Raw genomic sequence first — 57,671 nt, 5'->3', positions numbered from 1 at the left:
GCCCGACGTGCGCCGGATCAACAGCGAGCTGACCCGGGGACTGCCCAACATCCCCAGCCTGGCGCTGTACGTGTGGTGGCTGCTGTCCTTCCCCGTCACCCGGGCCCCGGCGTTCTGCGTCGACCAGCGCTACAGCCGCTACCTGGTCAACGTGCTGGGCATCGACACCCAGCTGTTCGCCCCACAGGGGACGGGACCGAAGGCCGCCCACCTGTCGGGACCCGCCGACCTACCGCAGCCGATCGGCCGCGAGGAGTTCGCCGCGGCCGTGACCGAGTACTACGGCCCGGGCCGCGCCCTGCGGATCTGGCGCGACAGCCTGGACAACCCCGTCCCCGCGAGCCGGATCGTCGGCGCCGACCTGAGCGACTGGCGCTACCGGCCCCAGCCGGGCCAGGTGGTCGTGGACCCGGTGCTGGGCAGGATCGCCTTCCCGCCGGACGAGGCGCCGGAGGAGGGGGTGTGGGTGAGCTGGTGCTACGGCTTCAGCGAGCGCATGGGCGGCGGCGCCTACGCCAGGGCGACCGCTCCCGTCGGCGAGCGCCGCCGGTACGTCGTCGGCGGTGACGGGTTCGGCTCGATCACCGCCGCGCTCCGGCAGTGGCAGGAGGACAAGGAGGCCGACCCGTCGCTGCACGACGCGCTCGTGGAGATCGTCGACTCGGCCGACTACACCGAGGCGCTCTGCGTCGAGCTGGGCCTGGACGACCGGCTGGAGCTGCGGGCGGCGTCATACCAGCGGCCGGTCATCAGGCTGCTCAACCAGCGGGCCAACAGGTTCGACGCGCTCTTGGTGCGCGCCCGCTCCAAGACCCCGCCGCCGGGCGGCGCCGCCGACTGCCCGCCGCCCTCCGCGCGCCGCCCCCGCCTGCTCCTCGACGGGCTCGTGATCTCGGGCCGCAGCGTCGACATCACGGGACAGGTGGGCGAGGTGACGATCAGGCACTGCACCCTCGTGCCCGGCTGGGAGCTGGACGACCGGTGCGAGCCCCGCCACGGCGAGGAGCCGTCGATCGAGCTGCGCCGCACCACCGCCCGCCTGCGCGTCGAACGGTCGATCGTCGGCACGATCCTCGTCGACCAGGACGAGACCGCGGGCGAGCCGCTCATCGTCGAGGCGTACGACTCGATCATCGACGCGACCGGCCGCGAGCCGGCCGCGGTGACGGGCGTGGACGCCAGGAACGCCTACGCCGACCTGACCCTGCGCCGCTGCACCGTGCTCGGCCAGGTGCGCGTCTACCTGCTCAGGCTCGCCGAGGACAGCATCGTGACCGGCTGCGTGCACGTGGCCAGGCGCGACGCCGGCTGCGCGCGCTACTCCTACGTCTCCTACGCCTGCCACGGCGGCCCGCCCCGCTACCGGTGCCCGCCCGATTCGGACAACCGGCTGCGGCCCAGGTTCACCAGCGTCAGGTACGGCACGCCCGGCTACTGCAGGCTGCACGAGACCTGTGCCGACGCCATCCGCACAGGAGCGGAGGACGGCGCCGAGATGGGCGCCTTCCACGACCTGTTCGAGGCGCGCAGACTCGCCAACCTCGTCGACCACCTGGACGGGTTCGTCCCCCTCGGTGTCGATGCAGCCGTCATCAACGCCACCTAGGGAGACCGCTGTGCACGGAGACTTCTCCAACATCACCTTCTCGCCGGAGCGCGGCTACTCCGCGGTCTTCGACCTGCAGGGCAGGGTCGGCCTGGACGCCAACCGCAACGAGCAGACCGCGCTCCTGCTGCACCAGCTGCGCGGCGCGCTGGCCGACCTGATGGGCCCCCACGCCGGGCCGGCGGGCCCCGGACTGGGCTTCGCCGTCGGCGACCCGGCCGTGGCGGACTTCACCATCGGGGCGGGCCGCTATTACGTGAACGGCATCGGCGTCGAGAACCCGGCCGAGACCACCTACGCCAAGCAGCCGCACGCCGTGCTGGACGTCGCGGGCGCCGACCGCCTGCCCAAGGGCAGGTACCTGGTCTACCTGAAGGTCTGGGAGCGGCACGTCACCGAGGTGGAGGACCCCACGCTGCACGAGCCCGCGCTCGGCCCGCACCACCCCGACACCGGCAGCCGCGCGCAGGTGGTCTGGCAGGTGCGCGCCGTGCCCGTGCCGACCGGTGACATGTCGGTGGAGACCTGGGTCGCCGACTGGATCGCCGCCGCCGAGTCGGCGGAGCACCGGGGAGTGCTCCAGGTACGGGCCACGCGCCCGCACGAGGCCGACGACGACCCGTGCACCGCGCCGTCCGACGCGGGGTACACCGGGGAGAACCAGCTCTACCGGGTGGAGATCCGCAGCGGCGGCACCGCCCGGGAAGGGGCGAGCTTCGCCTGGTCGCGGGACAACGGCTCGGTGATCTATCCGATCCTGGCGAGCGACGGGCCCGTGGTCCAGGTGAGCAGCCTGGGCCGCGACCGGCACACCGCGCTGGAGGTCGGCCAGTGGGTGGAGGCCGTGGACGACGCCGTCTCGCTGCGCCGCGAGCTGGGCTGGCCGCGTCCGGCCGCGCCGCTGCGGCAGGTGGTCGACGTGGACGTGGACCTGTCGACCGTGACCTTGGACGCTCCGCCGCCCGCGATCGACCGGCGCCGCCACCCGTACCTGCGGCGCTGGGACCACACGCCGCCCGGCAAGTCCCCCGACGGGGCCGTCCCGGTGACCGAGGCGCAGGCGGCCAGGAAGGACGCGGGGTGGATCCCGCTGGAGCGGGGCGTCGAGGTGCGTTTCCTCACCGGCGAGCGCGGCAACCCGCACCGCTACCGTACGGGCGACTACTGGGTCTTCCCCGCGCGCCGCACGCTGGGCGACGTCATCTGGCACCATCCCCAGGGCCGCGGCCCGCACGGCGTGGCCTACCACTACGCGCCGCTGGCCGTCGTCGAGGGCGACGGGGTCACCGGTTGGCGGACGTCGTTCGCGCTGCCGCTCACGCACGGACTGTGACCATGGCGGCCGGCGACCGACGTGCCGAACCCGCGCGGGCCTCGGCGCCCGTCCCCGCCGCGGCCCGCAGGGAGCTGGCGCGCAGGGGCGAGCCGCTGGACCGGGTGACGCGGACGGCCATGGAGCAGCGGTTCGGGCAGGACCTCAGCCAGGTCAGGGTGCACTCCGACGGCTCGGCCGGGAGATCGGCGCGCGAGCTGGGCGCCCGCGCGTACACGGTCGGCGAGCGGATCGTCTTCGGCCCCGGCAGGTTCGCGCCGCACACCCCCGACGGCAGGCACCTGCTCGCCCACGAGCTGGCCCACGTCATCCAGCAGCGCGGCGGCGCGGGCCCGCGGCCGACCCGCCACGCCGGGCTCGAGGCCGCGGCCCACGCGGCGGCCGACGCGGTGGCGCACGAGAGCGGGCCAGAGAGCGGCCCAGAGAGCGGCCCAGAGAGCGGCTACGTGGCCGTCGGCGGCAGCGCGTCGATCGGGCTGGCCATGGCTGAGGAGACGGGCGGCCCCGCGAGCCCGGAGGACGTCGCGGCGTTCGCCCGGCTGCGGGAGTACCAGGACGCCGCCGACCTGCGGGCGACCGAGCTGATGGAGGGGGTCGTCCGGAAGAGCCTCGTCCGGTGGGAGGCGGGCCAGGAGGCGAAGGCCGCCAAGGCGGAGAAGGAGGGCAAGCCGCTGCCGGTGGACCAGCGCACCCCTGAGGAGCGTCGCGAGGCGGCCGAGGGCTCCATCCGGGGGGACGTCACCGTCACCGTCGGCTACGCCGTGGACGAGGAAGGCAACCTGCACGAGCTCGTCACCACCACCAAAGGCAGCCGCCGCAAGCTCGTCGACCTGGGGCCGGGGGAGACGTGGGTCAAGGCCGTCCGCCTGAAGAAACAGCAGCCGGAGGCTCCCGATCTCAAGGTCGTACCGGCCGAACCCGCCGAAACGGCCCCGGCCGCCAAGCTCGCCCCTTCGCCTGCCCCCGCCCCTTCACCGGCTCCCGCTCCCGTGCCGGTGCCCGCGCCGGGGTCGGCGCTCGCGCACGCCCACGAGCCCGAGTCCGAACCGGTGCCGCAGTCGGGAGTGGTGCCGAAGTCCGAGCCGGTTCCTCTGTCGGGGGTGGTGCCGAAGACCGCTCCGGTGTCCCAGCCGGGGCCGCATCTCGTCGACCAGCATGAGGGCGGGACCGCCGAAGGGGAGGCGTCGGAGCCGGACGAGCCGAAGCGCAAGCGCACGGCGGAGCAGGCGCGCAAGGACGCGGAGGCGAGGCTGGTCGCCCACGCGGCCAAGCACAAGCTCAAGCTGATAGCGGTCGGCGCCAGCTCCCTGATCTGCCCGCACTGCGCGGCCAAGCTCGGGCTGGCCGGCGCCACCGTCGGCACCGGCCGGGCCAAGGACCCGCTCCGCGAGCACGTCCCCGCGAACCTCTCCCCGGCGCTGGAGGCCATCAAGAAGCTCCCGCCCAAGCCGTCGAGGCCCGAACCGGTCGTCGAGCAGCGTCGCCCGGCGCACCCACAGCCGGCCCCGGCCCCGCCCCCGGCGCCGCCGCGGCGCAGGATCGTGACCCTCCCGATCCCGGCCGATGCGGACGACGGGATCCTCCAGCAGGCCCAGGCCCAGCCGAAGGCGCCCAAGGCCAAGCCGAAACCGGAAGCTCCTCAGCAGGCCCCCGCTCCCAAACCGGCCAAAACCCCGGCACCCACCACGGCACCGAAAGCTCCTACTACCCCCGCGCCGACCCCGCCCCCTGGTACGGCGCCGAAAGCGTCCGCGGCCCCCGCGCCCGGGGTCCGGGCTCCCTCCAAGGGGGCCCCTGAGGCCACGTCCAAGAGCACGACAGGAACGACGGTGGCACGGAACGAGGGCAGCCTGACCCTCACCCGGAGCAAGGACACCAGCACGGGGACGTTCGACGAGGAGGGCAGGCTCCAGCAGGGGACCCGGACCGGCCGCCAGGCGAGCGCCGGGGTCGTCGCCGGTCCCGAGGGGTTCGGCGGGCAGGGGGCCGCGAGCGCCCAGCGGACCACCGCGTACGGCAACGGCTTCACCACCACCAGGTCCGTCGCCGGCAACGCCCGCGTGGTGGTGAAGGCCACGCGGGTGGAGGCGACGGAGCCGCCGGCGTACCAGCTCATGGTGACCGTCACGATCGGCGCGACCGGCACGGTGGGCGGCGGGGCGGGCGGCGGAGCGGGACGGAAGGGCACGGCGAGCGCGTCGCTGTCGGTCGCGGGGTCGGTGACCGGGACGTTCGTCCACCGGTTCAGCCAGGAGGAGACCAAGCGCTACCTCGGGGACCTGGCCCGCGACGGGTCGGGCGGCGCGGAGCAGGAGCTGCGGGTCGTCAATCTCGTCGCGCGCGGCAGCGTCGACGACGCGCGGCAGCTGCTCACCACCCTGGCGGCCCCGCTGTCGGCCGCCGAGGCGGCCAAGCTCGGCGAGGGCGACCAGGCGAGCCTGGAGGCCAAGAAGGGCGTCGGCGGCTCGCTCGGCGTGACCGGCGCGGGCAGATCGCCGGTCGGCGCCGAGGTCTCCTACAGCAGGAGCAGGTCGCTCAAGCGCACGGTGGCGCGCAGGGGCGGGGGGGTGCTCGTCACGGTCGAGGTGGTGTCGGAGACCGCGAAGTCCATCGGCGCGTCCGGCTCGTCGGGAGCCGTGAGCGCCGGCCTCAGCTACGGCAGGACGACGTCGGAGGCCAGGGCGGTCACCTTCCGCCTGAACCCCGGCGACCCGGACTACCAGACCAGGTTCGACCGGATCCTCGCGGTCGACGGCGCGGCCGAACTGACCGCCCTGGCCGCCGCTGACCCCACCCGGGTGGCCGGTACGGAGTCCGGCACCGGCTGGTCGAGCACGCTGACCCCCAAGGGGGGCGTCGCGGGGCTGGAGGCGTCGATCTCGACCACCCATTCCTTCGCGGAGAAGACGGTCGTCGACGAGACGGGCACACACAAGCTGTTCGCGGGGGCGACGGGCGGCGCGCTCACGGCCGGAGCGGCCTCGGGCCCGCAGCTCGAGTACCGGACCGAGCAGGCCGTCACCGCCGCCGTCGGTCCCGGCAACAAGGCCACGGGTGACGTCAGCACCACGACCTCGGAGACCGACCTGGGGGCCTCGGCCCGCGCGCTGGCCTCCGCCGCCGACCAGTCGCCCGTCGCCGGCTCGCTCAAACTGGCCACCGGCGGCAGCAAGCTGCTGCAGTCCCGCACCGAGGTGATCGGGATGAAGCTGTCGGACGACGACTTCGCGACCATCGCGTCCACCTCCCGGGAACCCGGCAGGTGGAACCACGCCTTCCGCGGCCGGATCGCGAGCTTCCAGGACTGGCAGCGCCTCGGCCGCAGGATCGCCGCCGGCGGCGGGGACAGGGAGGAGATGAGCCGCGCGCTCGCCGAGTACGCGAGCGGCAACGACGGCGCGTCCGACGCCGTGCAGGCGGTGGTCCGGCCGCAGGGCCAGGCCGAGGGCGGCGTGCGCTACGACTGGCCGGCCGAGCTGGCCAAGGAGCGTGAGGCGTTCGAGACGATCGTGGTGGGCGACCGGGTCGCCCAGCTCAAGGCCCGCGCCGCGGCCGGGGCCTTCGAGGAGGCCCAGGCGGGCCTGAAGGCCGACAACCTCAGGCTCGACAAGGCCGCCAGAGCCATCACGGCCGCCTCCGAGCAGTTCACCGACGTGGCGGCGGTGGCCGAGATGCTGCGCAGGATCGGCGACAGGCAGACGGAGATCCGCGGCGAGCTGCGCAAGCTCAAAGCGGCACGGGCGCCCGCGTCCGCGCCCGCGCAGAAGGAGACGGTGGGACCTCCGCCCGCGCCCGCTCCTGACGCCGAAGCGGTGGAGGAGCGCAACGCCAAGCTCCGGAGTCTGATCCCCGCCATGCTGACGCTGCGCGACCAGGAGAGGGCGGTCTTCGCCGAGGTGCGCAAGGAGCTCGAGCATCCGCCGTGGTACCGGGGCCCGGACGTCATCTCCGTCATCCAGGCGCTCAACAAGCTCAAGCCGGTCTACACGCAGTGGGACCCGCTGGTCGACAGGCTTCGCGAGGTCTTCCGCGAACGCGGCGAGGACGGGTCGCGCGCCGACGCGTACGCCCCCGACCGCAAGACCTACGAGACGCTGCGCCGCCACCCGGAACTGACCAAATACGGCTGAGCCACGTGCTTTTCGATATCGCTTGGAATAAACGGCTAATGGGATTTTCGACAGTTTCAACGTGATTTTATCGGCCGCCTGAATGTAGCTCAAAAGCCCAGCTCATGACCATCGGGCTCACGAAAAGTTACGCCCTATTGACAGATCATCTGCGGACGACATAAAACCCAGAGGGATCTGTTCGTGCAGAGGAGGGGCGCCCGATGGACAGCACTTCTGCTGTCGCGGCGTACGATGCACGGCCGGAGGGGTCGGTGAGCCTGCGTCTGCTGGGCACCTTCGAGGTGTCGGCATGCGCTGAAACGGGCGGTGCACGGTGGGGCGAGCTCCCGCACAGCGCTCGGCGGCTGGTCGCCTTTCTCGGCCTGCACGGCACCGCGACCCGTGACTTCGCCGCAGGCAGCCTGTGGCCCGACTCCAGCGAGGCCCGCGCGCAGGCCGACCTCCGCACCACCCTCTGGCGGGCCGGCCGGGCCTGCCCGGGGCTGATCGTCACGGGCGGCCCGGCCATGCGGCTGGACCCGCGGGTCTCGGTCGACGTCGACGAGTTGCAGGCGCTGAGCCGGCGGCTGCACGTGCGGCGACCGGCGCAGGCCGAGGACGACGGCTCGTGGGTGCCGCCGCGCGGCGTGCTGCTGCCCGGCTGGTACGACGAGTGGGTCGTCGCCGTCCGCGAGCGCGTCCGTCAGCTCCAGTTGCACACCCTGGAGGCCATGGCCGAACGGCAGCTCGCCCAGGGCGCCTACGGTCGCGCACTGGACCTCGCGCTGGCTGCCGTCGAGTACGAGCCGCTGCGCGAGAGCTCCCAGCGCCTGGTCGTCCGCATCCACCTCGCCGAGGGCAACCTGGTGGAGGCGGTGCGCGCCGTGCACGCGTTCACGGAGCTGCTGTGGCGGGAGATCAAGGTCCGGCCCAGCCCCGAGTTCACGGGCCTGGTCGAGCTTCGGGCGCCGAGCTGACCGCGCTCAGGCGGCCGGCTCTCCCCCGGCACACGCCGTACCGGGGGAGAGGAGGGGTCACGCGACGAGCTGTCTGTCGGCCTCCCGCTGGATCAGGTCCTTGTCGGAGATGGCCACCGCGTCGGGGGTCGCGTCGGGCAGCTCGTCCTCCAGGAAGCGGACCGGCCGGTAGCGGAAGGCCGCCAGCCCGATCAGGACGGTCACCGCGCCCGCCACGATGGTGAGCAGGGCGATCCCCCGGCCGTGCGCGGAGCCGGCGATGGGGTTGAAGACCTGCTCCACCAGCGGTCCGGCCAGGAGGAACCCGACCGGGACCAGCGCCCAGCTGAGCATCAGGTTGGTGGCGATGACCCGGCCCTGCAGGTCGAGCCCGACCTTCTGCTGCACGATGGAGAACCAGTGCGCGTTCAGGAACGCGGTGAGCAGCCCGATGAGGAAGAGCCCGATCGCGGGCAGCGCCGGGTGGGGCGCGATCCCGATGACGGCGAAGGCGACGCCCAGCGCCATGAAGGAGCCGAGGATGCCGTTGGTGCGCCGCGCCAGGCCGCCGGTCACCGTCATGATCAGGCTGCCCAGCAGGAGCCCGATGCCGGTCATCGAGAGCGCCACGCCCAGGCCGCGGGTGTCGGTGAGGCTGAGCAGCAGCGGCGTGGACAGGACCTCGACCATCGCGAACGGGAAGTTCAGGAACGCCGTGAACAGGATGATCGCCAGCAGCCCGTGCCTGCGGCTGATGTAGCGCCAGCCGCCGGTCACCTCCTGCCAGAACGGCTCCTCCCGCTTCTTGAACAGCGTGTCCGGGAACCGGACCGCCAAGGTCACGACGACCGCGAAGGCGAAGGTGGACAGGTCGATCAGGATGATGCCGCTCAGCCCGACGGCGGCCACGAGCGCGCCGCCGAGCAGCGGCGCCAGTACGGTTCCCGCCGCCTGCCCCAGCTGGGTCAGGCCGTTGGCCCTGCCGTAATAGCGTTTGGGCACCAACTGGGCCACGGCCGCCATGTAGGCGGGCTGGTGGAAGGCCGTCGACACCGCGCCGACGGCGACGATGAGGTAGACGTGCCAGAGTTGGAGCCCGCCGGTCCAGAGCAGGGCGGCCAGCGAGACGGAGGCGCACCCCGCCGCCGAGTCGGCGGTGATCATGACGAGTCTGCGGTTGAAGCGGTCCGCCACCGCGCCGGCGATCGGCGCCAGCACGACGGCGGGCAGCAGGGCCATGACCGAGACGAGGGCGAACATCGAGACCGACCGGGTCTGCTGGTAGGCCCACAGGCCCAGGCCGAACGTGGTCAGCCCGGTGCCGATCAGCGACACCAGCTGGCCGAAGGCCACCAGGGAGAACGTCTTCAGGCTGGCCTGCTGGTAGCGGGGCGGCAGCGGAGCCGCTGTCCGGTCGTCGCCGCCGAGGATCCCGGCCAGCTCGGTCGCCTGGTGCTTCTGGAAGTAGTGCCCGGCCTTGGGGATGACCTCCAGCGACACCGAGTCGGAGAAGGCATCCCACTCGCGGAAACGCTCCTCGTGCAGCTCGGTGGCGCGGTCGTTCTCGCCGACCACGCACACCAGCGGCGCCGACAGCTTCTTGATGGGCGCCTGGTAGAGCTCGGTGTAGTAGTCCTCACCCTCCTGGGTGTCGTGGAGGAAGACGCCCATGATGAAGTCGCGCTCCTGAGGATCCAGCGCCTCGGTGAAGAAGCCCATGGCCCGCAGGAACTCCAGCGCCTGCCGCTTGGAGGTCCACCGCTCCATCGGGAAGGTCCTGCGGAACCAGGCGAAGGCCTTGCCCGGCAGGCGGGGCGCCGGGAAGTGCCCGCCGATCACCACCTTCTCCGGCTCGACGCCCTCCTCCTCCAGCCTGCGGGCCAGCTCGACGGTCAGCGCGCCGCCCATGCAGTGGCCGTAGAGCGCGAGTGGCCCGTCGACCTTCTCCTTGATCTCCTTGACGCAGCCCTCGACGAGCTCGTGGAAGGGCAGCATGGGTTCGCCGGGATTGCCGGTGTCGTGGCCGGGCGGCTCCAGCGCGAGCATGGTGATGTGCTCGGGCAGGGCCGCGGCCAGCGGCTGGTACGTGATCGCGCCGGCGCCCGCGAACGGCACGCAGACCAGGGTCAGCGAGGCCGCTGGGCGCGGAGGGGTCAGTTCATGCAGGAGGCCGATATCGTGCGATGAGCCGTCGAGCGTGGCGAACGCTCGGATCGTGGGGTTCTTGAAGAGGTCCAGCACGGTCGCCTGGATCCCCGAGTCCCGTACGGCGCGCACGGCCTTGAAGGAGTCGCCGCCCAGCGCGAAGAAGTCGTCGTCGATCCCGATCCCCTTCACGCCCAGGATCTGCGACCAGAGCTCGACCAGCTTGACCTCGGCCGGAGTCCGCGCCGCCGCGCCCTCCGCGCGTGCCTGGCCCACCGGCTCGGGCAACGCCTTGCGGTCCACCTTGCCGTTGGGGGTGAGCGGCAGCGCCTCCAGCGGCACGAACGCCGAAGGGATCATGTAGTCGGGCAGCTTGCGCCGCAGGTATTCGCGCCAGTCATGTTCGGAATCGGCGGCCAGGTAGGCGGCGATGCTCTTGTCCTCGTCCGAGCCGCGCACCACCACGGCCGCCTCACGGACCCCCGGATGTGCCAGCAGGAGCGACTCGATCTCGCCCAGCTCGATCCGGTAGCCGCGGACCTTCACCTGCCCGTCCGCCCGGCCGAGGAACTCGATCGAGCCGTCGGCCCGCCGGCGGGCCAGGTCACCGGTCCGGTACAGCCGGCTGCCGTCCTGCCAGGTGACGAAGCGTTCGGCCGTCAGCTCGGGTTGGTGGAGGTAGTCGCGGGCCAGGCCCGCCCCGCCGATGTAGAGCTCGCCGACCACGCCGGTGGGAACCAACTGCATCGCGGTGTCGAGCAGGTGGATCCGGGTGTTGGCGATCGGGTGGCCGATCGTGATCGGCCCGTCGGTGACGCGGGTGAGGGTGGACCAGATCGTGGTCTCCGTCGGCCCGTACATGTTCCACAGCTCGGCCACGCGCCCGCGCAGGCCGGTGGCCAGATCGGCGGGCAGCGCCTCGCCACCGCACAGCGCCTTCAGCCCCGGCTTGCCCTCCCAACCCGCCGACAGCAACAGCCGCCAGGTGGCCGGGGTGGCCTGCATGACCGTCGCGTCCTCCAGCAGGGCGGCCAGGCTCACCGGGTCGTAGGCCGCCTCGCGGCTCGCGATCAGCACCCGGGCGCCGACCGTGAGCGGCAGGAACAGCTCCAGCACCGAGATGTCGAACGCGGACGTCGTGACGGCCAGGAGCGTGTCCTGGCCGGTCAGGCCGGGCTCGCGGCTCATCGAGCTGAGGAAGTTGACGACCGAGGAGTGCTGGACGCGCACGCCCTTGGGCCGCCCGGTGGAACCCGAGGTGTACAGGACGTAGCAGGGGTTCTGCCGGGTGGCCTGCGCGGGCAGCCGTTCCGGGCTCTCTTCCGGGAACCCCTCGTCGGTGAGGATCAGCTCGCCCTTGTAGCTGGTGTAGCGGCCGGCCAGCTCGCGCTCGGTGACCAGGACGCCGATGCCGGAGTGGTCCAGGATGTAGTCCTGGCGCTCCTGCGGGTACATCGGGTCGAGCGGCACGTACGCGCCACCCGCCTTCAGCACGCCGAGCAGGCTGACCAGCATCGTGGCCGACCGCTCCAGCGCGACGCCCACCAGCGTCTCGGGTCCCGTCCCCGCCGCCCGCAGGCGCCGGGCGACCCGGTTGGCCCGCTCGTCCAGCTCCCGGTACGTCAGCGAGACGCCCTCGAAGGTGACGGCCACGGCGTCGGGCGTCCGGTCGGCCTGGGCCTCCACCAGCTCGTGGATGCACAGGTCGGGCACCTCGACGTCCTGGCAGGCCAGCTGCTCCTCCAGCTCCTCGCCGGTGAGGAGGTCCAGGCCGGACAGCGCGGTCCCGGGCGCCGCGGCGATCGCGGAGAGCAGGGTCTCGTAGTGCCGCAGCAGCCGCCCGGCGGTGCCGGCGTCGTAGAGCGCGGTGTTGTACTCCAGCCGGCACAGCAGCTCGTCGCCCTGCTCGTAGACGTAGAGCACCAGGTCCACCTGGGCGGTGCCGGTCTCCACGGCCAGCTCCCGCACGGCCGGCCCGTTCATGTCCAGGTCGCTCTGGGGCAGGTTGAGCAGGTTGAACAGCACCTGGAAGAGCGGGTTGCGCGACAGGTCCCTGGGCGGGTTGAGCTCCTCCACCAGCTGCTCGAACGGCACGTCCTGATGGGCGTACGCGCCCAGGGCGTACTCGCGCACCTGCGCCAGGAGCTGCGTGTACGGCATCGAGCCGTCCATCGCGGCCCGCATGACGAGGGTGTTGATGAAGCAGCCCGCGATGCCCTCGAACTCGGGGCGGGTGCGCCCGGCCACCGGCGAGCCGACGCAGATGTCCTCCTGGCCGCTGTAGCGGTACAGCAGCGTGTGGAGCGCGGCCAGCAGCGTCATGTAGAGCGTGGCGCCGCGCTCCTGGCTCAGCTTCCGCAGCCCCCCGGCCAGCTCCGCGGGGAGCACGTGGGAGGCGACCGCCCCCTCGAAGGTCTGCATCGGCGGGCGCGGCCGGTCCGTGGGCAGGTCCAGGCTGTGCGGGATGCCGCGCAGCCGCTCCTTCCAGAAGCCGAGATCGGCGACCTGCTCCCGCTGCCAGCGCGCGTAGTCGCGGTACCTGACCGGCTGCTCGGGGAGCGTCTCGCCGTTGTACAGCGCGACCAGCTCGGTCCGCAGCAGGGTGATCGACCAGCCGTCCACGACGATGTGGTGGAAGCCGAGCGACAGGACGTGGTGATCCGGGGCGAGCCGCAGCAGCCGGGCCCGGAACAGCGGGCCGTGCGCCAGGTCGAACGGCTCGGCCGCGGCCTCGCTCAGCGCCCGTTCGGCGTCGTCGCAGTCCTCGACCGGCAGCGGCACCTCCCCTGCGGGCAGCACCACCTGCACCGGTTCGCCGTCCGGGGCGCGGAAGACGGTCCGCAGCGACTCGTGCCGCCGAACCAGCTCGCGCAGGGCGCCGTGCAGCCGCTCCACGTCCAGCTCGCCCCGCAGGTCCAGCGCCGTGGCCACGGCGTACGCGGCCGAGCCGTGCACCTGGTCGATGAACCACATGCGCCGCTGGATGAACGAGACGGGCGCGGGACCGGGATCCTCGACGACGGGGATCACCTCGCGGGCTCCCACCGAGGCGACGGCCGGGACCAGCGCGGGGGCGGGCGCCGCGGCGACGAGCGCCCGCTGGCCGGCCAGCGTCGGATGCTCGAAGATCGCCTCGATCGGCAGGCCGAGGCGGGAGGCGAGCTGGGTGGCCACGAGGGAGTCGCCGCCCAGGCCGAAGAAGTCGTCCTGCGGGCCGGCGGGCACGATGCCGAGCACGTCCTGCCAGGCGGCGGCGACCGCGTCGAGCTCCTGGACCGCCCGAGCCTGCGCCACCGGCTCCGCTGCCGTCAGCGGTGCCGAAGCCGCCCCCGCGATCTCGAAGCGCCGGGCGCGCGGCCCGATCCAGTAGCGCCGCCGCTCGAACGGGTAGGTGGGCAGCGGCACCCGCCTGCCCGGCGGGCCGAACGCCGTCCAGTCGATGCCGGCACCGCTCACCCACAGCCGTCCGATGCCTTCCAGCAGGGCGGACTGCCCGCTGTCCGGCTCGGTGAACGGGGCGACCGCCGCCTGGCCTCCCTGGCGGCGGACCAGGGTGGTCAGCGTACGGCCCGGCCCCGCCTCGATCACCGCGGCGTCGGCGGCCACCAGGGCGCCGGCGCAGTCGGCGAACCGCACGGTCTCCCGCAGGTGGCGCACCCAGTAGGCGGGGTCCTTGGTCTCGGCGCCGGACGCCCAGCCGCCCGTGACGTTGGACAGGTACGGCAGGTCCGGCGCCCCCAGCTGCACCGAGGCGACCTCGGCGGCGAAGGCGTCGAGCACCGGATCCAGCATGGCGGAGTGGAAGGCGTGGGAGGTGCGCAGCGCGCGGCAGGCGACGCCCTGCCCCGCCAGCCGCCGCTCCAGTTCGGCGACGGCCTGCTCGGGGCCGGCCAGGACGCACAGCTCGGGGGCGTTGACCGCGGCCAGCGAAATGTCCTCGCCGAGCAGGTGGCCGACCTCGGACTCGGGCAGCGGCACGGCCAGCATCGAGCCGGGGGGCAGGCTCTGCACCAGGCGGCCGCGGGCGGCGACCAGGCGCAGCGCGTCCTCCAGGGTGAAGACCCCGGCCAGGCAGGCGGCGACGTACTCGCCGATGCTGTGCCCGGCCATCATCGCCGGGCGGACCCCGCGCTCGATCAGTGCGCGGGCGAGCGCGTACTCGGTGACGAAGAGCGCGGGCTGGGTGAGCCAGGTCTGGTCGAGATCGCCGGCCTCGCCGTACAGGACCTCGCGCAGGTCGAGGCCGAGGTGCGGCTCGAGGAGGCCGGAGCAGGCGTCGACGGTGGCGCGGAAGACGCTCTCCGATCGATACAGGCCCGCGCCCATCCCGCGGCGTTGCGCGCCCTGGCCGGGGAAGAGGAAGGCGATCTCGCGCGGGCGCGACTCGCCCGCGACGAGCTCGGCGTCCTGCGCCGACCGGTGGTCCTCGGCGACCAGGATGCCGCGGTGCCGCAGCTGGCGGCGGCCGTGCCGGAGGGTGGCGGCGACCTCGCCCAGGTCCGCGTCCGGATGCGCGGCCAGGTGGGCGCGCAGCCGCGTGGCCGTCTCCGCCAGCGCCGAGTCGCCGGCGGCCGACATGACGAGCAGGTGCGGGCCGGTCGCCGGCGGGGCGTCGGGCTGTTCGGGCGCCTCCTCCAGCACCACGTGGGCGTTGGTGCCGCCCATTCCGAACGCGCTGACGCCCGCCCTGCGCGGTCCCTGGCCCTGCGGCCATTCCGCGCCGGTGGTGGGCACGTAGAACGGGCTGAAGTCGATGCGCGGGTTGGGCGTCGCGAAGTTGACCGTGGGCGGCAGCGTACGGTGCTTGAGCGCCAGCACGGTCTTGATCAGCCCGGCCATCCCGGCGGCGGCGTCGGCGTGGCCGATGTTGGACTTGACCGAGCCCAGCGCGATCGGCCGATCCCCGGTGAATACCTGGGAGAGCGCGGCGACCTCGATGGGATCGCCGAGCGCGGTGCCCGTGCCGTGCGCCTCGACGTAGCCGATCGTGCCGGGGTCGACGCCGGCCGAGGCCAGCGCCGCGGTGATGACCTCGGCCTGCCCGTCCACGGCCGGCGCGGTGTAGCCGATCTTCCTGGTGCCGTCGTTGTTGACCGCGGAGCCGCGTACGACGGCGTGGATGGGATCGCCCGCGGCGAGGGCGTCCTCCAGCCGCTTCAGCACGACGATGCCCACGCCGCTGGCGCCGATCGTGCCCTGGGCCTCGGCGTCGAAGGGCCGGCAGTGGCCGTCCGGCGAGCCGATGCCGCCGCTCTGGTAGAGGTAGCCGCGGCGGCTCCAGGCGTTGACCCGCACCGCCCCGGCCAGCGCGAGGTCGCAGTCGCCCGCGATCAGGCTCTGCCTGGCCAGGTGGAGCGCGACCAGCGAGGTGGAGCAGGCGCTGTTGACGCTGACGCTCGGCCCGCGCAGGTCGAGCTTGTACGAGGTCCTGGTCGGCAGGGAGTCCTTGTCGTTGCCGAGCATGACCTGGTACTCGCCCACGGCCCTGAGCACGTCGGGCGCGGCCAGCAGGTTCTCGATGTAGTAGCTGCTCATCGCCGAACCGGCGAAGACGCCGATGCGCCCCGGGTGGCGGGCGGGGTCGCAGCCCGCGTCCTCCAGCGCCTCCCAGGCGGTCTCCAGGAACAGGCGCTGCTGCGGGTCGAGGATCTCGGCCTCACGCGGCGTGAACTCGAACAGCGTGGCGTCGAACAGGTCGATGCCGTCCAGCACCGTCCCCGACCTGACGTAGGCGGGGTCCGCCAGCCGGTCGGGGTCCTCGCCGTCGGCGAGCAGCTCCTCGTCGGTGAAGTCCTGTACGGCTTCGACGCCGTCGCGGATCGCCGCCCAGAACTCCTCCGGCCCGGTGGCGCCGGGGAAGCGGCAGGCCATGCCGACGATGGCGAGCGCGCCGCCGGCGGGCGCGGTGCTCGCGACAGCCGCGGGCGCCGGCGCGTCAGGGCTCAGGTAGGCCGTCAGCGAGGCGATCGTCGGGAACCTGAACAGGTCGGTGACCGTCAGGCTGAACCGCTTGCGCAGCCGCTCGTGCACCTGCAGGACCAGCAGCGAGTGGCCGCCCACGTCGAAGAAGTTGTCGTCGGGGCCGAAGGCGTCGCTGCCCAGCGCCTCGCGCCAGGCCCGGGTGACGAGCTGGGAGATCTGGTGACGCGGCATCTCCCCGGGCGCCTCGTCCCCGGCCATGGCCGCCGAGAGCACTCGCCGGAGGTCTGCCACGAGATCGCGGATCGTCCCCGCGTGGAACAGGTCCGTGTTGTACTCCACGAGCCCGTCCAGGGTCTCGCGGACGCCCACGGTCAGGTCGAACTTGGCCGTGTGCTCGGCGATCTCCACGGGGGTGACCGTCAGCCCGTCCAGCTCCAGCGCCGCGGTGGCCTCGGGCAGCATGTTGAACATCGTCTGGAACACCGGGCTGCGGTCCAGGCGGCGCTCCGGGTTGAGCTCCTCCACCAGCCGCTCGAAGGGCATCCCCTGGTGGTCGTGAGCGTCGAGCACCGCGTCCTTGACCCGCTCGACCACCTCGGCGAACGACGGATCGCCCGACAGGTCGGCGCGGATGGCCAGGGTGTTGGTGAAGAACCCGATCAGGCCCTCGAACTCGACCCTGTCCCGGTTGGCGATGGGCGTTCCCACCACCAGGTCCCGCCGGCCCGAGCGCCGGGAGAGCACCACCAGGTAGGCCGCGAACAGCACCATGTAGGGGGTGGCGCCCAGGCTCCGGCAGTACGCCTTGAACTCCTCGCGCGGGAGGTCGAGGGAGAAGGGCAGCTCCGCGCCCGCGTACGTCTGGACGGCCGGCCGGGGCAGGTCCGCCGGCAGCTCGCTGATCGGCGGCGCGCCCGCCAGCGTCTCCCGCCAGAAGTCCAGATCCCGGCCGTAGTCGTTCTCCCGCTGCCAGATCGCGTAGTCGGGGTACTGCCGGGACAACGCCGGCAGCTCCCTGCCGTCGTAGAGCGCGCCCAGCTCCCGGCGCAGCACGTCCAGCGACCAGGCGTCGGCGACGATGTGGTGGAGCGTGAGGTGCAGGACGTGCCGGTCCGCGCCTTCGCGCTCCAGGTGCGCGCGGATGAGCGGGCCTGTGGTCAGGTCCATCGGCGTGCCGTCGGCGGCGTCCGCCAGGTCGATCGCCAGTGATCGGGCCACGATCTGGTACGGGCCGTCCTCGTCCATGGCGAACGTGGTGCGCAGGCTCTCGTGCCTGGCCACCAGGGCGTTCAACGCGCGGTGCAGCGCGTCGCGGTCGAGCGGGCCTTCGACGCGGAAGGCGAGCGGGATGAGGTAGTGCGCGGCGCCCGGGGCCATCCGGTCCAGGTACCAGGCGCGGAGCTGGGTGAAGGACATCGGCAGCCGGGCGGGCCTGAGCGGCCCGGCCTGCGCCTGCTTCTTCTTGCGTAACGCTTCCAGGAGCTGGCGCTGCTGGTCTGACAGGCTCATTCGTCACCTTCCATCGACCGCAGCAGGGCCTCGGCCTCGTCATCTGAATACGCGGCGACCATGAGATAGAGCTCGGCCGCCGCCTCCACGTCCGGCGACGTGAGCTGGGCGGCGAGCTCGGCGACGGTCGGGTGGGCGAAGAGCGTCCGCAGCGGCACGCGTACGTCCAGCGCCTCGTGCAACCGGGAGGCGATCCGGGTCGCGTTGAGCGAGTGGCCGCCCAGCTCGAAGAGGTTGTCGTGCCGCCCGACCGCCCCGCCCAGCACCTCCTGCCAGATGGCGGCGATGGTCTGCTCCACCGGGGTGAGCGGCGCCGCGACGGTCCGCACACTCTGGCCGGGGTCCGGCAAGGCGTGCCGGTCCACCTTGCCCGAAGGGTTCACCGGCAGGGCGTCCAGCGCGACGAACGTGCTCGGCACCATGTACTCGGGCAGCCGTCCGGCGAGGTAGGGACGCAGCTCGGGGGTCCCGTCGGCGGCCACGTAGGCCACCAGCCTGCCCTCCAGAGCCATGACGAACGCCTCGCGCACGGCCGGATGCCCGGCCAGCACCGCGGCGATCTCGCCGGGCTCGACCCGGTAACCGCGGATCTTGACCTGGTCGTCCGCGCGGCCCAGGAACTCGATCTCCCCGGCCTCGTTGCGGCGGGCCAGGTCCCCGGTCCGGTAGAGCCGGCGCCCGTCCCGCCAGGTGATGAAACGTTCGCGCGTCAGCTCGGGCTGGCCGTGGTAGCCCCTGGCCAGGCAGGCGCCGCCGAGGTGCAGCTCGCCGGGGACGCCGTCGGGCACCTCGTGGCCCAGGCGGTTCAGGATCAGTGACTGGACGCCGGTGACCGGCTTGCCGATGGGCGGCAGCCGGGGCCAGTCCGCCGGAGGACCGGTGAGTGTGTGGGCGATGTCGATGATCGCGCCCTCGGTCGGCCCGTACTGGTTGTGCAGCGTCATCCACGGCTTGACGAACCGCTCGAGCTGCGGGGTGACCTGGAGCTGCTCGCCCGCGGTGATCACCTCGCGCAGCGTGGCGGGCGGCTCGACCCCGGCGCCGGCCAGCGACTGCAGCGCCACGAAGGGGAGGAAGATCCGCTCCACGCGGGTCCGGGCGATGTGGTCGAGCAGGGCGGCCGGGTCGCGCCGGACCTCGTCGCTGACCATGATCAGGGTCCCGCCGTACGCCCAGGTGCTGAAGATCTCCTGCACCGAGACGTCGAAGCCGAGCGCGGTGAACTGCAGGCTCCGGTAGGCGCCGCTGTGCCAGGCCATGAGGTTGGCGACCGGGCGGTGCGGCATCGCCACGCCCTTGGGCTGTCCGGTCGAGCCCGAGGTGAACAGGATGTAGGCCAGGTCGTCCGGGGTGACGCCGCTGTCCGGCCGGTGTTCGGGCTGTCCGTCGAGGTCGGTGTCGACGTGCACGGGCCGCTCGTGCGGCAGGCCGCCGGCCAGCGCCCGGTGCGTCACCAGGACCGGGGTGTCGACGCGGCCGAGCACCTGGGTGAGGCGTCCCTCGGGGTAGGAGGGGTCGAGCGGCACGTACGCGCCGCCCGACTTCAGGATCCCCAGCAGGGCCACGGGCAGGTCCAGCGAGCGCCGTACGTGCAGGGCGACCGGCACCTCCGGGCCGACCCCGAGCCCGCGCAGCAGGTGGGCCAGCCTGTTGGCCCGCCGGTCGAGCTCGGCGTACGTGAGGGCGGCGCCCTCGAACTCGACGGCGACCGCGTCGGGCGTCCTGTCGGCCTGCTGCTCGAAGAGCCGGTGCAGGCACTGGTCGGGGCCACGGCCGGGGGGCTCGTGCTCGCGGGCGAGCAGCGCGGCGAGCGGCGCCGCCGGGTCGGCCGCCACCTGCTCCAGGACGCGCACGTAGTGGCCCAGCAGCCGCTCCGCGGTGGCGCGCTCGAACAGGTCGGTGGCGAACTCCAGGCTCATCTCCCGCCCTTCGGCGTAGAGCACCAGGTCGGCCTTGGCGCCGCCGTTCTCGACCTCCTCGAGGATCCGGAAGGTCACCCCGTCGCCCCGCCTGGCGTCCGCCGGCTCCTGCATCGCGAACATCACGTCGAAGGGCGGCCGGCCGTCGGGGCACAGCTCTCGTACGATCTCCTCGAGCGGCACGTCAGAAGGCGTGGCCAGGACCGTCGCCCGCACCTGTGCGAGCAGCCGCTCGAAGGTCGGATCGCCGTCCAGACGGGTCCTGATCGGCAGCGTCTCCACGTAGAAGCCGATCATCGTGTCCGCGCCCGGCGTCTCCCTGCCGGAGAACGGCACGCCCGTCACGATGTCGTCCTGGCCGCTGTAGCGGTGCAGCAGCGCCTGGAAGGCCGCGAACAGCACTATGAACGGGCTGGCCTGGGCGCGCCTGCCCAGCGACTCCAGCTCGGCGAGCAGCCCGTCCGGCAGCGTGGCCCGGACCCGGCCGCCGCGCCGGAACGCCCCTGCCGATCCCGGGGCCGACCCCGGGCCGTCCGCGGGCAGCCCCAGCCGCTCGGGCGGCGAGTCCAGGACCTTCCTCCAGTACGGCAGGCCGTCCAGGCTCTGCCCGCGCCGGTACGGCCAGGCCGCCGCAGGCAGGCTCTCCCCGGCGTAGAGCCGCGCCAGCTCGTCCAGGAAGACCCCGGCCGACCAGCCGTCGAAGGCGATGTGGTGGACGGTCACCAGCAGCCGGTGCCGGTCGTCGCCGAGCCGGAGCAGCAGCGCCCGCAGCACGGGACCGTCGCGCAGGTCGAAGGGGTCGCGCGCGTGGTGCAGCGCCAGGGCGTGCGCGCCACGCGGGGTGGCGTCCATGACCTTGATCCGTACGGGCGCCGCTTCGCCGATCACGGGCACCGGCTCGCCGTCGCGCTCTTCGTAGCGGGTGCGCAGGGGCGGATGCCTGCGCACGATCTCGTTGATCGCGTTCTCCAGGCGCCCGGTGTCGAGGGGGCCGTCCAGGGCGAACAGGATGGGCACGTTGTACTGCGAGCCGGGCGCGACCTGGTCGATGAACCAGAGGCGGCGCTGCGCGGGCGTGAGCCCGCCCTGGGCCGCGGTGACGGCCGTCGCCTCCGGCAGGCCGTCGATCGCGTGGGCGAGGGCGGCGAGCGTGAGATGTTCGAAGAGCATCCGGGGCTCGACCGGCTTGCCCAGCTTCTCGAAGGCGCGGGCCGCGATGCGCATCGCCAGCAGCGACTGGCCGCCCAGCGCCAGGAAGTCGTCGTCGGCGCCGATCGGCCCGGCGCCCAGGACGTCCTGCCAGATCTCGGCGAGCAGCGCCTCCGTGGGGGTGGCGGGCGGCGTGATCGAGCGGGGCGCGCGGACCGGGTCGGGGAGCGCGGCCCGGTCCACCTTGCCGTTGCCGGTCAGCGGGAGCTCGTCCAGGAAGACCCAGGCCGTGGGGATCATGTAGTCGGGCAGGAACCTGCGCAGGTGGGCGCGGGCCTCCTGCTCGGTCGCCGTGCCCACGACGTAGGCGACCAGCTCGTGGCCGCGGACGGCGGTGGTGGCGGCCCGCACCCGCTCGTGACGGCCGAGGACGGTCTCGACCTCGCCGAGCTCCACCCGGTTGCCGCGGATCTTGACCTGGTCGTCGAGGCGTCCCAGGAACTCGATCTCGCCGGCCCGGTTGCGGCGGGCCAGGTCGCCGGTGCGGTAGAGCAACTGCCCGTCGCGATCGCGGACGAATCGCTCGGCGGTGAGGTCGGGCCGGTCGAGGTAGCCCAGGCCGACGCACACGCCGCCGAGGTGGATCTCGCCCTCGTCGACCGGCCGCATCTCCTCGTTCAGGAGGCGGACGGTGACGCCGGGCAGCGGCGAGCCGAGCGCGGGCGGGCGGCTCTGGCCGTCGTGGACGGGCACCTCGCCGGCGATGGCGTTGACGGCGCATTCCGCCGGGCCGTACAGGTTGATGAGGCGGAAGGGCAGCCCGGGCCTCGGGTAGGTGGTGAGGCGATCACCGCCGGTGCTCAGCGTCGCGAGCTTGGTCTCCGCCGGCCAGGACAGGCCGAGCAGGCCCTCCGCGATGGGAGTGGGCGCGTAGCAGGTGGTCAGCTCCTGATCCACGATCCAGTCGCGGAGCGCGGGCAGCGAGAGCCGGATCTCCTCGGTGGGGATGACCATCGTGGTGCCCGCGGTCAGGCACATCCAGATCTCCCAGACCGACGGGTCGAAGTTGGGGCTGGTGAGCAGCGAGGCACGGCCACCGAGGCCGAAGGTCTCGTGGGACCACCCGATCAGGTTGGTCAGCGCGCGGTGGGGGACGAGCACGCCCTTGGGCGTCCCCGTCGAGCCGGAGGTGTGGACGACGTAGGCGAGGTCGTCGGGCTCGACGTCGGGCGGGGGTGAGGCGTCCGCCTCGGCGGGGGTGTCGATCACCGGGATGCCGTCGGGGACCAGCGATCTCCACTCCGGCGCCGTGATCACGGCCGCGGCTCCCGCCAGCATGGCGTGGATCCGCTCCACGGGCGTGGCCGGGTCGATCGGCGCGAAGGCGACGCCCGCCTTCATCGCGCCGAGCTGTCCCGCGACCAGCCGGATGGAACGGCCGGCGAGCACGGCGACCCACCGCTGTCCGGTCATCGTGAGATGACGCAGCTGGGCGGCGATGCCGTTCGCCAGGCGATCTAACTGCCGGTAAGTGAGGTGTTCTTGCCCGGCCGAAACAGCGACCCTTTCGGGGGCCGCGTACAACTGCTCCTGGTAAAGGTGCAGAACAGATGCCAAGGGTGGTGCATCTGACGTCATTGTCACGCCTGCCGATTGTTGAGTTTTTTAGGACCCTTTGGGGGTGGGCCGCCGAACAGAATGACCTTGTCATTAGATCTCTGTCAACCATCTGGTGATCATGCGATCCAGAGGCGGCGGCGCTCGACCGGCAGGTGACGTCTTCGATGCGCCCGGACACTCCTATACTTGCGCATCCGAGCAACGTTAGGACTCCTCATGCAGGATCTCGGATGGGCTGAAATCCTCATCATCGCCCTGGTCTTCGTGCTGCTCTTCGGCGCGAAGAAGCTCCCGGAGACGGCCCGCGCCGTCGGCCGGTCCCTGCGGATCTTCAAGGCCGAGGCCGGCAAGCTCCACGACGACGAACCGGCCGAGCCGCCGTCTTCCGGCCCGACGCTGGAGGAGCAGGCGCGGCGGCTGGAGGAGCAGGCGGCCAGGCTGCGCGCGGGTATGCGGGAGGACGGGCAGGCCAAGCCGTGACGCCCTAGACTGGGCGGCTATGTCCGGAGGAGGAGTGACGGTGGCGATGGGGGAGGTCGGCGACCCGCCCGCCGACGTGCTGGCCGAAGCCGCGGCCGCTTTCGGGTTGCTGTCGTCGCCTCCGCGGTTGCACATCGTCTGGGCGCTGGCGCAGGGCGAATGCGACGTGACCGGGCTGGCCGAGCGGGTGGGCGGGGCGCTTCCCGCGGTCAGCCAGCACCTGGCCAAGCTGAAGCTGGCCGGCCTGGTGCGGTCGAGGCGCGAGGGGCGCCGGGTGGTCTACCTGATCGACGACCAGGACATCGTCGCCACGGTCCAGGTGCTGGTGGGACGCCTTGCCGAGCGGGCGGGCCGCCCGGGGGGACAGGCCCGTGGTCTGGGCGCCTGAGGCGCCGAGCACGCCGTCCCGGCCGGCCGGGGACGAGGTCGCGGCCCTGAGCAGGCTGCAGGTGCTGCGGCTGCTGGACAGCGGGCCGCGCGGCCTGGTGGCGGCGGAGGCCGAGGCCCGGCTGCTCCGCCACGGTGAGAACGTCCTTCCCGGTCGTCGTCCCGTGTCCTGGCCGCGCCGGCTGGCGCGCAGCCTGCGGGACCCGTTCACGATGGTGCTGCTCGCGCTGGGGGTGGTGTCGGCCCTGATCGCGTCCTGGGGCACGGCGGGCGTCATCGTGCTCCTGGTCGTGGCCAGTTGCGTGCTCCGCTCCAACGGCGAATACCGGGCCGACCGCTCGACCGCGGCGCTGCGGGAGCTGGTGGCCACCACGGCGACGGTCCGGCGGCGTGCGTCGGAGGACGCCGAGCCGTGGGAGCGGGAGATCCCGGTCGACCAGCTCGTACCGGGCGATGTGATCAAGCTGGGGCCGGGTGACCTGGTGCCGGCCGACGTCCGGTTGCTGCGTGCCAGGGGGCTGACGGTGCACCAGGCGCCGCTGACCGGGGAGTCGGCCCCGGTCCCCAAGCGGGCGCTCGACCTGCCCGAGGGTGACGACCACCTGTGCCGGCAGGGCAGCAGCGTCGTCTCGGGGAGCGCGCTGGCGGTGGTGGCGGCCACCGGCGCGGACACGATGCTCGCGGGCACTTCCGCCGCGCCGGCGCGCAGGTTGTCGGCGTTCGACCGTTCGGTGAACGGCATCTCCTGGACGCTGGTCCGGCTCATGGTGATCATCCCGCCGGTGGCGCTGGTGGCCAACGCGGTCCTGCGCGGCCGGGGGCTGGAGGCGCTGCCGTTCGCGGTGGCGGTGGCCGTCGGGCTCACGCCCGAGATGCTGCCCGTCGTCGTGACCACCGCTCTGGCCAGGGGATCGGCGTTGCTGGCGCGCAGCGGCGTGATCGTCAAGCGGCTGGCCGCGCTGCACGACGTGGGCGCGATCGACGTGCTGTGCATGGACAAGACCGGCACGCTCACCCGGGACCGTCCCGTGCTCCGGGACTCCATCGGCCCGGACGGCGGTCCGGATCCCGACGTGCTGCGCTGGGCCGCGATCAACAGCTTCTGGACGCTGCACCTGGCCGACCCGCCGGTGCCCGACGCCCTGGACGAGGCGATCCTGCTCGGCGCGCCGGACCATGGGGACGTCGAGGGCGTGGACGCCTCGCCGTTCGATCCGGTGAGCCGCGTCTCGTGCGCGCTCGTGCACGACGGCGGCGCGCACCGCGTCGTGGTCAAGGGCGCTGTGGAGCCGGTGCTGGAACGTTGCACGCTCAGCCCGCCGGATCGCCTGCGGGCCGTCCGCCTGGCCGACCGGCTGGCCGAGGAGGGGCTGCGGGTGCTCGCGGTCGCTGTGGCCGACCGCCCTGCCGCCCACCGCCTGGGCGAGGAGCGCGGGCTCTCCTTCGCCGGCTTCGTCACGCTGGCCGACGAGCCGTCGCCGGAGGCGCCCGGGGCCCTGGCGGCGCTCTCCCGCCGCGGGATCACTCCCAAGGTGCTGACCGGCGACCATCCGGCGACCGCCGCCCGTACCTGCCGGGACCTGGGCCTGAGCGTGGGCGCGGTGGTCAACGCGGGCGAGCTGGCGGACCTGTCCGACGCCGAGCTGGCCGAGGCCGTCGGCCGGGCGACGGTGGTCGCCCGCTGCACCCCGGAGCAGAAGGCACGGGTCGTACGCGCGCTGCGCGCCTCCGGCCACACCGTCGGCTTCCTCGGCGACGGCGTCAACGACCTGGCCGCCATGCGCGCCGCGGACGTCGGCATCTGCCCGAGGGGCGCGGTGGACGTCACCCGGGAGGCGGCCGACGTCGTGCTGGCGGCCAAGGATCTCGCCGCGGTCGATCACGCGGTCGCCGCCGGGCGGCGCAGCACCGGCAACATCGTCACCTACCTGCGCATCGCGCTGTCGTCCAACGTCGGGAACGTGATCGCGATGCTCGCGGCCGGGCTGGCGCTGCCGTTCCTGCCGATGCTGCCCGTCCAGGTGCTGGTGCAGAACCTGTGCTTCGACGCCGCGCAGCTCGCCCTCGCCTTCGACCGGGCCGACCCGGCCGTCCTGCGCCGCCCTCTCCGGCTCCGGCCGCGTGCGATCCTGCGCTTCGTCGTCGGGTTCGGGGCCCTGAACGCCGTGGCGGACCTCGTCACGTTCGCCGTCCTGACCTGGGTCCTCGGCGTGGAGGGGCCGCCGGCCTTCCACACCGGCTGGTTCATCGAGAACATGCTCACCCAGGCCGTCATCATGCTGCTGCTGCGTCCCATCAGCGGGGTGTCGCGCCCGCTCGGGCTGGCCACGGGCGCGCTCGCCGCGGTCGGCCTGCTGTTGCCGCTCTCGCCGCTGGCGAGCGCGTTCGGGCTGGTCGCGCTGCCTGCCACGAGCTACCTCTGGCTGCTGGCGGTGGTCGGCCTGTACGGCGGCACGTTGCTGGCCATCACCCGCCGGAGATTCCGGGACAGAGGCCGCAGAACGCCATAGACGCCACACTTGTTTTATAGTTGCGCAATACGGCAAGTGTCATGGCGTCTGGAGGAACCCCTTTCGTGGATGGTTATTGGGTGCAACTCGCCCTGGTCGCGGTCCTCATCGTGATCAATGCGGTGTTCGCGGGAAGCGAGCTCGCGCTGGTCTCCCTGCGGGAGGGCCAGCTGCGCCGCCTGGAGCAGCACAGCAGCGGAGGACGGGTGCTGGCCAAGCTGGCCCGCGACCCGAACCAGTTCCTGGCGACCATCCAGATCGGCATCACCCTGGCCGGATTTCTCGCCTCGGCCACCGCGGCGGTGACCCTGTCCGAACCCCTGGTGCCGCTGCTGTCCTTCCTCGGCGGCGCGGCCGGACCGGTGGCGATCATCCTCGTCACCCTGGTGCTGACGTTCCTCACGCTGGTGTTCGGCGAGCTGGCGCCCAAACGGGTGGCGATGCAGCGCGCGGAGACCTGGGCGCTGCTGGTCGCCCGTCCGCTGAGCGTGCTGGGGAGCATGTCGCGGCCGGTCATCTGGGCGCTGGGCAAGTCCACCGACCTGACGGTCCGGTTGATGGGCGGGGACCCCGACCTGCACCGGGAGGAGATGAGCCCGGAGGAGATCCGCGATCTGGTCAGCGTCCATCGCGGCTTCACCCCGGAGCAGCGGCTGATCATCTCCGGCGCCGTCGAGATCACCGAACGGGTGCTGCGCGAGGTCCTGGTGCCCCCGCGCCAGGTGTTCACGATCGAGGCCGGCACCCCGCTCCGGCAGGCCGCGGCCGAACTGGCGGCATCCGGGCACTCGCGCGCGCCGGTCGTTCGCGGGCGCAACCTGGACGACACCCTCGGCATCGCCAACCTGCGCGACCTGCTCACCCAGGACGCCGAGGCCGCAGCCGACGTCGCCCGGCCCGCCCTGGTCCTCCCCGAGAGCCTGCACGTTTCCGACGCGCTGCGCCGCTTCAAGGCCGAACGCCAGCAGTTCGCCCTCGTCGTCGACGAACGCGGCGCCGTGGACGGCATCGTCACCCTGGAGGACCTCCTCGAAGAGGTGGTCGGCGAGATCTACGACGAGACCGACAGCGACCTGGAGACCGTCCAGCGCGGCGACGACGGGACGCTGACGATGCCCGGCGGCTTCCCGGTGCACGACCTGCCGGACGTGGACGTGCACCTGGAGGGGCAGCCGGAGGGCGACTACACCACCGTCGCGGGCCTGGTCCTGGCCGAGCTCGGACGGGTGCCGACCGCGCCGGGCGAGTCGGTGACCGTGGCCGGCTGGCGCATCGAGGTCCTCGGGGTCGAGCGCCACGCGATCACGCAGGTCCGCCTGCATCCGGTCGCCGTGCCCGACGCCGCGGAACAGGACGCGTAGACCGGAGCGGCGGATCCGGCCGTCGCCGAGCCGGCCTGTTAGCCACGCGGGACCGGCAACCCCAGCCGGACCGCCTCCTCGGCCCAGCGCACCCGCGCCGGGCCGAGGAGACCCCCGCTACCAGTCGCCCCGGTAGAGCTGGCCGCGGACCGCGCCGCCGGGGAATTTCGCGTTGTGCAGGTTGGCGTACCAGTTCTTGGGGTTCTTCCAGATGCGTTGGGCGGTGGCGGTGTCGGTCTTGGAGCTGCCGGCCAGGCCGTTGACGCTGGGTGGCAGGCCGTCCTTGGCCTCGAAGAAGGGGACGACGACGGGGCCGTTCTTGCCCTTGGGGGCGCGGTGGACGTGGGCGGCGGTGGGGGTGTCGACGTGTTTCCAGGTGGCGGCGAACCAGACGCGGTCGCCTTCGGGCTGGACGAGCCAGGCGGCGCGGCCGTTGTGGTCGCCGACCTTGGTGCCGGGGGCGGGGATCTCCTGCTTGCCGTCGGCGCGGGTGGTCAGGGTGCGGCCGAAGCCGTGGGCCAGGATGCTCTCCAGGGCGACGGGGCGGATGCGCTGGAGCTGGGCCCGGACGGCGCCGCCGGCGAAGTCGGCGTTGTGGAGGTTGGCGTACCAGCCCTGGGGGTTGTTGAGGATGCGGCCGAGGAGGTTGAGGTCCTTGACGATGACGGTGCCCTTGATGGCGTGGAGCTGGGCCGGCAGGGCGGTGGTGATGAAGGGGATCTTGACCTCGCCGTTCTGGCCGGCGTTGCCCTTGTGAATGTGGAAGCCGCTGGGGGCGTTGACGTTGCTCCAGCGGACGGCATAGTCGACGCGGTTTCCATGGATGCGGAAGACCGCGAGGGCGCCGCCGTCGTCATCGCCGACCTTGGTGCCGGGTGCGGGCACTTCGTTCTTGCCGGCGAGGCTGGCGGCCAGGTAGACGGGAGTGCTGGTCTGCGCGGCGGCCGGTGGCACGGGAGCGGCGACCAGTGCGGTGGTGATAGCCAGGCCAGGAAGAGCGAGGGTGCGCTTGTTCATGAATCGGCCCTTGGTTAGGTGATTGCTTACTCCTGGGAGGTACGGGCCGATTCATGAACTTGGTTCAACGGTTCTGCGTCACCATGTGACGGGCAGCTCGTGCATCCCGTAGACGCTGGCCTCGTCCTTGAACGAGAGCTGCTCGGCGGGCACGGCCAGCCGCAGGTCCGGGATCCGCCTGAACAGCGAGTCGAAGACGATCTCCAGCTCCACGCGGGCGAGGTTCTGGCCCAGGCACTGGTGCGGGCCGTAACCGAAGGCCAGGTGGCTGCGGGCGTCGCGCTCGATGTCGAACGCGTCGGGGTCCGCGAACACCTCCGGATCGCGGTTGCCGGCGTTGGCCAGCGTGAGCACGCCCGCCCCCGCGGGGATGACCGTGCCGCCGAGCTCCACGTCCTCGGTGGCCACCCGCATGATCGCGAACTCGGCGATGGTGAAGTGCCGCAGCAGCTCCTCGACCGCGCCCGGCGTCTTGCTCGGGTCCTCGCGCAGCGCGGCGAGCGTGTCGGGGTGGCGCAGCAGCATGTACGTGCCCAGCGAGATCATGTTGGCCGTGGTCTCGTGCCCGGCGATGAGCAGCAGGAACGCCAGGCTGAGCAGCGCGCCGTGGTCCACCTCGCCGCTCTCGCGCTGCTTGACCACCTGGCGGCCGAGCAGGTCGTCGGTCGGGTCCTCCTCCTTGGCCCTGATCAGCTTGTCCAGGTAGACGGCCAGCTCGAAGGAGGCGTGGTGGCGCTCCTGCGGCGTGGCGGCGCGGTTGAGCAGCTGCGCCGAGTGCGTCTGGAAGAAGTCGTGCTCCTCGTACGGCACGCCGAGCAGCTCGCAGATCACCAGCGAGGGCACCGGCAGGGCGAACGCCCGCACCAGGTCGACCGGGCGGGGACCGTCCAGCATGGCGTCGAGGTGCTCATCCACGATCTGCTGGATGCGCGGCCGCAGGGCCGCGATGCGCCTGAGGGTGAACTCCCCGATCACGGCGCGTCGCGCCGGACCGTGCTCGGGCGGGTCCATCTCCAGCATCATCTTGGGCAGCGGCGACTCGCCGGGCGCCATCTCGCCGCTCAGCCTGGGGGCGTTGGGATGGCGGCGGTCGGCGCTGAAACGCGGGTCGCTCAGGACCGTACGGATGTCCTCATAGCGGGCGGCGACCCAGGCGCTCGAACCGCCCGGCAGCGCGACCTCGGTGACCGGCTGCTCACGCAGGAGGCGAAGGTGCTGCTCGGGCGGTGCGTACGGGCAGGTGCGGGTGATCTGGAGCGTCTCAGCGGAGTCAGCGGTCACGGTTGTCCCCAATCAGCGTGCCATTCCCAAATTTCCCTACATCTGTAGGCTAACCTACAGATGTAGGGCACAGTACACTGAGGCGTGGCCCTCACCAGAGACAGAAAGAGCGACCTGAGCGACCCGCGGGTGCGCCGCACGCAAGCGGCCCTGCAACGCACGCTGATCGACCTCGTCCAGGACGGCGACCTGTCCAGGATCAGCGTCGCCGATGTCGCCGAACGCGCCGGGGTGAGCCGCTCCACGTTCTACGACCACTACCGTGACGTGCACGAACTGGCCGAGGCGGCGTGCACCACGATGATCGACGACCTGATCGAGGCCATCCCCGACCCCGGTGTCCGGGAGGTCCCGGACGACGCCCCCGACACGCTGCTGACCTTCTTCGCCCACCTCGACGAGCACGCCGGCCTCTACCGCAGCGTGCTCGGGCCCCAGGGCAGCGCGCGCGTCATCGACCACGTGCGGCGCCACGCCACCGTCGCGGCCTACGTCGGCGCGCGCCGCAAGGCCACCGGGGACGACACCCCGACCGACTACACGGCCCGGACCCCGCATGACGTGCCCGCCGCGTTCACGGCGGGCGCGCTCATCGGCGTCGCCACCGACTGGCTCCAGCACGACTGCCCGCGCTCACCCGCCGAGATGGCGGACCTGACCCGCCCGCTGCTGATGGCCGTCTACCGAGGGGACGACCACCCCCAGGCCTAGGGAGCGGTCAGCCGGCGGACACCGAGAAGCTGTTGGTGACGAAGTCCATCCCGCCGCTGGAGGAGGTGATCTCGTAGCCGAACTGCACGTTGCCGAGCGTCACGTCACCCATCCAGCCGTTGGTGCGCAGCCAGTTGAGCACCGCCTTGACGTCCACGGTGCCGGAGTTGGTGTTGCCGGTCCTGACGAACGAGAAGACCTGGTTGGCGCCGTTGCTGCCGCGGTAGACGTCCCAGCTGTGGCCGCCCACCGTGGCGCCGGTCTGGCGGGAGCCGAGCGGGCCGACGGCGCCGTGCTTGTTCATCCAGAGCATGATCTCGTACGCGTTGGCCGAGTCCCAGATGTCGTACGCCGTCGTGTACGAGCCGCCGTTCGGCACGGTGACGTTGAAGCTGCTGGTGGCGCTGCCGAGGGCGCTGATGCGTTTGCCGACGTACCTGGTGGCGTTCGGGTACGACTTCACCCCGCCGGTGTTGGGGTGGTTGGCCCACACGCCCCAGTTACTGTAGGAGTTCGCCCAGATGGTCTGCGGGCCGGCGCCGCTGCCCCAGATGTTGTTGTAGAGCGTGTAGCCGCCGTTGGACCAGGTGCCCCATCGGTCGGTGGAGGACCAGGTGGCGGCCAGCGCGGGCGGGGCGAAGAGGACGGCGACCATCGCCAGTACGCAAACGGGGACGGCGGAACGCACGATCTTGCGCATGCTGGATCCCTTCTGCCTACCTTTGTTTAGTTTGGCTTGCATCCAAACTAAAAGACATTTTGACTCCTTCAGTCAACCCCGGGTGAAACTTTCGCCGGGGGGCAGCAGGGCGGTGGCCTCCACCTCGATCAGCCAGCCGGGCAGGCCGAGGGCCTCGACGCCGAGTAGGGTGCTGGCGGCCAGCGGCCAGGGGTCGCCGTAGGCCTCCCGCGCGGCGCTGAAGATGACCGGCACCAGCTCGGGCCGATGGCCGACCACGTAGATGTTGTGCCGGACCAGGTCGGAAGGGGTGGCGCCGACACCCTCCAGGGCTAGCTTGACGTTGCGGAACGCCTGCCTGGCCTGCGCGGCGTGGTCGCCGGGGCCGACCAGCTCGCCGGAGGCGTCCAGCGCCACCTGCCCGGCGATATACGCGGTGCGCCCGGCCGGGGCGATCACCACCTGGGAGTAGAGGTTCTGCACCGGCAGGCAGAGCGCGGGTGGGTCGACCCGCTGAAGGGAGGTCATGCGATCGTCTCCGTCCGGGCGGTGAGCAGCAGGTCAGCCAGCTCCGCTGGGCGGCTCACCTGGGCGTAGTGGTGACAGTCCAGCTCGGCGACGGGGAGGCCGAGGGACCGGAACGCGGCGGCGGTGCCCGCGAACGCCTCGAAGCGCAGGCAGCGTACGAACATGGCCGGCACGCCCTCGGGCCGGGCCGGGCCGGGCAGGGGCTCGCTGTGCGTGCGCACCGGCATCGGGGTGGAGTGGGCGCGCAGCCAGTCGGCGTCGCCGGGGTCGTCCAAGCCCAGCGCGGCCGGGTCGAGGGGCAACGCGAACCCGCCGGCGCCGTCCGCGGACAGCTCGGCGAACACCTCGGGCAGCCACGGCACCAGGTCGAAGCAGGACTGGCCGGGCTCGGGGACGAAGGCGTCGAGGTAGACCAGCGCGGACACCCGCTCGGGCGCCCGGCCGGCCACCCCCGTGATCACCATGCCGCCGTAGCTGTGGCCGACCAGCGTGACCTGCTCCAGCTCCGCGCGCTCCAGGTAGCCGAGCAGGTCGTCGATGTGCGCCGACAGGCCGAGCTCCGCGCCGCGCGGGTCGTCGCCCCGCTCGGCGAGCCCGGGCAGCGTGGGCGCGTGCACCTCGTGCCCGGCCGCCTCCAGCAGCGGGATCAGCCGGGACCAGATCCAGCCGCCCGCCCACGAGCCGTGGACCAGCACGTACGTCCGGCGCGAGTCAGTCGAGGACATCGGGCTCCTCCTCGAAGATCAGCGACGACAGCAGCTGGAAGTTGTTGCGCGCCATGTTCGCGCTGCCGAACTGGCGGTGCGCCACCTCGGCCTCCTCCTCCGTCATGATCCGCGGCGTGCCGGCGGCCTCGGCCAGGAGTTGCATCTCGCAGGCGCGGTTCATCGCGATGAACCACCAGGCGGCCTCCTCCACGGAGCGGCCGACCGTCAGCAGGCCATGATGGCGCAGGATCGCGGCCCGTGCCGAGCCCAGGCGGGCGGCGATCCGTTCTCCCTCGTCGCGCTCCAGCACCAGCCCGCGGTATTCGTCGAAGAGCACGTGATCGCGCCAGAACGCGCACGACTCCTGCACGATCGGGTCCAGCGGCCGATCCAGCGCCGCCCAGGCCCGGCCGTGGATCGTGTGCGCGTGGGCGACGGCCACCACGTCGGGGCGGGCGTCGTGAATCGAGGAGTGGATCCAGAACGCGGCCTTGTTCGTGCGCCGCGTGCCGTGGGCGATCCGGCCCCGCGCGTCGACGAGCAGCAGGTCGCTGACCTTGATCCTGGAGAAGTGCACGGAGTAGGGGTTCACCCAGAAGTGGTCGGTCAGCTCTGGGTCGCGGGCGGTGATGTGGCCGGCGACGCCCTCGTCATAGCCGTACCTGGCGAAGATCCGGAACGCGGCGGCGAGCTGCCGCTTGCGATGCAGCCGCTGCTCCTCGACGGGGGCCGACGCGTACGTGGGCGCCTCGTCGAGATCGAGCTCGGGGGGTGGTGTGGAGATCGTCATGATGTCGTTCCCTTCGACGTGTGCCCCAGAATGCGACTCCGCCCACCTGCCCGTCAACCTCTGAGGCGAAGGAATTTGCCTCAGAGGCAAAGCGGCTAGACTCTTCGCCGTGATCTCTCATGCGCCGGCGGACGGCGACGATCCGGAGCAGCGGGTCGCGGCCCGGCTGGGTGAGCTGCGGCGCGAGCGCGGGCTGACGCTCACCGTCCTCGCCGAATGGACCGGCATCTCCGCCGCCCACTTGTCCCGGATGGAGAAGGGGGAGCGACAGCCGTCCATCGGCTCGCTGTTCCAGCTCGCGCGGGCGTACGGCATCTCGGTGGGGGAGTTGGTCGGCGACGAGCGGCCGCACGAGCTCCACGTCGTGCGCGGCGCGACCGCGCCCGTGCACGAGGGCCCCGACGGGCCCTATGCGACGATGGCCGGGCTCGGCCCGCGCTCCGCTCTTGAGGCGGTGCGGCTGGAGCTGACCGCCGACGGGCCCGAACGCACCGCCGCCCACGCGGGTGAGGAGTGGGTGTACGTCGTGCGCGGCGAGGTCCTGGCGCGCGTCGGCGAGGAGGAGGTCGTCCTGGCCGCCGGGGACGCCCTGCACTTCGACGCGGCGGCCCGCCACTCGTTGTGGTCCCGCGGCGGCCCCGCCACCGTGATCATCGTCTCCGTCGCGCCCGCGCCGGCTCGTCCTCCGCACGGCGCGGCGGGCGGGTGATCAGGTCGAGGCCGAAGTCGAAGCGTTCCTCGAACGTGCCCCCGGCGAGGTGACCGAGCGCGCGGGCGAGTGACGGATGCGCGTCCGGCGTCACGGCCGCGTGGAGCACCTCGCCGATCGAGGCGGGCGCGCCCTGCTCCTCCTGGGTCAGGCCCAGCGTGAAGTACACCGCCGTCCAGGCGGTCCAGGCCGCCTCCCGCTCGCCGAAACCGCACTCCAGCAGCGCGCCCACGATCGCCTCCGCGGTGCGCAGCGTGTGCTCCTCGGCCGCGTACGTCCCCGCCACCACCCTCGCGCCGTCGCGCACGGCCAGCAGCGCCCGCCGGTAGCGGCGTACCAGCTCGCGGAACCGGTCGGCCGGGTCGGGCGGCAGGTCCTCCAGCGACACGCGCCCGACGATGGCGTCGGCCATCAGCTCCAGCAGCCGGCTCTTGGTCTTGACGTGCCACGACACCGTGTTCAGCCGCACGCCCATGCGCTCGGCCACCGCGCGCAGGCTGACCGCGTCCGCGCCCTTCTCGTCGAGCAGTTCGATCGCCGTCGCAACGATCTCGCTCTGGCGCCGCGCGTTCGCCATCGAAGCCCGCCCTCCCCGTCTCTTGGTTGCTGACCAAGAATATCTCACCCATACTGTTGGTCACTGACCAAGAAGGGAGACGGTGATGGAAGACGTGATCGTCGTCGGGGCCGGGCCGGTGGGCCTGTGGCTGGCGGCCGAACTGCGCCGGGCCGGCGTGCCCGTCCTGGTGCTCGACCGGTTGGAGCGGCCGAGCCCGCACTCCAAGGCACTGACGCTGCACCCGCGGATGATCGAGGTGCTGGCCATGCGCGGGATGGAAAAGACGTTCCTGGAGGAGGGCATCGCCATCCCGAACGGGCACTTCGGGATGCTGGAGACCCGGCTCGACTTCCGGCCGCTGCCGACGCGTCACCCGTACACGCTGTTCTTCCCGCAGGCGCGCACCGAGCAACTGCTGGAGGAGAGCGCGGTGGCGCTGGGTGCCCGCGTGCTGCGCGGGCACGCCGTGACCGGGCTCGCGCAGGACTCCGGCGGCGTCGAGCTGAGCGTCGAAGGCCCCGAAGGCCCGTACACGGTCCGCGCCCGCTACGTCGCCGGGTGCGACGGGGCGGGCAGCACGGTGCGCCGGGTCGCGGGCATCGACTTCCCGGGCACCGATGCCACGGTGTGGGGATTCCTCGGTGACGTGCACCTGGACGACCCGCCGTCCGGGCCCGCGATGTCCGCCCACACCGTCGAGGGCGGGGTGATGGTCGTCGGGATGCCGGGTGGCTACCACCGCGTCGTCGGCCTCGCGCCCGGTCGGCCCGACGGCGACCTGACCCTGGACGAGCTGCGTGCCACCGTCGTCCGGGTGATCGGGCGCGACCTCGGCATGCGCGACCCGGTCTGGCTCTCCAGGTTCGGCAACGCCTCCAGGCAGGCCGCGACCTACCGCGCGGGCCGGGTCCTGCTCGCGGGCGACGCCGCGCACATGCACTTCCCGACCGGCGGCATCGGGCTCAACGTGGGCGTGCAGGACGCGATGAACCTCGGCTGGCGGCTGGCCGCCGTCGTGCGGGGCCGCGCCCCGGAGGCCCTGCTCGACGGCTACCACGCCGAACGTCACCCCGTGGGCGCCGACCTGCTGGAGAGCAGCAAGGCGCAGACGGCGCTGATCGCCGCGTTCACCCCCGAGGGGCAGGCGCTGCGGGCGCTGCTGGGCAAGCTCATCGCGGCGCACCCGGAGCTCTCGCTGGACCTCGCCGCGAGGCTGGCCGCGCTGAACGTCGCCTACCCGCCGGCCGACCCCGGCGCCCACCCGCTCACCGGCGTCCGCGTCCCCGACCTGCCGCTGCGCGACGGCCGTACCGTCTACGAACTGCTGCACGAGGCCCGTCACGTGCTGCTCGACCTGGGCGCCGGCATCCCCTCCGCGGTCGCCGGCCACGCCCGCGACCTGGGCACGACCACGTATGAGGGGGCGCTCGGGGACGACGCGCCCCCGGAGTGGCGAGCCGTCGGCGCAACCCTGATCCGCCCCGACGGCCACGTTCAGTGGGCCGTTTAGGGTGCCTGCGGCTCAGGCGGCTCGGTGACGAGTGCTGGCCGCGGCCGGATCATGGCCGGACCGGGCTGAGCTCACGGGACCGGCCGACGGGGTCGCGGCGGCACGTCCGTTTGGCGGCGTGCCAGGTGCCGTGGCGGCCGGCGCAGTGGGGCCGGGGCGGCTGGAGGCCGGGCTGGGCGGGGGTCGGGACAGGGCTCAGGGCGGCGGTGATGAGGAACGTGGCGGTCGTGGTGAGGGCGCCGGTGATGACGGCGAGGGCTGCTCTCGTTCCAGTTCTCATGGTGCTCCCGGTGTTGTGGTCTGCCGGGTTTGATGCTCGGTTGTCGGTGGTTGTTCGGAGTGTTGGTGCAGGTCAGGCAAGATATCCGGGTTTGTGGCTTATGTCAGGGAGGGCATTCCCGTGAACGGCGGGCGGGTGGCGGCCGTGGCAGCCACCCGCCCGTATCGCTAGGCGGCGCGATAGACGGCGATCTCGGTCATCGTCGGGGTGTACACCTCGCTCGGCACCTTCCCGGTGAGCGACACCCGGAGCCGGGAGGTCGTGACGCTGCCGAAGCCGGTCACGGACCGGTCGTGCCCGATGCCGTCGGCGCGACTGGCGAACGTCACCCAGGAGCCGGTCCCGGCGTCCCACCGCCGCAGGTCGAACGTCTGGACCCGCGGGTTGGTGCCCGAGTCGGTGTACTCGTCCAGGTAGACCTCGTCGAAGGTGGTGGCCGCGCCGAAGTCGATGTCGAGCGTGATCGGGTAGGCGGCGTCGTCGGCCGCAGCCCAGCGGGTCGCCGGGTTGCCGTCGGTCAGGTTGCCGGCGACGAGCGTGCCGTTCTGGCCGGGGTGGGTCGAGCTGGCGGTGACCGGTTTGCCGAGGGCGAGGTTGACCCGGCCGTCGCCGGGCTCGTTCTCGATGGGGTCGTCGTCGACCGGGTTGGTGACCTTCACGCCGATCGGGCTCTCCGCCATGCCGATGTCCGGCGCGTCGCCGTAGTAGATGTGGGTGCCCAGGAAGTCCTCGGTGCCCAGGTGGGGGTTGTAGCGGCCGGCGTCGATGAGCGGGGAGTCGTCGCGGAGCTTGAAGTGCGCGGCGGCCGTCCGGATCCGGTCCACGCCCGCTCCGGTGACGTACTTCGCCGGGTCGCCGACGAACCTCGGGTCGGCGCGCAGGCCGGCCCGGTCGGCCGGTTCCTGGGTGGAGTGGGTGCCGCCGGCCTCGAAGTAGTCGTTGTTGGCGAACACCGCCTGGCGCAGGGCGCCCGTGCGGCGGTACCAGGGCGTCGGCCTCGTCGCGGAGGTGTTGTAGAAGATGTTGTTGAGGAAGTAGACCCTGCTCAGGAACGTCTCGTCGTGCATGTAGTCGAGGTCCGCGCCGTCGTACACGAAGGTGTTGTTCGTGAAGTAGGTCGGCGAGTAGTTCGTCGACAACATGTTCTTCACCAGCACGCCGTTGTCGTTGACGCTCAGGTTGTAGCGGGCGACCGAGTTGGAGCTGTTGCCCATGTACGCCATCCAGCCCGCGGCGTTGTCGTGCGAGTAGTTGAACTGGTAGGTGACGTTGAAGTTCGTGTACTCCAGGTCCCACGGGGTGCCGTCGTACTCGTTGTCCGGGCCGCCGTAGACCTCGTTGAACTGCATGACCGAGTCGGCCCCCGCCCACAGGTAGAGCCCGCAGGACACCGCGTTGTAGCGCTTGAGGAAGCCGTTGACCTCGTTGTACTCGACCGTCATGTTCTTGGCGTTGGCGAACTGGAACGCGCCCTGGCCGACGCTCTCCGCGTAGTTGTGGCCGATGTAGACGTCACGGCTGTACAGGTCGCGGGTCCGCACCCAGAGCTGCTCCCAGCCCTCGTGGAACTTCCCGCTCTCGTCGTACTGGCCGGCGTCGGCTCCGTCGGCGGCGAACCAGTTGAACGAGAACTGCACGGCGTGCAGCTCGACCTTCACGAAGGTGTTGTTCTCGATTCGGACGTCCTTGAAGTAGTAGCCGCCGGTGCCGTACGACTTGTAGCTCTTGCCGCCGAAGACCTGGAAGTTGACGCCGCCGTAGTGGATCTTCTGCCAGGTGCTGGGGCCGTCGAGGTCGTGGACGTACACGTTGGAGATGCGGAAGTGGTCCATGACGCTGTCCGCGCCGGCCGCCAGCAGGTCGGCGTTGATGGAGACCATGATGCCGTCGCGGACGTAGGTCCCCGTGGTGATGTCGGTGGCGAAGTTGTCGTCGTTGGACAGCTCGACATTGTCGATCTCGAAGTACTGCTGGTTGCGCAGCACGATGGCGCCGGTCCGGCCGACCGTGTCGGGGTTCTTCGTGCCGTCCGCCCTGAAGGGGCTCGGCACCCGGCCGTTCGTCGCGATGTACGGCCGGCGGGCCTTCGAGTCGCCGTAGGCCGAGATGGCGATCGGCTTGCCCGCGCTGCCCGAGCCCTTCGGCCACAGCTGCTCGTTGTTCCACTGCTCGCCGGCCTTGAGCAGGATCCGGTCGCCGGGCTTGAACGTCGTCGCGTTCGCCTTGGCCAGGGTGCGCCAGGCGGTCTGCGGCGTGGTCCCGGCCGCGCTGTCGCGACCGGTCGTGGCGTCGATGAAGTAGTCCTTGCCGCCCGTCGGGTTCGGCGTGTTGCCCGGGAAGTCCGCCTTCTTGGCGGCGGCGGGGGAGCGGTCCGGGGTTGCGGCTGCGGCGGCGCTCGCGGCGGGCGCGAGCGACCCTGCGAGCAGCGCGGCGAGCAGGGCGGTGAGGCCCACGCGGAGCGCCCGGGCCACGGGCCGCCGGCGGGCGGGCGCGGGTAATGCGGCGGGGGGTGCGGTACCGACAGGTTTCACTGTTGAACATCCTCTGCGTTGATGGCGTCCACCGCCGCCGTGTCGACCTTGAAGACGCTGCTGGCCACCCGGCGCTGGAGGAACTGGTCGAATCTCTCCTCGATGAGCGACTGCCGGATCCGCCGCGAGTACTCGGCGAACGCCGCGTCCTCGTCGACGGTCTTGCCGTTGAGCTGGTAGTACGTGATCTGGCCGGTGCCCGGGACCGGGTCGGAGATCTGGCCCGGCGCGAGCTTGCCCAGCACGGCCATGAGCTCCTGGTCGTGGGCGGCCGAGCCGCCGCCCTGCTGCGTGGCGGTCGTGAGCCTGGCGCCGGGCTCGCGGTCCGCGAGCTCCGCCAGCCGGCCGGCGGCGGCCACCCGCCGCTGGAGCCCGGCCGCGTAGCCGGCAGGGGCGTCGTGGGGCACCGGCACCACGAGCGTCGCGTACGTGTACGTGGTCGCGTTGGCGCTCCAGGAGTCCCGGTCGGCGTCGAACGCCCGCCGGACCTCGGCGTCGGTCACCCGGAGCGGGCCGTTCGCGCTGAGCCGCTGCTTCAGGCCCGTCGTGAGCCCGGTGAGCCGGTGCGAGTAGTACTCCTCGGGGGAGAATTCCGCCAGGCCGTAGACCACCTGGCCCCTCGCGATGGCGTCGGCGCGCCGCTCGTTCTCGGCGGCCAGCTCGGCGAGGAAGTCCGCGTGCTCGACGGAGCCGATCAGGTGCTGCTCCTTTGCCAGGACGAGCGCCGTCTTGTCCCGCCGGATCTCGTCCAGCGCGCGGGCCGCGAGCCGCTGGAGCGCGGTCTTGTCGCCGGCCTTCGCGTTCCAGTCGATCGTGCCCTGGAGCCGATAATGGTTGCGTAGCTCGTTCTCCACCTGAGGCGTCAGGCGGCGCATGTGGAAGAGCAGCTCGTCGCGGGTGACGGCGTGGCCGTCGAGGGAGGCGACCTCGTCCGTGCGCTGGGCGAGCGCCACGCCGCCGAGCACCAGCGCGGCGAGGGCGGCCACCACGGCGGCGATGAGGACGGCCGCGCGGGGTGACCGGCGACGAGCGGCGCCCTTTCCTGCGGCGTTCCTGGTGGCGCTCTTCACGAGGACGGCCTTCATGACGCTGCTCCGATCGCGGTCACGTGGGCGACGACGGGGGTGTCCCGCGCCTGCGGAACCTCGACCAGCACGGCGTCCACCTCGGCCGGCGTGAACCTCAGGATGCGCTGGTAACCCACCGCGTTCGACTCCGCGAGCGTCGTCCACCGGCCGTCCCGGCGGCCCCGGACCACGACGTGCTCGATGCGCTGCCCGTGCGCGATGTCCTCGCCCACCACGACCGCCTCGACCCGTCGGGGTCGCGCGAACACGAGCCGCACGCCGGGCTGGGGGTCGGCGTCGTCCGGCCGCCACGGCGTACGGCCCCCTCCGGGCCACGCGGTCGCGACGTCGCCCGCCGTCCCGGACGACACCGTCACGGTCGCCTCCAGGCGCCGCGCCCAGAAGTCCTCGACGCGCCGCCCGAGCTGCTCCAGCACCGCCACGTCGGCCTCCCGCAGCAGCCCGTCACGGGCGGGCGGGACGTTGAGCAGGAAGCAGGAGTTGCCGCCGACGGCACGCAGGTAGATGCCGAACAGCTCGTCCGCGGGTCGGACCAGGGTGTCCTCGGCCGGGTGGTGGAACCATCCGGGCCGGATCGAGGTGTTCACCTCCGCCGGGTACCAGACCAGGTCGTCCTCGCGCCCCGCCAGGGCGGCGCGGCTGCCGAGGTCGAGATCGTCGCTGCGGACCAGCCGGGCGAACGTGCCGTCGTCCGCCTGCTGCGAGCGGTCCGCGATCCGCTCGGCGTCCAGCAGGGCCCGCGGGACGACGCTCCACTCGTCGGGGCGGGTGCTGCCGGCCTCGTTGCCGCACCAGCGGACGTCGGGGCCGCACACGCTGATGACCGCGTCCGGCTGCAGCTCGCGGACCACCGCGTAATACCGCTCCCAGTCGTACACCTGGCGCCTGCCGTTCGGGCCCTCGCCGTTCGCACCGTCCAGCCACACCGTGAACACCGGCCCGTAGCGGGTGAGCAGCTCGGTGAGCTGGGCGACGTAGAAGTCGTCGTACGCGCTCCCGCTGCCGTAGGAGGCCTCGGTGCGGTCCCAGGGCGACAGGTAGATCCCGAACCGCAGTCCGTGCCGCCGCGCCGCCTCCGCGACCTCCGCGACCACGTCGCCGCGGCCGCCGCGCCAGGGCGACGCGGCGACCGAGTACGCGGTGACGTCGCTCGGCCACAGGCAGAAGCCGTCGTGGTGCTTGCAGGTGAGGATCACGCCGGTCATCCCGGCGGCCTTGAGCGCCCTGACCCACTGGTCGGCGTCGAGCCCTTCCGGGTCGAAGGCGGCCGGGTCGTCGTGCCCCTCGCCCCACTCCCGGTCCGTCATCGTGTTCATGCCGAAGTGGATGAACCCGTAGAACTCCATCGCCTGCCACGCGAGCTGGCGCTCGCTCGGCCGTACCGCCGCCAGCGTCCGAAGGGTCACCGGAACCGCCGGTTGTACGAGGCCAGCACGGCCAGCAGCCCGACCAGCGCCGCGAGCATGATCGCGAGGCGGCCCCACCCGGCCGTCGTACGGGCGGCGACGACGACGGCGACGCAGACGGCCGCGACGAGCGTGCGAGCGGTGACGAGCAGCACGCTGCGCGTCGAATCCTTCATGACGGTTTCCTCTCTGGGAAACGGGCCGGTCAGCCCTTCACGCCGCCGGATGCCATGCCTTCGATCAGCCGGCGCTGGATCAGCGCGTAGAAGATGAGGACGGGGACGATCACGATGACCATGCCGGCGTACAGCCGCCCGTAGTCGGCCGCCGCCTTCTGCGCGGTCATCAGGTTGAGCAGGCCCACCTGCAGCGTCTTGCCCTCGCCGGGCAGCAGGGTGAGCGCGATGATGAAGTCGTTCCAGTAGGCCAGGAAGTTGAACAGGATTACGGTGGTGAGCGCCGGCCGCGCCATCGGCAGCATCACCCTGACCATGACCTGGAAGCGGGAGGCCCCGTCCAGGGCCGCGGCCTCCTCGTAGTCGGCCGGGATCGACCGGAAGTACGCGGTGAGCAGGTAGATGGTGAACGGGATCGACGTGGCCGCGTAGACGAGCGAGAGGACCCCGGGGTTGTCGATGAAGAAGCCGTCGGGGAACACGTCGGCGAGCGCGCGGTCCCAGCCGACGAGCATGAGGAAGATCGGCACGACGATGTAGTTGACGTTGACGAACAGCCCGGCCAGCATCGCGACCTCGACGAGGCCGCGGCCGCGGAACTCGTACCGGGCGATGACGTAGGCCGCCGGGACGGAGACGGCCACGACGAACACCAGCCCGAGCACCGTGACCAGCACCGAGGTGATGAAGTACTGGCCCATGCGCGCGGTGACGAACGCGTCGGCGTAGTTCTGGACGTGCAGGCCCTCCGGCAGCGTCCAGGGGCTGCCGTAGAACTCGCCCTTCTCCTTGAGCGAGGCGAGCAGCACCCAGCCGACCGGCACCGCGATGGCCAGGGCGATCGCGGTGACGAGCACGTAGGTCAGCGGCCTTCCGGCGCGCTTGATCGTGGTCATGGTGGCGGTCCTCAGAACTGGAGGGGCTCGCGCCGCGTCGCCCGGCTGACCAGCAGCGACACGAGGAACGAGAAGGCGAAGACGACGACGCCGATGGCCATGCCGTAGCCGTACGACGAGTTCGTGTACGCCTGCTTGTACATGTAGCTCAGCAGGACCTCGGAGGAGCCGTCGGGCCCGCCGCCGGTCATCGCGCGGACCAGGACGAAACTGAGGTTGACCGCGCTCATGACGAAGAACGTCAGCGTCGTGCGGAGGTTCTGCCAGATGAGCGGCAGCGTGATGGCGAAGAACTGCCGCCCCGCGGACGCGCCGTCGAGCGCGGAGGCCTCGTAGATCTCCTCCGGGATGCTCGCCATGCCGGACATGTAGAGGACCATGTAGTAGCCGAGCGACTGCCAGACCATCGCGATCGCGACCGACCAGATGACGAGCTGCTGGTCGCCGAGCCAGATCTGCTGCAGGCCGTCGAGCGACAGCAGCCGCAGGGTGCCGTTGAGCAGGCCGTTCTTCTGGTCGAAGATCGCGGAGAAGATCGCCGCGATCACGACCACGGACAGCACGCTCGGCACGTACAGGACGAACCGGTACACCGTCCGGCCCCGCAGCCGTTGCCGGGTCATGATCGCCGCGAGGAACAGGCCCGTGCCCATCGTCACGACGGTCACCACGACCAGGAGCGCGACGGTGTTCTGGAACGCGCGGACGAACTGTGCGTCCTCGAGCAGCCGGGCGAAGTTGCCCAATCCGACGAAGCGCATGTCCGGGGAGAACCCGCTCCAGGTGAAGAGGGACATCCGGAACACGTTCAGGGTCGGGACGATCATGAACGCCGCGAAGAGCACGAGCGCGGGCAGGAGGCAGGCGAGCACGAAGAGGCCGTCGCCGCGCCGCCGCGTGGTCACCTCACCCACCTGCCTGGCGCAGTTTCTCGCTGGCGTCGTTGAGCGCGGCCTGCCACTGGTCCTCGGTCTTGTCGCCGCTGATGATGCTGTTGGCGGTGTCGAAGAGGGCGGCCTTGATGTCGACGCCCTCGACGGGCGCGGTGCTCGCGAATCCGCCGACGAGCGCCTCGACCGTCGTCTCCTCGTAGACCTTGTAGAACTCGGCGTTCTCCCCGGACAGGCTGCTCGCGATGCCCTTGATCGGCTGGATCGCGTTCGACCTGGCGAAGATCTTCGCCGCCTCGTCGGAGTACAGGTAGGCGACGAACTCCTTCGCCGCGTCCTTGTTCTTGGCGGCGGCGGGGACCCAGACCGACTCCACCGACGTCGTGACGAAGCGCTTGCCGCCCACGGTGGCCGGCGGCAGCGGCGTCAGGCCCCACTGGAAGCCGGCGGCGCGCGGGGCGTCCTTCATCTCGCCGACGACCCAGGTTCCGTTCGGCATGAACAGGGTCTTGTTGTCGAGGATCGACTGCTGGTTCTTGGTGAAGTCCTGCTCGTTGGCGTACCCGACCGTGGTCGGCGCGGCGTACTTCAGCAGCCGGGTGGTGAGGTCGAGCGCCTGCCGGGCCTGCGGCGTCTGCCAGACGCCCTGCTTGTACGTCATGACGTCGGTGTAGAACTGTTTCCCGCCGACGTCGGCGAGCAGCGCGAAGAAGTACGCGTCGAGGTACCCGGCGGTCGGGTACGTGAACAGCGAGATCTTCTCCTGCTTGGCCTTCTCGCCGAGCGCGAACAGCTCGTCCCAGGTGGCCGGGACCTTCCAGCCCTTCTGGGCGAACAGTCCCTTGTTGTAGAAGAGCCCGCTCGGCGCGTAGTACATCGGCATCGTGTACGTCTGGTCGGTGCCGTACGGGTTGGTGTTGAGGTTGCCGACGATGCCCCCGATGAGCTTGTCGCCCACGGTCTTGTCCTCGCCGGGGACCTTCGCCTTCAGCACGGGCGTCAGGTCCTCGAGGGCCTTGTCCTTGATGAGCGTCTCGGTGAGCGCGGCCTTGCGGCCCTGGCCGAGCACCACGACGTCCGGGAAGCGCCCGGCCTTCATGTTCGGCGTGATCTCGTCCTCGATGCTCTTCGAGATCTGTAACTGCACGTCGACGCCGGGGTGGGAGGCCTTGTACGCCTGGATGACCTGGGCGTACATGTCCCGGCCGTAACCGCCTTCGAGGGCGGCGACGCTCAGGGTCGTCTTGCCGGAGCCCGAGCCGTCCCCGTCGGCCGAGCAGCCGGTGAGCAGTCCGAGCGCCGAGATCGCGGCGCTCGCGAGGACGAGTGATCTCCTCATGGTTCTGGGGTCCTTCCCGTGGACGACTGCCCACCTGGGTGAGGCGGAGGAACGAGTCCGGGGTCCGGCCGCGCCGGAGGTCACGACGACGGGGCGCCGCGCCGCCGGCCGGGGATCTGGATCTCTCGGCTGGGTCCGGACGTTGTTACAGTGGCATCGATAACATGAAGGCGCAAGAGGCACTTTGCGGACAAGCGCGACATGACTCAGTGGTGACGCGGCGGCGCCGTCGAGTCGCGCACCGACAGCGACGCGGTGGCGAGGGCGTCGGCGGCCTCGCCGGCCAGCAGCAGGGCCACGGCCGCCGCGCCGGAGCGGTAGAAGTCCTGGCGCACGGTCGTCAGCGGCGGGTGGCAGTAGGCCGCCAGGGCGATGTCGTCGACGCTCACGATGGACACGTCGGCGGGCACCGACCGGCCGTGCTCGCGCAGCGCGCGGATCACCCCGAAGGCCATCTCGTCGCTGGCGGCGAAGACCGCGGTCACGTCCGGGATCATCGCGAGGACCTGCCCCTGCCGGTATCCCGAGTCGGGCGACCAGTCGCCCTCCAGCGGGGGCGGCGCCTGGATCCCGGCCGCGGCCAGGCACTCCTGCCAGCCCTGCCGCCGCTGGCGCGCCTCGATCCACTCGTCGGGGCCCGACACGTGCCACACCTGGCGGTGCCCGAGGTCGAGCAGGTGCTGCGTGGCGACGCGGCCCGCCTCCTTCTGGTCGATCCCGAGCACCCGGGCGCTCGCGGTGCGGGAGCCGTCGAGCGTGACGGTGGGGATGTCGCGGGTGATGTCCTCCATCTTCTGCGTCACCGAGATGAGCGGCACGGCGATCACGATGCCGTCCACGCCCTGGTCGGCGAGCTTGGACAGGGACCGCTCCATCAGGCCGGTGTCGAGCCTGGCGATGGTCGCGATGCTCACCGCGTAGCCCGCCGCGCCCGCGGCCGCCTCGACGCCGGCGGTCACCGCCGAGCGCGAGTAGTAGCCGCCGGACTGCAGCAGCACGAGCCCGACGGTGTAGGTGCGCCCGGAGGAGAGCACCCGGGCGGCGTTGTTGAAGCGGTAGCCGAGCCGCTCCACGGCGGCGATCACGCGCTTCCTGGTCTCCGGGTTGACGTTCGGCGAGTCGCGCAGCGCGCGCGAGACGGTCTGCGCCGACACCCCGGCGGCTCTGGCCACATCGGCCATGCTCGGCTGCCTCGTGGGCCGCCCAGTGGGCTGCTCGGTGGCCTTCGTCATGGCGCTCCCCCTCTTGCGGCCTGCCCGCGACGTCGTCAGCTGATCCTACCGCCCTTGTTACGTATGGCATCGATAACATAGGCTCTCCCACCGTGATCGAGCTGCCCGCGCCGGACCTCTCGCCGGCCCCGACGACGACCACGCCCTCGACCCCGACCACGAGCCCGACTGCTGGGACCGCGCTCACCTGGCGCGGGCGCCGCCTGTACCGGCGCGGCGTCCCCCATCGCATCCTGTCCGGGGGGCTGCACTACTTCCGCGTCCACCCCGACCTCTGGCGCGACCGCATCCGCCGGCTCGCCGACCTCGGGCTCAACACGGTGGACACCTACGTGGCGTGGAACTTCCACCAGCCGCGCGAGGACGAGGAGCCGCGCTTCGACGGCTGGCGGGATGTCGAGCGGTTCATCCGCACGGTGGGGGAGGAGGGGCTCGACGTCGTCGTCCGGCCCGGCCCGTACATCTGCGCGGAGTGGTCGAACGGCGGCCTGCCGAGCTGGCTCACCGGCCGTGACGTCGCGATCCGCAGCTCCGACCCCGCGTTCACCTCGGCGGTCGGCCGCTGGTTCGACGAGCTGGTCCCGCGCATCGCCGCGCTCCAGGCCGCCGAGGGCGGGCCGGTCGTGGCGGTGCAGGTGGAGAACGAGTTCGGCAGCTTCGGCGACGACCAGGCGTACCTGCGCTGGAACCGCGCGGCCCTGGTCGAGCGCGGCATCGGGGAGCTGCTGTTCACCGCCGACGGGCCCACCGAGCTGATGCTGGACGGCGGCACCCTGCCGGGGACCCTGGCGGCCGCCACCCTGGGCTCCAAGCCCGACGCCGCCCGGCGACTGCTCGCGGCGCGGCGGCCGGAGGAGCCGTTCGTCGTCGCCGAGTTCTGGAACGGCTGGTTCGACCACTGGGGCGAGCGCCACCACGTCCGCGACCCCGGCGGCGTCGTGGACGCGCTCAAGCAGATCGTTGCCGACGGCGGCAGCGTGAGCATCTACATGGCGCACGGCGGGACCAACTTCGGGCTCTGGGCGGGCGCCAACGAGCACGAGGGCCGCTTGCAGCCCACCGTGACCAGCTACGACTCCGACGCGCCGGTCGCCGAGGACGGCACGCTGACCGCCAAGTTCTTCGCCGTGCGGGAGGCGCTCGGCGCACGCGGGCCCGTGCGGATGCCCGCGCGGACGCCGACGCTGCCGCCGGCGTCCGTCCCGCTCGTCCACCGCGCGGGCCTGCTGGCCGGCCTGCGTGCCGTGCCGGCGTCCACCTCGACCGGGCCGCGCCCGGCCTCGTTCGAGCGGCTCGGGCTCGACGCGGGCATGGTCCTGCACAGCGCTCGGCCGCGGATCCCGGCGGGCGAGCACCGGCTCGTCCTCACCGACGTACGCGACCGGGCCCTGGTCTTCGCCGACGGCGCCTTCCTCGGGGTCGCCGGCCCCGACCACCGGGAGCTGCCGGTACGCGGCACCGGCGCCGCCGTCCACCTGGAGGTCCTGGTCGAGAGCCTCGGCCGGGTGAACTACGGGCCCGGCATCGGCCGGCGCAAGGGCCTGATCGGCCCGGTCCTCGTGGACCGGCGGATCGTGCAGGGCTGGGACAGCACGCCGATCGCCCTGCAGGAGTGGTCCACCGCCGAGCTGAACCGCGCGCTGGAAGCCGGTATGGGCGAGCAGGCCGAGCACGCGGGCCCGACGTCCGGGCACGCGGGTCCCGGGCCCGAGCAGGCCGAGCACGCCGGTCGTGGGCCCGGGCAGGCCGGGTTCGCCGTCGCGACGGTGGACGTCGAGACGCCCGCGGACACCTTCCTGGCCCTGCCGGGATCCCGGCGGGGCCTCGTCTGGGTCAACGGGTTCCTGCTCGGCCGCTACTGGGACATCGGGCCGCAGGTCACGCTGTACTGCCCGGCGCCGCTGCTCCGCGAGGGCCGCAACACCGTGACGGTCCTCGAGCTCGAACGGCTCGGCGCGACCCTGGAGCTGCGCGACCGCCCCGAGCTGGGCCCGCCGGAGGAGTACGTCGAGGAGTTCGGCTGACCCGCCGGCCGCTCACCGCTGGAGCCGGGCGTCGGCCGCGGCCAGGAAGACGTCGAGCACCCCGTCGCCGACCTGCGGCTGGGCCGCGCCCCAGCGGTTGCGTGGCGGGCTGACCCGGACGGCGCGGGCCTGCCGCTGCAGGTCGCGCGACCCGGCGAGCAACGCGGCCGCCTTGGCCTCGTCCCCGGCCTCCCGGGCCTGCAGCGCGTCGAGCAGGTCCACCATCGCCCGGCCCCACAGCTCGGTGGCGTCCAGCCAGGACGCGGCGTCGTCGGTGAAGCCCTTCTGCACCGCTCCGCCGCGGATGGTGGCCGGCGCCGTGGCGATGGCCTTCGCGTACGGCCGCAGCGCGGTGATCGCCTGGGTGCGCCGCCCGGCGTCCCACGCCTGCCAGAACGCGGCCACCCGCGCGGCGAGCTCGGGCGCCTGGGTCTGCCAGGGGGTGCCGCCGAAGGTCGGGGCCATGTGCTCCAGGTCGCCGAAGACCAGCAGGGCCGCGGTGGCCGCCTGGTCGCCGCCGGCGAGGTAGACCATGGCGCGCGGCCAGCTCCTCCTCGCGTCGTACGCCTTGTCGTTCCAGGTGAAGTCCGCGGCGCCGAAGACCGCGACCTTGCTCGCGTACGGCTGGTTCATCGGGTTGGCCACGATGCCGGACAGGTGCGCCGCCAGGCCGCCCTCACGCTTGTCGTAGGGCGCCAGCAGCAGCCGGCCGCTGGTGTTGCCGTAGTCGTTGACCGGGTAGTTGTCCCAGACGAAGACCTTGCGCCCGAACAGCTGCGCCGCCTTCTCGGCCTGCGCGTTGGTGATCTCCGGCGGCACGGTGTCGGTGCCGGTCCACATCACCTCGACCGCGGGATCGAGGGAGGCCCGCACGGTCTGCTTGTACGTGGTGTCGGTCAGGTCGCCGTACTCGGTGGGCACCATCTGTAGCGGCTGTGCGCCGTCGTGGGTGGCGATGAAGTCGCGCTGCAGATCGTTGAGCAGGTCGACCTGGGCCTTCGCCGCGGCGGTGCGTCCGGCGGCGCCGTACGCCGTCTCGTCCGCCGCGCAGTTCCAGCGGGTGTAGCTGATGTCGTCCAGCGGGATGGAGAACGCCCTGGCGCCCAGGTCGTAGAGCGCCTGCAGCTTCCGCTTGAGGGTGTCGCGGTCCGCGCGGTCGGAGTAGCAGATCGACACGCCGGGGGAGAGCGCGAAGGTGAAGCGGACGTGGTTGGCGCCGGCCCGGGCCACCAGCTCGCCCAGCTCGGCGAGCTTGTCCGCCGGGTAGGGGTCGCGCCACTTGTCGCGGTGGTAGGGATCGTCCTTGGGGGCGTAGATGTAGGTGTTGGCCTTGACGTCGCCGTAGAAGTCCATCTGGTCGAGGCGTTCGGCGTGGGTCCACGGCGCGCCGTAGAAGCCTTCGATGGTGCCGCGCAGCGGCATGGACGGGAAGTCGCTGACCTGGACCCCCGCCACCTGCCAGCCGCCGCCGGACGGGACGAACAGCTGCCGCAGCGTCTGCACGGCGTAGAACTGGCCCGCGGCGTCCTTGCCGCCGAGCGCGATCTGGCGCGGCGTGCCGCCCGAGACTCGCAACGCGTACCCCTCGGCCTGGCCGGGGACGACCGTGCCGCCGAGCGCCTGCGCGATGTCCGGGCGGGCCGCGGGGCCGAGGCGGACCTTGAGCAGGCCGGACGTGCCCGCGGGGATCTTGTCGGGGGCGACCGTGTCCACCCGGCCGGCGCCGTGCGCCTTGAGCTCCCGTACGAGGCGGTCGCGGGCGGCGGGGTCGGTCTGGCCGTCGGCGACCACGAGCACCCGGCCGGTGACGACGGCGGCGGCGCCGGCGCCGGTCAGCGACTGCGGGGTGGGCGACACCGAGGGTAAGGGCGGGACGGGAGCGGCATGGGCCGCGGGGACGGGCAGGAGCGCCCCCGCACACAGGGTCGCGGCCAGCGCGAGGCACGCCGCAGGGGTGATCTTGCGTCTGCTCAAGGAAGTCTCCACTGGTCTATACCCATGAGGGGTCGGGGGGCGCGCCTTTCTCTGCGCGGTCTAGACCGGCAACCTGATCATCACCCTAATATCGGCATCTTTACTGTCAAGAGTTGCAATGCGGCACATGTCCGGCAAACCCTGCCAATGAACCGGCCCGCGCCCCTCCGCGTATCCGATGAATATGAGGGCAGCGACGCGGATCTACGCCGGTTCGGTGGTGGCGGCGGGGGTCGTGGTGCTGGTCGCGGCCCTGCGGTTCGGGGGTGCTGAGGCGGAGCCGATGATCGCCGGCCTGCCCACCGCCGGCCCGGTCACCGAGTGGGCCCTGCCGCTGGTCAAGCTCGGCTACGACCTGTGCGCGGTGGCCACCCTGGGAACGTTGCTGGCCGCCGTCGTCCTCGCGCCGGCCGGCTCGCCCGAGAAGGCGGCCTGCCTGCGGGCGGCCCGGTGGTGGGCGCTGGGGTGGGCGGTCACCGCCGCCCTGAGCTACCCGCTGACCATGTCGTACGTGCTGCCGCTGCCCGTCACGGACCTGATCGCCGATCCCGGCCTGCTGCGCTACGGCCTGACCATCCCGCAGGCGCGGGCTCTGCTGCCGGTGCTGGGCGCGATCACCATGGTCGTCCTGGCCACCCGGCTGCCGCGCCTGCCCGGGTGGGTCGCGCTGGCGGTCGCCGCGTTCGGGCTGCTGCCCCCCGCCTACGTCGGGCACGCCGCCTCGGCCGCCGACCACGACGTCGCGGTCTCCGCGCTGACGGCTCACCTGATCGCCGTGTCGTTGTGGGTCGGCGGGCTGGGCGCCGTCCTCATCCACTTCCGCCGCTCCGGCGACCTGCGGGCCGTGTTGTCCCGGTTCAGCACGATCGCCTTGTGCTGTTTCGCGGTGGTGGCCGTCTCCGGGATGGTGGGGGCGTGGGTGCGGCTGAGCGTCGTGTCCGACCTCTGGCAGACCGAGTACGGGCAGTTCCTACTGGCCAAGACCGCCGCGCTCGCGCTGCTCGGCCTGTTCGGCTGGACCCACCGGAGCCGTACGGTCGCGCACGTCGCCGACCGGAGCGCGCGCCACGTCTTCGTCCGGCTGGCGGCGGGCGAGATGATCGTGATGATGGCGGCCATGGGCCTGGCCGTCGGCCTGTCCCGCACCCCGCCGCCGCCCCCGCCGCCGGGCGCCGACGACGCGCACGAGCGGCTGCTGGAGTACGACCTGCCGCCCTTCACGCCCGGCGCGCTGCTCACCGAGCTCCGCCCGGACACGCTGATCCTGCTCTGCCTGGCCCTGCCCGCCGTCGGATACCTGGTCGGCGTGCGCCGGGTGGGGGACTGGCCGCTCGGCCGCACACTCGCCTGGTACGCCGGCCTGGCGCTCCTGGCGCTGGTCCTGCTCTCCGGGATCGGCGGTTACGCGCGGGCGATGCTGTCGGTCCAGGCCCTGCAGCACGTCGTGCTGGCCGTCGTGGCTCCGCTCCTGCTCTGCCTCGGCGCCCCGCTCACCCTCGCCTCCCGGGCCACCACGGAATCCTCCCAGTACGGCGACCTCGGCGCCTGGCTCCGGAAGCGCAGGTTGACCTTCCTCGTCCTGCTGCCGGCGGCGTACATGGTGGCGTTCCCGCTGCTGTACCGCACCGGCTGGCTGGTCTGGTCGCTGGCCGGTCACGCCGCCCACCTGCTCACCATGGCCCTGTTCCTGGGCGGCGGGCTGCTGGTCTTCTGGGTGCTGGCCGGCGTGGACCCGATGCCGCGCCCCGTCTCCCGGCCGCTGCGTGCCGGGCTGCTGGGCGGCGTGCTGCTGGTGCAGCTCGCCGTGGGGGCGTTCCTGCTGCTCGGCCCGCCGGTCGCGGCCGACTGGTTCTACCTGGTGGGCCCCGACGACGGGCCGGACCTCCGCACCGACCAGCAACTGGCCGGGGCCGTCCACCTGCTCGTCCCGCTGCTCCCGCTCGCCTTCCTGGCCGTACGGCAGGCGCGGCAGGTTCCAGGCCCGTGACGTACGCGCTCGGCGCCCTGGCAGCCCGCCGTCGGGGTCAGGCGAGCTGTCCGGCCGCCGTACGCGCCGCCATCCGCCGCTCGAACCACACCGAGGTGAACGGCGGCACCGCGCACGCCAGCCCCAGCACCACGGTGCCCCGGCTCCAGCCCGCCTCCCGCGCCGAGAGCATCACCCCGGCCGCGTACAGCACGAACAGCGCGCCGTGGATCGGCCCGAACACCTTCACGCCGAGCTCGCCGGTCTCGGTCACGTGCTTGAAGAACATCCCGACCAGCAGCCCCGCCCACGAGCACGCCTCGGCCACCGCCACGAGTCGAAACCAGCGCAGCACAATCCACCCTTTCGTCCGATTATCGCGCTCACTCTACAGGCTGTAGAGCGCAGCCTGATCATCGGTCCTGCCGCACCTCGATGACGTGATCTCCTGTTGTGAAGGTTAGCCTTACCTTATCTTTGGATGATGGGACATCCTTCTGAGATCCGTACGGTGACGACCGAGGCCGAGCTCCGGGAGATCGTGAAAGAGCCGCCGCAGGCCATCTGGGACAAGGACATCGCCCGGATCGACGAGCACGCGCGCACGATCATCGCCCACTCGCCGTTCGTCCTGCTGGCGACCTCGAACTCGGACGGGACCTGCGACGTCTCCCCCCGAGGGGACCCCGCCGGGTCGGTGCTGGTCCTCGACGACCACCGGCTGGTGCTCGCCGACCGCCCCGGCAACCACCGGCTCGACAGTTTCCGCAACGTGCTGGACAACCCCCACGTCGGGCTGCTGTTCATCGTGCCGGGGATGAACGAGACGCTGCGGGTGAACGGCCGCGCCACGCTCGTGTCGGACGCGCCGTTCTTCGACGACCTGGTGGTCCAGGGCAAGCGGCCGCACCTGGCGGTCCTCGTCGACGTCGAAGAGCTGTACATGCACTGCGCGAAGGCGTTCCTGCGCTCGTCGCTGTGGAAGCCCGAGACCTGGCCGGACCGCAAGAGCCTGCCGACACTCGGACGGATCGCCAAGGACCAGATGGGCATCAAGGGAGTTCCGGCGAAGGTGATCGACGCGGGTCTCGCCATGGACGCCAGGATGAACCAGTATTAGGGCGCCCCGGCGAAGGCCCCGGAGCCCGTCAGGGGAGTGGCGGCAGGGGCTTGTCGTGGAGCCAGGCCGACAGCAGCGGCCCCACCGGCTGGGCGGCGTGCCGCTGGACGTGCGCGGCGAAGTCCTGGGTGGTGACGTTCGCGTGCCGGCGCCCCGCCGTCCAGTCGCGCAGCATGGGGAAGAAGACCTCGTCGCCCAACGTCCGGCGCAGCGCGTGCACGGTCAGCGCACCCCGCTTGTACACGCGGTCGTCGAACAGCGTGCCCACCCCGGGGTCGGTCAGGATGAAGTCCTGCGGGAGGGCGGTGAGGCGCTGGTGCCAGCGCCGGGCGTGGGCGGCGGCGGGCTGCCCGCCCGAGGCCTCCGACCAGAGCCATTCGGCGTAGGTGGCGAACCCCTCCTGCAGCCAGATGTCGCTCCAGCGGGACAACGTGAGGCTGTTGCCGAACCACTGGTGCGCCAGCTCGTGCGCCACCAGCCGCTCGAACCCGCGCCGCCCGTCCACGTGGTTCCTGCCGAAGATCGACATGCCCTGCGCCTCGACCGGGATGTCCAGCTCGTCGTCGACCACGACGACGACGTAGCCGCCGAACGGATAGGGCCCGAACCGGTCGGTGAACACCGCCATCATCTCGCCCTGCCGCCCGAAGTCGTGCCGGACGCGGGTGGCCAGGCGCGTCGGATGGGCCACCCGGGTGCCCGCGACCTCCGCGAGCCGGTAGCGCCCGATCTGCACGCTGGCCAGGTAGCTCGCCATCGGCTCGGGCTGAACGTAGACCCAGGTCGTGTTCCCGCCCGCGCGGCGCTGGTCGGTGAGCGCCCCGTTCGCGACGACCACGTACGGCGACGCGGTCGTCACGGAGATCCGGTACGTCGCCTTGTCCCCGGGCCGGTCGTTGCACGGGAACCAGGACGGCGCGCCGATGGGCTGCCCGGCGACCAGCGCGCCGTCGGACAGCTCCTCCCAGCCCAGCCCGCCCCATGGGCTCGGCACCGGCACCGGCCTGCCCCCGTAGCGGACCTCGACACCGGCGACGGCGCCCGCGGCCAGCGACCAGGGCAGCGTCACCCGCAGCTTGCCCTGGCCGTGCGTGTGGCGGGTGGGAACGCCGTCCACGGTGACGCCTTCGACCCGGAAGCGGCCGAGGTCCAGGTCGAGCACGCCGAGGGGTTCGGCGGCCGTCACCGTCAGCTGGGCCGTGCCGTCGAGCCGGTTGTTCGCCAACCGGTACTTCAGCGCCAGGTCATAGTGCGACACCATGTAGCGGTGGTCGCCGTGCCCGGGGAAGTACGGTGTCATCGCCACGCCGAGATGGGGTTGCCGAACCAGCGCGTACGGCCGGGCACCGACTCCCCCCGCATGACGAGCGAGGCCGGTCCGATCGTGGCGTCGGCGCCCACCCGCGCGGCGGGCAGCACCACACCGTGCGGGCCCAGCGTCGCGCCCGCGTCGAGGGTCACCGTGTCCATGTTCATGACCCGGTCGTGGAACAGGTGGGTCTGCAGGACGCAGCCCCGGTTGACGCAGGCACCATCAGCCAATGTCACCAGATCCGCCTCTGGCAGCCAGTATGTGTCACATGTGACACCATGCCCGATATGCGCCCCGAGTGAACGCAGCCACACGTTCAGCGGCGCGGTCCCCAGCCACGGCTGCGCGAACCAGGGCGCCGCCAGCACCTCCACGAAGTTGTCCGCCAGCTCGTTGCGCCACACGAACGAACTCCACAGCGGCCGGCTGCCCGCCCGGATCCGGCCGACCAGCGCCCATTTGGCGGCCGTCGCGACCAGGGCGGCGGCCACACCCGCGGCCAGCAGCACCACGCCGCCCAGCGCGAGCGTCACCGCGAAGCCGTAGCTCGCCGCGAGCCACTCGAAGGCGGCGGCCACCAGGACGGCGAGCGCGACCGCGCACATCGCCGGCACCACGCGGAACGCCTCGACCAGCGCCCTGGCCGCCTTATACCGGGCGGGCGGGTCGTAGGTGCGGCTGCGGTCGGCGTCCTCGGCGGTGCGGCGCAGCTCCATGGGCGGCATGCCCACGTACGAGGAGCCGGACCTGGCCTTCTTCGGCGTCGCCGACAGCACGCCGACCAGGCCGTCCTTGGGCACCTTGCGGCCCGGCGCGGTCATCCCCGAGTTGCCGAGGAAGGCCCGCTTGCCGATCCGCGCGGAGGCGATGCGCATCCACCCCCCGTCCAGCTCGTACGGGGCAACCATCGTGTCGTCGGCCAGGAACGCGCCGTCGCCGACGGAGGTCATCGTGGGCAGCGCCAGCACCGTGGACAGCTCGACACCGCGGCCCACCTTCATGCCGAGCGCCCGCAGCCACACGGGCGTCAGGACGCTGGCGTACAGGGGGAACAGCCAGACCCGAGCCGAGGCCATCAGCCGCCCCGTCGCCCACGCCTGCCACGCCTGGCGGCTGTGCACCGGATGACGGCCCGCGTGCAGGCCCAGCCCGAGCAGCCGCACGCTGACCAGCGTGACCAGGGCGAAGGCCGCCATGCCCGCGAGGGTCGCGACCGGCACGCCCGGCAGGGCGGCGGCCAGGGCCGCGCCGATCGTGCGCGCGTCCCCGGCGAAGGCGGCCAGGACCGCGAGCCCGGCCGCGGCCGCGACGGCGGGGAGCAGGCTGAGCACCATGGCGCTCACCCCGTACACGGCGGCCCAGAACGGGGAGCGGGCGGGCCGCTCCGCCGGGCGCGACCTGCGGGACTTGCCCTGCCGGAACGCGGGCGCGCCGGCCCAGTGCCGGCCCGCCGGCACGGTGCCGGCGACCGCCGATCCGGGAGCGATCTGGGCGTTCTTCCCGATCCTGGTGCCGGGCAGCAGCGTCGAGCGGGAGCCGACGGTCGCGCCCGCGCCGATCCTGATCTCGCCGACGCGCAGCAGGTCGCCGTCGTACCAGTAGCCGCTGAGATCGACCTCCTGCTCGACCGAGGCGCCTCTGCCGAGCTTGAGCAGCCCCGTGACGGGCGGCGGCGAGTGCAGGTCGGCGTCGGCGCCCACCTGGGCGCCGAGCAGCCGGGCGTACCACGCCATGTAGGGAGCCCCGGCCAGGTCGGGCACGCCGAGCCGCTCCGCGAACCGCTCGGCGAACCACACCCGTAGGTGCACGCCGCCGCCGCGCGGATAGGCGCCGGGCCGAACGCCGCGCAGCACCAGCCGGGCCACGCCCGCGGACAGGCCCATCCGCCCGGCGGGGGTGACGAACAGCAGCGCGCCCAGCGCCACCCACCACCACGACAACAGGGGAGCCCACGACGGCGCGAGCAGGTTGCCGAGCGCGGCGAGCAGCACGATCCAGCGCGCCGCGCCGGCGCTCAGCAGCACGACCATGAGCGCGGACTGGGCCAGCGCGGACCGCCCGGGCATCGGGGTCACCGGCGGCCGATCCGGCTCGGCCTCGCCCCTGCCGGCCAGCAGCCGGGCCAGCCCGCCGAGCGTCGGCTGGGCGTACACGTCGCCCACGGCCACGTCGGGATGGTCGGCGCGCAGGACCGACACCAGCCGGGCCGCGGCCAGACTGGTGCCGCCGTCGGTGAAGAAGTCGGCGTCGGGGCCGCTCGGCGGCACGCCGAGGACGGCGGCCCAGTGCCCGGACAGCCGCGCCTCGGCCGGGCTCAGCGCGACCTCCGCGGCGGCCGGCTCGGTCAGCGGCCACGGCAGCGCGGCCCGGTCGATCTTCCCCGAGGTCCTCGTGGGCAGCGAGTCGACCGGCGCCAGGCGCGGCACCAGGGCCGCGGGCAGCGTGTCCGCGAGCCGTTCGCGCGCCTGGGCGAGGTCGAAGCCGGGCTCGGTGACGAGGTAGCCGACGAGCACCTGGTGGCCGCCGCCGGCGGTGCGGACGGCGGCGGCCGCGCCCGCGACCCCGGGCAGCGCCTGCAGCGCCGCGTCCACCTCGCCCAGCTCGATCCGGCGGCCGCCCAGCTTCACCTGGTCGTCGGCCCGGCCGGCGAAGATGAGCCCGTCGGGTTCGGCGCGTACGAGGTCGCCGCTGCGGTAGGCGCGCTGCCAGCCCAGCGAGGGCAGCGGCGCGTACTTCTCGGCGTCCTTGGCCGGGTCCAGGTAGCGGGCCAGGCCGACGCCGCCGATCACCAGCTCGCCGGTCTCGCCCATGGCCACCGGCTCGCCCGAGCCGTCCACGACCGCGAGGTCCCACCCGTCGAGGGGCAGGCCGATGCGGACCGGGCCCTCGCCGGTGAGCCGCGCCGCCGTGGCCACCACGGTGGCCTCGGTGGGCCCGTACGTGTTCCACACCTCGCGCCCCGGCACGGCCAGCCGCTCGGCCAGCTCGGGAGGGCAGGCCTCGCCGCCGAAGATGAGCAGCCGGATGCCGTCGAGGTGCTCGGCCGGCCAGAGCGCGGCCAGCGTGGGCACGGTCGAGACGGCCGTGATCCGGTGGGCGGCCAGCCACGGGCCCAGGTCCATCCCGGTGCGCACCAGGGCTCTGGGCGCGGGCACGAGGCAGGCGCCGTGCCGCCAGGCCAGCCACATCTCCTCGCAGGAGGCGTCGAAGGCCACCGAGAGCCCGGCCAGCACCCGATCACCGGGGCCCAGCGGCCGCTCCTGCAGGAACAGCCCCGCTTCCGCGTCCACGAACGCGGCGGCGGACCGGTGCGTCACCGCGACGCCCTTCGGCTTGCCGGTCGAGCCGGAGGTGAAGATGATCCACGCGTCGTCGCCGGGCTCCGGCGGCGCGGGCGCCCGGCCCGGGGTGCCGGTCACCGTGAGCTCCCCGGAGACGATCGCGTCCACGCCGGCCTCGGCGAAGACGGTCTCCGCGCGCTCGGCCGGGTCGTCGGCGTCGACGGGCACGTAGGCGGCGCCGGCGGCGAGCACGGCGAGGATGGACACGTACAGCTCGGCGGTCCCCGACGCGAGGCGCACGCCGACGCGGGAGCCGCGGCCGACGCCGGCCTCGCCGAGCCCGGCGACCAGCCGGTCCACCTCGGCGCGCAGCGACAGGTAGTCGAGGACCACGGTGCCGTCGTCGATCGCCGGCGCGTGCGGGTGGCGGCGCGCGGTCTCGTCGAGGACGTCGATGAGGGTACGGGGCGATGGGGCCAGCACGCCCGCGGGGTAGACCGCGGTCGCCGCCCTCAGGCGTAAATCGGCCGGATTGCTGCGCAAGCGTGCTCCCTGGATGGACGACGGGTGACATGCCAGAGTACGCGCACAGGGTTACGGACCGGGCCGCCGGGTGGCCGAGGAAAGTTTCAGATGGGCGCGCCGCCGAATCATCG

The 57,671-nt window shown here is 72.5% G+C and carries 36 protein-coding genes (1 of these 36 only partly in view); 14 read left to right on the top strand and 22 right to left on the bottom strand.

Going from position 1 to position 57,671, the window contains the following annotated elements; genetic code table 11:
- From ACWDRB_RS26470 to ACWDRB_RS26455, 4 genes are all read left to right on the top strand, one after another.
- Positions 1-1,606, top strand: partial view of a phage tail protein gene (locus ACWDRB_RS26470; RefSeq protein WP_449897846.1) — the 3' portion only. It extends 461 nt beyond the left edge of the window; only the last 1,606 of its 2,067 coding nucleotides appear in the window; its start codon lies beyond the left edge, outside the window; the stop codon is at positions 1,604-1,606.
- A gap of 10 nt (positions 1,607-1,616) precedes the next feature.
- Complete coding sequence (locus ACWDRB_RS26465; RefSeq protein WP_449897844.1) at positions 1,617-2,939, top strand: DUF6519 domain-containing protein; 1,323 nt, start codon at positions 1,617-1,619, stop codon at positions 2,937-2,939.
- A 2-nt stretch (positions 2,940-2,941) separates the two neighbouring features.
- Positions 2,942-7,069: an eCIS core domain-containing protein gene (locus ACWDRB_RS26460; RefSeq protein ID WP_449897842.1), complete on the top strand. Its 4,128-nt coding sequence runs from the start codon at positions 2,942-2,944 to the stop codon at positions 7,067-7,069.
- A gap of 254 nt (positions 7,070-7,323) precedes the next feature.
- A complete protein-coding gene (locus ACWDRB_RS26455) occupies positions 7,324-8,028 on the top strand; it encodes an AfsR/SARP family transcriptional regulator (RefSeq protein WP_449897840.1) in 705 nt (234 codons plus the stop codon).
- A gap of 57 nt (positions 8,029-8,085) precedes the next feature.
- Here ACWDRB_RS26455 and ACWDRB_RS26450 read toward each other — a convergent pair whose 3' ends face one another.
- The gene (locus ACWDRB_RS26450) at positions 8,086-17,583 is read right to left on the bottom strand and encodes an amino acid adenylation domain-containing protein (RefSeq protein ID WP_449897837.1); all 9,498 of its coding nucleotides are present in this window, start codon (positions 17,581-17,583) and stop codon (positions 8,086-8,088) included.
- Positions 17,580-22,289 (bottom strand): amino acid adenylation domain-containing protein, encoded by a 4,710-nt coding sequence (locus ACWDRB_RS26445; protein WP_449897835.1) that lies wholly within the window; start codon positions 22,287-22,289, stop codon positions 17,580-17,582. The genes ACWDRB_RS26450 and ACWDRB_RS26445 overlap by 4 nt, the downstream gene beginning before the upstream one ends.
- Positions 22,290-22,487: 198 nt before the next feature.
- Here ACWDRB_RS26445 and tatA point away from each other — a divergent pair, with 198 nt between their 5' ends.
- From tatA to ACWDRB_RS26425, 4 genes are all read left to right on the top strand, one after another.
- Positions 22,488-22,751, top strand: coding sequence for a Sec-independent protein translocase subunit TatA (tatA, locus tag ACWDRB_RS26440; RefSeq protein ID WP_449897833.1), 264 nt, complete (start codon positions 22,488-22,490; stop codon positions 22,749-22,751).
- Positions 22,752-22,770: 19 nt separating this feature from the next.
- Positions 22,771-23,139: an ArsR/SmtB family transcription factor gene (locus ACWDRB_RS26435; RefSeq protein WP_350727544.1), complete on the top strand. Its 369-nt coding sequence runs from the start codon at positions 22,771-22,773 to the stop codon at positions 23,137-23,139.
- The gene (mgtA, locus tag ACWDRB_RS26430; RefSeq protein WP_449897829.1) at positions 23,123-25,648 is read left to right on the top strand and encodes a magnesium-translocating P-type ATPase; all 2,526 of its coding nucleotides are present in this window, start codon (positions 23,123-23,125) and stop codon (positions 25,646-25,648) included. Before ACWDRB_RS26435 ends, mgtA begins: the two co-directional genes overlap by 17 nt.
- 65 nt (positions 25,649-25,713) lie before the next feature.
- Positions 25,714-27,009, top strand: coding sequence for a hemolysin family protein (locus tag ACWDRB_RS26425; protein ID WP_449897827.1), 1,296 nt, complete (start codon positions 25,714-25,716; stop codon positions 27,007-27,009).
- Between the two features lie 117 nt (positions 27,010-27,126).
- Here the strand turns inward: ACWDRB_RS26425 and ACWDRB_RS26420 are convergent, their stop codons facing one another.
- Positions 27,127-28,026, bottom strand: a complete 900-nt coding sequence (locus ACWDRB_RS26420; RefSeq protein WP_449897825.1) for a CHRD domain-containing protein — start codon at positions 28,024-28,026, stop codon at positions 27,127-27,129.
- A gap of 78 nt (positions 28,027-28,104) precedes the next feature.
- Positions 28,105-29,307 carry a cytochrome P450 gene (locus ACWDRB_RS26415; protein WP_449897823.1) on the bottom strand — a complete coding sequence of 401 codons (1,203 nt, stop codon included), beginning with the start codon at positions 29,305-29,307 and terminating at the stop codon, positions 28,105-28,107.
- An 84-nt stretch (positions 29,308-29,391) separates the two neighbouring features.
- Here ACWDRB_RS26415 and ACWDRB_RS26410 point away from each other — a divergent pair, with 84 nt between their 5' ends.
- A complete protein-coding gene (locus tag ACWDRB_RS26410; protein ID WP_449897821.1) occupies positions 29,392-30,018 on the top strand; it encodes a TetR/AcrR family transcriptional regulator in 627 nt (208 codons plus the stop codon).
- A gap of 7 nt (positions 30,019-30,025) precedes the next feature.
- On the opposite strand, the gene ACWDRB_RS26405 is transcribed toward ACWDRB_RS26410, so the two are convergent.
- The 4 genes from ACWDRB_RS26405 to ACWDRB_RS26390 all read right to left on the bottom strand — a co-directional run bounded on the left by ACWDRB_RS26405 (position 30,026) and on the right by ACWDRB_RS26390 (position 32,722).
- A complete protein-coding gene (locus ACWDRB_RS26405; protein ID WP_449897819.1) occupies positions 30,026-30,718 on the bottom strand; it encodes a glycoside hydrolase family 12 protein in 693 nt (230 codons plus the stop codon).
- A gap of 72 nt (positions 30,719-30,790) precedes the next feature.
- Positions 30,791-31,225 (bottom strand): RidA family protein, encoded by a 435-nt coding sequence (locus ACWDRB_RS26400; protein WP_449897817.1) that lies wholly within the window; start codon positions 31,223-31,225, stop codon positions 30,791-30,793.
- A complete protein-coding gene (locus tag ACWDRB_RS26395; RefSeq protein ID WP_449897814.1) occupies positions 31,222-31,950 on the bottom strand; it encodes an alpha/beta fold hydrolase in 729 nt (242 codons plus the stop codon). Before ACWDRB_RS26395 ends, ACWDRB_RS26400 begins: the two co-directional genes overlap by 4 nt.
- Entirely contained in the window at positions 31,937-32,722 is a 786-nt protein-coding gene (locus ACWDRB_RS26390) for a class II aldolase/adducin family protein (RefSeq protein WP_449897811.1), read from the bottom strand. The genes ACWDRB_RS26395 and ACWDRB_RS26390 overlap by 14 nt, the downstream gene beginning before the upstream one ends.
- A gap of 109 nt (positions 32,723-32,831) precedes the next feature.
- Here ACWDRB_RS26390 and ACWDRB_RS26385 point away from each other — a divergent pair, with 109 nt between their 5' ends.
- On the top strand, positions 32,832-33,431 hold the full coding sequence (locus tag ACWDRB_RS26385) for a helix-turn-helix domain-containing protein (protein WP_449897809.1): 600 nt from the start codon (positions 32,832-32,834) through the stop codon (positions 33,429-33,431).
- On the opposite strand, the gene ACWDRB_RS26380 is transcribed toward ACWDRB_RS26385, so the two are convergent.
- Positions 33,373-34,008 (bottom strand): TetR/AcrR family transcriptional regulator C-terminal domain-containing protein, encoded by a 636-nt coding sequence (locus ACWDRB_RS26380; protein ID WP_449897807.1) that lies wholly within the window; start codon positions 34,006-34,008, stop codon positions 33,373-33,375. The two genes, ACWDRB_RS26385 and ACWDRB_RS26380, sit on opposite strands and share 59 nt — an antisense overlap.
- An 85-nt stretch (positions 34,009-34,093) precedes the next feature.
- On the opposite strand from ACWDRB_RS26380, the gene ACWDRB_RS26375 reads away from it, so the two are divergent.
- Positions 34,094-35,500 (top strand): FAD-dependent monooxygenase, encoded by a 1,407-nt coding sequence (locus ACWDRB_RS26375; protein ID WP_449897805.1) that lies wholly within the window; start codon positions 34,094-34,096, stop codon positions 35,498-35,500.
- Between the two features lie 49 nt (positions 35,501-35,549).
- On the opposite strand, the gene ACWDRB_RS26370 is transcribed toward ACWDRB_RS26375, so the two are convergent.
- From ACWDRB_RS26370 to ACWDRB_RS26330, 9 genes are all read right to left on the bottom strand, one after another.
- Positions 35,550-35,780: a hypothetical protein gene (locus ACWDRB_RS26370; protein ID WP_449897803.1), complete on the bottom strand. Its 231-nt coding sequence runs from the start codon at positions 35,778-35,780 to the stop codon at positions 35,550-35,552.
- Between the two features lie 167 nt (positions 35,781-35,947).
- Positions 35,948-38,311, bottom strand: coding sequence for a discoidin domain-containing protein (locus ACWDRB_RS26365; RefSeq protein ID WP_449897801.1), 2,364 nt, complete (start codon positions 38,309-38,311; stop codon positions 35,948-35,950).
- On the bottom strand, positions 38,308-39,396 hold the full coding sequence (locus ACWDRB_RS26360; protein WP_449897799.1) for a peptidyl-prolyl cis-trans isomerase: 1,089 nt from the start codon (positions 39,394-39,396) through the stop codon (positions 38,308-38,310). Before ACWDRB_RS26360 ends, ACWDRB_RS26365 begins: the two co-directional genes overlap by 4 nt.
- On the bottom strand, positions 39,393-40,805 hold the full coding sequence (locus tag ACWDRB_RS26355; protein WP_449897797.1) for an alpha-L-fucosidase: 1,413 nt from the start codon (positions 40,803-40,805) through the stop codon (positions 39,393-39,395). The genes ACWDRB_RS26360 and ACWDRB_RS26355 overlap by 4 nt, the downstream gene beginning before the upstream one ends.
- A complete protein-coding gene (locus tag ACWDRB_RS26350; RefSeq protein ID WP_449897795.1) occupies positions 40,802-40,981 on the bottom strand; it encodes a DUF6903 family protein in 180 nt (59 codons plus the stop codon). Before ACWDRB_RS26350 ends, ACWDRB_RS26355 begins: the two co-directional genes overlap by 4 nt.
- A 29-nt stretch (positions 40,982-41,010) precedes the next feature.
- On the bottom strand, positions 41,011-41,877 hold the full coding sequence (locus ACWDRB_RS26345; protein WP_449897793.1) for a carbohydrate ABC transporter permease: 867 nt from the start codon (positions 41,875-41,877) through the stop codon (positions 41,011-41,013).
- 11 nt (positions 41,878-41,888) lie between these two features.
- Positions 41,889-42,782 (bottom strand): carbohydrate ABC transporter permease, encoded by an 894-nt coding sequence (locus ACWDRB_RS26340; protein ID WP_449897790.1) that lies wholly within the window; start codon positions 42,780-42,782, stop codon positions 41,889-41,891.
- Between the two features lies 1 nt (position 42,783).
- A complete protein-coding gene (locus ACWDRB_RS26335; protein WP_449897788.1) occupies positions 42,784-44,106 on the bottom strand; it encodes a carbohydrate ABC transporter substrate-binding protein in 1,323 nt (440 codons plus the stop codon).
- A gap of 206 nt (positions 44,107-44,312) precedes the next feature.
- The gene (locus ACWDRB_RS26330; protein ID WP_449897786.1) at positions 44,313-45,338 is read right to left on the bottom strand and encodes a LacI family DNA-binding transcriptional regulator; all 1,026 of its coding nucleotides are present in this window, start codon (positions 45,336-45,338) and stop codon (positions 44,313-44,315) included.
- 92 nt (positions 45,339-45,430) lie between these two features.
- Here ACWDRB_RS26330 and ACWDRB_RS26325 point away from each other — a divergent pair, with 92 nt between their 5' ends.
- Positions 45,431-47,362 carry a glycoside hydrolase family 35 protein gene (locus tag ACWDRB_RS26325; protein WP_449897783.1) on the top strand — a complete coding sequence of 644 codons (1,932 nt, stop codon included), beginning with the start codon at positions 45,431-45,433 and terminating at the stop codon, positions 47,360-47,362.
- Between the two features lie 12 nt (positions 47,363-47,374).
- Here ACWDRB_RS26325 and ACWDRB_RS26320 read toward each other — a convergent pair whose 3' ends face one another.
- Positions 47,375-49,336 (bottom strand): beta-N-acetylglucosaminidase domain-containing protein, encoded by a 1,962-nt coding sequence (locus tag ACWDRB_RS26320; protein WP_449897781.1) that lies wholly within the window; start codon positions 49,334-49,336, stop codon positions 47,375-47,377.
- A 184-nt stretch (positions 49,337-49,520) separates the two neighbouring features.
- On the opposite strand from ACWDRB_RS26320, the gene ACWDRB_RS26315 reads away from it, so the two are divergent.
- Entirely contained in the window at positions 49,521-51,323 is a 1,803-nt protein-coding gene (locus tag ACWDRB_RS26315) for a cytochrome c oxidase assembly protein (RefSeq protein ID WP_449897779.1), read from the top strand.
- 37 nt (positions 51,324-51,360) lie between these two features.
- Here ACWDRB_RS26315 and ACWDRB_RS26310 read toward each other — a convergent pair whose 3' ends face one another.
- A complete protein-coding gene (locus tag ACWDRB_RS26310; RefSeq protein ID WP_363984751.1) occupies positions 51,361-51,657 on the bottom strand; it encodes a DUF3817 domain-containing protein in 297 nt (98 codons plus the stop codon).
- Positions 51,658-51,813: 156 nt separating this feature from the next.
- On the opposite strand from ACWDRB_RS26310, the gene ACWDRB_RS26305 reads away from it, so the two are divergent.
- A complete protein-coding gene (locus tag ACWDRB_RS26305; RefSeq protein ID WP_449897775.1) occupies positions 51,814-52,422 on the top strand; it encodes a pyridoxamine 5'-phosphate oxidase family protein in 609 nt (202 codons plus the stop codon).
- A 28-nt stretch (positions 52,423-52,450) separates the two neighbouring features.
- Here ACWDRB_RS26305 and ACWDRB_RS26300 read toward each other — a convergent pair whose 3' ends face one another.
- Positions 52,451-53,722 (bottom strand): M1 family metallopeptidase, encoded by a 1,272-nt coding sequence (locus tag ACWDRB_RS26300; RefSeq protein WP_449898373.1) that lies wholly within the window; start codon positions 53,720-53,722, stop codon positions 52,451-52,453.
- Positions 53,719-57,558, bottom strand: coding sequence for a Pls/PosA family non-ribosomal peptide synthetase (locus ACWDRB_RS26295; protein WP_449897773.1), 3,840 nt, complete (start codon positions 57,556-57,558; stop codon positions 53,719-53,721). The genes ACWDRB_RS26300 and ACWDRB_RS26295 overlap by 4 nt, the downstream gene beginning before the upstream one ends.
- Positions 57,559-57,671 lie beyond the last annotated feature (113 nt).

It is taken from the genome of Nonomuraea sp. NPDC003707 (assembly GCF_053587055.1).
The sequence above is the reverse complement of the archived record's forward strand: the minus strand, read 5'-3'. Positions and strand labels throughout refer to the sequence as shown.

Bases quoted from the DNA above. Each gene is read 5' to 3' on its own strand.
- ACWDRB_RS26420 (WP_449897825.1), bottom strand. From the start codon at position 28,026: ATGAACAAGCGCACCCTCGCTCTTCCTGGCCTGGCTATCACCACCGCA.
- ACWDRB_RS26360 (WP_449897799.1), bottom strand. From the start codon at position 39,396: ATGAAGGCCGTCCTCGTGAAGAGCGCCACCAGGAACGCCGCAGGAAAG.
- ACWDRB_RS26445 (WP_449897835.1), bottom strand. From the start codon at position 22,289: ATGACGTCAGATGCACCACCCTTGGCATCTGTTCTGCACCTTTACCAG.
- ACWDRB_RS26435 (WP_350727544.1), top strand. From the start codon at position 22,771: ATGTCCGGAGGAGGAGTGACGGTGGCGATGGGGGAGGTCGGCGACCCG.
- ACWDRB_RS26460 (WP_449897842.1), top strand. From the start codon at position 2,942: ATGGCGGCCGGCGACCGACGTGCCGAACCCGCGCGGGCCTCGGCGCCC.
- ACWDRB_RS26370 (WP_449897803.1), bottom strand. From the start codon at position 35,780: ATGAGAACTGGAACGAGAGCAGCCCTCGCCGTCATCACCGGCGCCCTC.
- ACWDRB_RS26300 (WP_449898373.1), bottom strand. From the start codon at position 53,722: ATGACACCGTACTTCCCCGGGCACGGCGACCACCGCTACATGGTGTCG.
- ACWDRB_RS26400 (WP_449897817.1), bottom strand. From the start codon at position 31,225: ATGACCTCCCTTCAGCGGGTCGACCCACCCGCGCTCTGCCTGCCGGTG.
- tatA (WP_449897833.1), top strand. From the start codon at position 22,488: ATGCAGGATCTCGGATGGGCTGAAATCCTCATCATCGCCCTGGTCTTC.
- ACWDRB_RS26395 (WP_449897814.1), bottom strand. From the start codon at position 31,950: ATGTCCTCGACTGACTCGCGCCGGACGTACGTGCTGGTCCACGGCTCG.
- ACWDRB_RS26375 (WP_449897805.1), top strand. From the start codon at position 34,094: ATGGAAGACGTGATCGTCGTCGGGGCCGGGCCGGTGGGCCTGTGGCTG.
- ACWDRB_RS26350 (WP_449897795.1), bottom strand. From the start codon at position 40,981: ATGAAGGATTCGACGCGCAGCGTGCTGCTCGTCACCGCTCGCACGCTC.
- ACWDRB_RS26405 (WP_449897819.1), bottom strand. From the start codon at position 30,718: ATGCGCAAGATCGTGCGTTCCGCCGTCCCCGTTTGCGTACTGGCGATG.
- ACWDRB_RS26450 (WP_449897837.1), bottom strand. From the start codon at position 17,583: ATGAGCCTGTCAGACCAGCAGCGCCAGCTCCTGGAAGCGTTACGCAAG.
- ACWDRB_RS26390 (WP_449897811.1), bottom strand. From the start codon at position 32,722: ATGACGATCTCCACACCACCCCCCGAGCTCGATCTCGACGAGGCGCCC.
- ACWDRB_RS26315 (WP_449897779.1), top strand. From the start codon at position 49,521: ATGAGGGCAGCGACGCGGATCTACGCCGGTTCGGTGGTGGCGGCGGGG.
- ACWDRB_RS26335 (WP_449897788.1), bottom strand. From the start codon at position 44,106: ATGAGGAGATCACTCGTCCTCGCGAGCGCCGCGATCTCGGCGCTCGGA.
- ACWDRB_RS26345 (WP_449897793.1), bottom strand. From the start codon at position 41,877: ATGACCACGATCAAGCGCGCCGGAAGGCCGCTGACCTACGTGCTCGTC.
- ACWDRB_RS26330 (WP_449897786.1), bottom strand. From the start codon at position 45,338: ATGACGAAGGCCACCGAGCAGCCCACTGGGCGGCCCACGAGGCAGCCG.
- ACWDRB_RS26380 (WP_449897807.1), bottom strand. From the start codon at position 34,008: ATGGCGAACGCGCGGCGCCAGAGCGAGATCGTTGCGACGGCGATCGAA.